The organism is Sphingomonas liriopis (assembly GCF_024211255.1).
GTDB classification, from domain to species: domain Bacteria; phylum Pseudomonadota; class Alphaproteobacteria; order Sphingomonadales; family Sphingomonadaceae; genus Sphingomonas; species Sphingomonas liriopis.
The window spans coordinates 115,344-170,506 of the sequence record NZ_JAMLDY010000007.1 but is presented as its reverse complement, the minus strand read 5'-3'; the positions used below and the strand labels follow the sequence as shown (position 1 = coordinate 170,506).

The window sequence follows — 55,163 nt, the reverse complement described above, 5'->3', positions numbered from 1 at the left end:
AAAAATCACAAACAAGCCCTCACCGCCTGCGCACGGAAACTCCTCATCTACGCCAACACCGTCCTCGCCAGACAAGCCGAATGGATGCCCGCATCATAATGGTTGCTGAGCCTGTCGAAGGGCAGGTGAGTCTCACGGTGCTTCGACAGGCTCAGCACGAACGGTGGAGGCGGAGAGGGGGCGGGCACCCCCCGGCCAACGGAACGCATGCCACGTCTCACCCGTATGGTTACCCGACATCCACATCACGGGACGACACATGGCGCTGACCCCACGCGTTTCCGGGCAGGTCGCGGCGCGGGCGCATCATTCCCCGGCGGCGGGGCTCGTCCAGAAGATCGGGCCGTTCTTCGCGATCGGACAGGTGTCGGGCGGGCCGCTGCTGATCGCGTCGCTGCTGGCGCTGGCGATCGTCAATGCGCCGTTCGGGGCGGATTACGTGCGGCTGTGGGACCGGCCGATCAGCCTCAGCTACGGCGCGTGGACGCTGTCGCGGTCGGCGGCGGAATGGGTCAACGACCTGCTGATGCCGCTGTTCTTCCTCATCATCGGTACCGAGGTGAAGCGCGAATTCGTCAAGGGATCGCTGGCGTCGTGGCGCACCGCGGTGTTTCCGGTGGCGGGCGCGGTCGGCGGGCTGGTCGTGCCGATCGGCATCTACTGGGCGTTCAACCACGGTACGCCGACGCAGCACGGCTGGGGGGTGGTGGCGGCGATGGACACCGCGTTCAGCCTCGCCGTCGTCGCGATGTTCACGACGCGGCTGCCGCCGGCGGTGCGCGCGGTGCTGCTGGCGTTCGCGGCGATCGACGACGTGTTCGGGCTGCTGGTCATCGCCTTCGCCTATACCGCCGCGATCCAGCCGTGGTTCCTGGCGCTGGCGGGCGTCGCCTACCTGGCAATCGTCGCGCTGCTGCGGCTGCGCTGGGTGGCGCCCATCCCCTATGTGCTGCTCGGTCTCGCGGTGTGGATCGGCGTGTTCGGGTCGGGCGTGCACCCGACGATCGCAGGCGTCGCGGTCGGGCTGCTGCTGCCGACGCGGTCGCGATTGTCGGGGCGTGGCTTCGCCGAGCGCGTCCAGCGGCCGGTCGACCAGTTCAAGGAAGCGCAATCCGCCGCCGAACAGACCGACGATGCCGAGGTCGCGGCGGAGCAGCAGGAGCGCGCGCAGACGCGGCTCGGCTATATCCACGAAATGGCGGCGGCGACCGACGAGGCGGCGGAGCGACTGGTGCGCATCCTGACGCCGTGGGTGTCGTATATCGTGCTGCCGCTGTTCGCCTTGTCCAACGTGCGCATCCACCTGTCGGCACCGGCGATCGGCGCGGCGATGCACGCGCCGCTCAGCCTGGGGATCGTCGCCGGGCTGGTGATCGGCAAGCCGGTGGGGTTCCTCGGCGCGACATGGCTCGCGACGCGGCTCGGCTCGGCGACGCTGCCCGAGGGCGTGACGTGGCGGATGGTGCTCGGCATCGGCGGGGTGGCGGGAATCGGCTTCACCATCTCGCTGTTCATCACCGAACTGGCGTTCACCGATCCGACGCAGACCGAGCTGGCGTCGCTGGCGATCCTGTGTGCGTCGCTGGTGTCAGGGGTGTTCGGCTATCTGATGTTCTGGCACGCGGCGCGGGTGGCGGAGGCGTAGCGGCGGGTCAGGCGAGCGCGTACCCCACCGCGCGGTTCGCGAAGACCTCCGCTGCGGTGCATGTCCGTCCATCGGCGAAGGCGATCGTCGCATCGGGCACCTCCGTCCCCCGCACCAGCGCGGCGACCGCGAGCGTGCGGCCGTCGTGGCTGCGGGTGAAGGCGCAGATCCGGTCGCTGCCTTCGACGGAGGCAGCGACGTAGTCGCCCTTGGCGAACAGTGTCGGGTGCGCGCGTCGCAGGGCGAGCAGGTCGGCGATCAGCCGCAGCTTCGCGGGTGCTGCGTCGCTGCCGAGCAACGCCGCCCGCGTCGCGTAATCGACCGCGCGGCGGTTGTCGGGATCGACCAGGCTGAGATCGGCGAGCTCGGTGCCCTGATACAGGTCCGGCACGCCCGGCACGGTATAGCGCAGCAGCGTCTGGACGAGCGTGTTCGCCTCCGCCGCCGGCGCGAGGTCGGCGACGAACGCGGTGACCTCGGCGACGAAACGCGGATCGCCGAGATAGGCGTCGACCAGCGTCGCGGCGGCGGCCTCATAGGCTTCGTCCGGCGCCTCCCACGACGAGCGCAGCCGGGCCTCGCGCAGCGCCTTCTGCTGCCACGCCTTGACCCGCTCGGCGAAGTCGCCGTTCGCGCCGTCGTCCGGCCACGCGCCGACGATCGTCTGCAACAGCATGTAGCGGTCGCCGCCATCGACGTCGTGGCCCCAGCCCCAGGCCATCGCCTCCCACGCCTTGACGCGGGCGCGCCAGACGTCGGGGATGGTGCTCAGCACCGCGAGCCGGGCGCGGACATCCTCGCCGCGCTTGTGGTCGTGCGTCGCGGTGGTCAGCATCGCATGCGGCACGTCGCGCGCGCGGTCGGCCATCAGCTGATGGAACGCCTCGACCGGCACGCCCAGGATCGTCGCGTCGAAGCCGACGTCGTTGCGCGAGAGCAACCGGCCGGAGCGGTAGAAGGCGGTGTCCTCGACCGATTTGGCGGCGATCGGTGCGGAGAGCTGCTGGAAGCGGCGCACCGCGTCGGCAGCGTCGCCCGGTCCTTCGCCGGCGAGCCATGCGAGGATACGGTCGACGACATGCGCCTCGCCGGGCGGGATCAGCCATGCGACACGCTCGCGCACCAGCCCGCGGATCGCGGCATCGGTCGCGGGGGCGGCATCGCCGGTGCCATAGGTGCGATAGACCGGGAACACCCATAGCAACCGCTCGATCGCGCGGCGCAACATTGCGGGGGTGACCGCCTCGTCGTCGTTCAGCGCGACGAAGGCGGCGACGCAGGCATCGAGCTGACCGGCGAATTGCCACGCGAGCAGGTCCTGCCGCGCCTCGAACTCCTCCGCCTCGAACCCCTGATAGCGGCCGCTGATTTCCTGCCACAATTCCTCGAGCGGCAGCGCGCCGAGCGGCTCGTGGATCAGCAATGCCACCTGTTCCATGAAGTCGTAGCCGCTGGTGCCGTCGGCACCCCAGCCGACCGGCTGGCCTTCGCCGGGCCCAAGGATCTTCTCGATGACGATCCATGCATCGGGACCGAGCCGTTCGCGCAAGCTTCGGCAATAACCGATCGGGTCGGTCAGCCCATCGACGTGATCGATGCGGACGCCGTCGATCAGCCCTTCGTCGTACAGGCGAAAATAGAGCGCGTGCGTCGCCTCGAACACGTGCGCGTCTTCGATGCGGATGCCGGCGAGGTCGTTGACGGTGAAGAAGCGGCGCCAGTTGAGTTCGTCGTTGGCGACGCGCCAGCTCGCGAGGCGATAATGCTGGCGGTCGAGCAAGGTGGCGAGGTCGGTGTCCTGCACGTCGGGGCGCAGCGGGAAACGGTGCTCGCCGTACGCCACGATGTGGTCGCCCTCGACGGCGAGGTCGCCATTGGCGATCGTCGCCGCCAGCGTGTCGCCGAGCACCGGCAGCAGCAGCCGCCGCGACCAGTCGATGTCGAAGAAGCGCGCATAATCGCTCGCCTGTCCGTGGGCGAGGACGTCGTTCCACCATGCGTTGCCGCCGCCGGCGACGCCCATATGGTTGGGGACGATGTCGATCACCACGCCCATGCCGCGAGCCTTGAGCGCGGCGACGAGACTGCGGAAGCCCTCTTCGCCGCCGAGGTCGGGCGCGATGCGGGTCGGATCGATGACGTCATAGCCGTGGGTCGAGCCCCTGGCCGCGACGGTGATCGGCGAGGCGTAGAGGTGGCTGATCCCCAGCCGGTCGAGATAGGGCACCAGCGCCTCCGCATCGGCGAAGGTGAAGCCGGCGTGGAACTGCATGCGATAGGTGGCGCGGGGCGTCATGCTTGGCTCTTTGCTGAAAGGATGACAGCGCGACGCGCGACCTCGGGCCGGGCGAGCAGCGCTTCGGTCGTGTCGGGCATGCGGCGGCGCCAATTGGGATGTTCGTCGGTGGTGCCGGGCAGATTGGGCTGTTCGGCGATCCCGACGAGGTCCTCGAGCGGCACGATCGTCAGCGGGCAGGGCGCCCGTGCGGTGAAGGCGATCGCGGCGTCGATCGCGGGCGCCGCATCGTTGGGCAACGGCCCGTCGGCGACGCCCGCCGTCTCACAGGCGGTCCACAGCGCCTTCCTCTCGCCAATGCGACACAGGCGGTCGGACGGTTCGTCGCCGCTGCTGCGCTTCAGCTTGTGGTTCCAGGTGATGTCGCGTCCCGTCCACCAGCCGGCCAGCGTCGCGGTGTCGTGCGTGCCGGTCATCGCCACCGCTGCCGCGTCCCAGTCGGTCGCGGGGATGAAGCCCGTATCGTCGCGCTCGAAGGGCAGGACGCGCATGCCGAGCATGCCCTTCGCCGCCATCGCGTCGCGGAACCCCGGCGGGACGGTGCCGAGATCCTCGCCGATGACGATCGCATTCGCCCGGTGCGATTCGAGCGCGAGGATGCGCAGCAGGTCGGCGAACGGCATCGCCAGATAGGCGCCGTCGCTTGCCCTGCCGCCGTCGGGAATCACCCACAATCGCTGCAGCCCCAGCGCATGGTCGATGCGCACGCCGCCCGCATGGCACAGCGCGGCGCGCACGGTGCGGATGAAGCCGTCGAACCCGGTCCGCCGCAGCGCGAACGGCGACAGCGCGGTGATCCCCCAATTCTGCCCCTGCGGCCCGAGCGGATCGGGCGGCGCCCCGATCGACAGCCCGGTCAGCAGGTCGCCACGCCGGCTCCACGCATGGCTGCCGCCCGCGTCCATGCCCACGGCGAGATCGGCGATCAGCCCGATCCGCATCCCCGCATCGCGCGCCGCGGCCTGCGCCTGCGCGAGGCTGGCGTCGGCGAGCCATTGCAGGAAGGCGTGGAACGCGACCTCGCGCGCATGATCGGCGACGAACCGCGCGACGGCGGCACCGGCGGGGTCGTGATAGTCCGCCGGCCAGTCCTGCCACCCGCATGCGCCGTCCGCCGCGAAGAAATGCGCGTGCAGCGCGTCGAAGCGGGCGTGCTCGTCCCAATCGGGTCGTCCGGCGCGCGCGGCGTCGAAGCGGGCAAGCAGGTCGGTAGGCGCTTGGTCGAAGGCGGCACGCAATTGCGCCAGCCGCTCGGGCCATGCCCGCTGCCAGTCGATCAACGCGCCGCCGTCCTCCGCCGTCCCGGCGACGCCCGCGAGCCCCGGATCGGCGAGCAGCGCATGATGAAACAGCCGGCTCGACGGCGCATAGGGACTGAATCGCGCGGCATCGGCGGGAAACAGCGCATGCGTCGGACTGATCGCCAGCACATCCGCCCCCGCGCGCGCGAAATCGCGTGCCGCTTCGGCGAGCGTGCCGAGATCGCCATACGGCGTCGGCCGGGACCCGCGCAGCGCCGGGACTTGCACCGCAGGCCCCCAGCCATGGCCGGGAGGCGGCGCGACGCAGCGTAGCGGCGCGATGGCGAGATCGATGACGCCGGCGGCGGTGTCGAGCCGGTGATAGCCCGCCTCGGCGATCGGCGGGATCGTACCGTCGGGGCCGATCATGATGGTGCGCGTGGTGCCGTCTTCGAGGATCAGTTGCGCAGGACCCGCTGCGGCGGAGGCGGCGACCGGCCGACCGACGTCGCCGGTGACGAACGGCACCCCGTCGATGCGTGTGTCGAGCGTGTCGAGGACCGCGCGCAGGACTGCGGCGTCGACGCGATGCGGACGTCCCTCGGCATCCTCCCATTCGATCTGCAGCCCCGCGGCAGCGGCTTCTGTGGTGAGGTCGGTCAAGACGCCACTCCGCAGCTAGGGGAGGTCGCTACATTCGCCCCCAACACCTCGTCATGCCGGACTTGTTCCGGCATCCACGGTGCCACAATTCCATCGGCGTGATGGTTTGCGGATCGGTGGACCCCGGAACAAGTCCGGGGTGACGTATGGATTGGAGAGAGGTCGGCGCTCGGCCAGAAAAAGGCTTTGTGCGCAGAGGCGCAGAGAACGCGGAGGCGTGCGCGCCGCTTGGCTGGTGTCGCGGCCCGATGCTTCGTTTCGACGGGATATGATTCACGCGAAGACGCGAAGACGCGAAGAGGAAGAACCACGGTCGACCCATGTGCACCTTCTTTGCGGCTTCGCGTCTTCGCGTGAAAATCTTCTTCAATGAAGAGAAGGCCGCCGCCGGCCCCGGCCGCAACCCCTCTGCGTCCTCCGCGCCTCTGCGCGCACCTCACTTCGCTATCCACGCACGAAACCGTTCGCCTTCAGCATGCAGCAATTCGCCCTCGCACGCCGGCAAAGGCGCCGGATCGTACGCCAGATCGAGCGCGATCGTCAGCACGCTGCCATCCCCCAGCCGCCAGCGCGCCGTCACCGCCGCATCCCCGATCGCCTCCGCGCCGATCGCCGAGGCGCCGGCAAGATACGGCACGATCGCCGCCTGCCGCAGCGCGATCAGGTCGCGGATCAGGTCGCGCCAGCCGTCCGCATCCGGCCCCGGCTCGGGGCGCGAGCGTTCGAACGTCTCGACCGCATTGGGATCGGGGATGCGCGCACGCGCCGCGGGGTCGGCAAAGGCGTCGAACTTGGCGAATTCCCTCCGCCGGCCCTCGCGCACCGCATCCGCCAGCGCGTCGTGGAAGTCGGTGAAGAACAGGAACGGGGTCTCGCTGCCCTCGGTGTCGCCCATGAACAGCAGCGGGATCTGCGGGCACAGCAGCAGCAGCGCGGTTGCCGCGCGTAGCCGCGCGGTGTCGGTCAGCGTCGTCAACCGCTCGCCCAATGCGCGATTGCCGACCTGGTCGTGGTTCTGCAGGAAAGCGACGAAGCGCGTCGGCGCGAGGTGCGCGCTCGGCGTGCCGCGCGGCGTGCCGTCGTGGTTGGCGGAGGGTTCGCCCTGATAGACGAACCCCTCCGCCAGACAGCGCGCCAATCGTTCGGCGGGCCGGTCGGCGAAGTCGACGTAATAGGCGCTGGTCTCGCCGGTCAGCAGCACATGGAGCACGTTGTGGAAATCGTCGTTCCACTGCGCGTCATAGCCGCCGCCGCGCAGCCGTTCGGCATCGTTGCGCTCGTTCTCGAGCATCAGGTGGATGTGGCGATCGGGAAACGCCGCGCGGATCTCCGCCGCCATCGCGTCGAGGAATTCGTCGTTGCCGATCGCATGGACCGCGTCGAAGCGCAGGCCGTCGATGCGGTATTCGCCAAGCCACATCAGCGCATTGTCGACGAAGAAGCGATGCACCGCCGCCTGCTCCACCGCGACCGCACCGCCCCATGGCGTATGGGCATCGGCATCGAAGAAATCGGGGGCATAGGTTGGCAGGTAATTCCCGTCGGGGCCGAAGTGATTGTAGACGACGTCGAGGAACACCGAGAGGCCGAAGGCGTGCGCCGCGTCGACCAGCGCCTTGAGTTCGGCGGGGGAGCCATAGGCTTCGGCGGGCGCATAGGGCAGGACGCCGTCATAGCCCCAGTTGCGCGTGCCGCCGAAGGCATTGACCGGCATCAGCTCGATCGCGGTGATGCCGAGCGCGGCGAGCGTCGGGATCCGGTCCATTACGCCGCGAAAGCCGCCGAGCACGCCGGCGTGCAGTTCGATCAGCACCGTCTCTTCCCACGGCCGCCCGCGCCAGTCGGGCGTCGTCCAGTCGTGCGCGGGGTCGATCACGAGGCTCCAGCCATGGACGCCGCCCGCTTGTGCGCGGCTGGCGGGGTCGGGCACCGCGCGATCGTCAAGGCGAAAGCGGTAGCGCGTCCCCGCCGGCGCCGGCGCGGTCGCGGCGAACCAGCCGTCCGCCTCCGCCGCCATCGCCAGCGGTTCGCCGCCGTCGATCTCGAGCGTCACCGCCTCGCGCGCCGGCGCCCACAGCGCGAAGCGGGTGGCCCCGTCGTCGCGCAGCTCCGCCCCCCAGCGCTGCGTCACGCCGCGTCGTCCGCGAAGCTCGCGGTCCAGGTGACGAGCACCGCACCCTGCGGCGCCACCTCGTAGCTGTCCTCGATCTCCACTTCGCCCTGTTCGGGCCTGGCGCTGTCGATCAGCACGACACGCTGCGCGTGCGGCGGCGGCATGTGGAAGGTCACCGGGTCGGGCGAACCGTTGACCAGCAGCGACACCGCCTCGATCTCGCCCGCCACATTGCAGGTCGCGCGGCGCATCATCAGCGCGCGCCCTTCCGGGTTCTGCCAGTCGTCGTCGCTCAGCCGCTGCCCGCGCTCGTCCCACCATTCGATATCGTCGATGCCATGACCGGGCGACCCCTCGCCGTACAGGAAGGTCGCGGCGCGCAGCACCGGATAGCGACGGCGCAGATCGGCGAGGCGCGCGACATAGGCGATTTGCGTCTCGCCCGTCTCGCTCGCCGCGGCTTCCCAGTCGAGCCAGCTGATCGCATTGTCCTGGCAATAGGCATTATTGTTGCCCTGCTGCGTCCGGCCGAATTCGTCGCCCGCGACCAGCATCGGCGTGCCGAGCGAGGCGAGCAGCGTCGTCAGCATCGACCGCTGCACGCGCCCGCGCGCATCGTTGATGTCGGGATCGTCGCTCGGCCCCTCATGGCCCCAGTTGCGCGAATGGTTGTTGTCGTGGCCGTCGCGATTGTCCTCGCCATTCGCCTCGTTGTGGCGCTCCTCGTACATCACCGTGTCGGCGAGGGTGAAGCCGTCGTGCGCGGAGAGCAGGTTGATGCTCGCCCACGGCCGGCGCGAGCGGCGGTCGAACAGGTCGCCCGAGCCCGACAGCCGCGCGGCGAGATCGGCGCGCTGGCCGGGCTCGCCCTTCCAGAACTGGCGGACGGTGTCGCGATATTGGTCGTTCCATTCGGCGAAACCGGGCGGGAAATTGCCGAGCTGATAGCCGCCGGGGCCGACGTCCCACGGCTCGGCCATCAGCTTGAGCCGCCCCAGCACCGGGTCCTGCCGCACCACGTCGAAGAACGCCGCACCCGGATCGAACCCATCGTCCTCGCGCCCCAGCGTCAGCCCGAGATCGAAGCGGAAGCCGTCGATGCCGAAGCTCGTCGCCCAATAGCGGAGCGAATCGGTCACCATCTGGATGACGCGCGCCCTGGTCAGGTTGAGCGTATTGCCGGTGCCGGTGTCGTTGATCGTGTAGCGCGGCTGATCCTTGACCAGCCGGTAGTAGCTCGCATTGTCGAGGCCCCGCCACGACAGCGTCGGGCCCTTTTCCGACCCTTCGCAGGTATGGTTGTAGACGACGTCGAGGATCACCTCGATCCCCGCTTTGTGCAGGCGGTGGACGGCGCGGCGCAGCTCGTCCTGGCTGTCGGTCGACATATAGGCCTGCTCGGGCGCGAAGAAGCCGAGGGTGTTGTAGCCCCAATAGTTGCGCAGGCCCTTTTCCTGCAGGAACCGGTCCTGCGTGAAAGTCTGGATGGGCAGCAGTTCCAATGCGGTGACGCCGATCCGCTTGAGGTGCGCGATCACCGCGGGGTGGCCCAAGGCGGCGTAGGTCCCGCGTTCGCGCGGCGGCACCAGCTCCATCAGCTTGGTCAGCCCCTTGACGTGCGCCTCGTAAATCACCGTTTCGGACCAGGGCGTGTTGGGCTTCGTGTCGCGCGACCAGTCCCAGTGATCGTCCACCACCACCGCCTTGGGCATCGCCGGCGCGCTGTCGCGCTTGTCGAAGCTCAAATCTTCCTTGGCGTGGCCGACCTTGTAGCCGTGCAGCGCGTCGGTCCATTTGATCTGCCCGGCGAGCTTGCGGGCGTAGGGATCGAGCAGCAGTTTGTGGGGATTGAAGCGGTGGCCGTTCTCCGGCTCATACCGCCCGTGCGCACGATAGCCGTACAGCAGCCCAGGGGCAGCATCGGGCAGATAGCCGTGCCACACCTCGTCGGTGCATTCGGGCAGGCGGATGCGTTGCAGCTCGCGCTTGCCGGAGGGGTCGAACAGGCACAGTTCGATCGCGTCGGCATTGGCGGAGAAGACCGCGAAATTGACGCCGAGCCCGTCGAACGTCGCGCCGAGCGGATAGGGCGAACCGGCGTCGAGCCGGTCGGGCAAGGATTGCAAGCGGAGGCCCCCGTGGATCGTTGAGGGACCTGAACGCAGGTGCAGCATGGAAGCTCCCGAACCGGGAGCGCCGCGTCGCCGCGCCGGAGAATCGCATCTCCGGCGCGGCGAGGCGAACGGTCACTTCTTGGCGAGCGGATCGACGCCCCGGGCGCGCCAATCGCTCAGCTTCTTGCACGTACGGATCGGCAGCATCGAACCCGTGATACGCTGTTCGAAGCAGACGCGCGGGTCATAGGCCGCCGGCGCGGTCGGCTGCGGCGCGGTCGTCGCGGGGACCGGCGTGGTGTTGGACAGGATGGCGGCGGCGATGGCGGTAATGAGCATGGACTTCCTCCCAAGGAACAGCGCGATGCGGCTGCAGGTGTGTCAGTGCATTATGTATGCCAAACACCTTGCAGGAGGGAGGCGGGCGATATTCATGCGCTGCGGGTCGCAAGGCGCGCCACAATGTGGCGATCCGCGCCGATCGATGGGGTCAGCGGGCCGGCTTGCTCAGGAAGCGCGAGCCTGCGTGGCAGAAGCGCCACGGCGTCTCGACCGCGCGGGTGATGCCGATCCGCGCGCCGCTATGGACGAGCAGCGGATCGCCCGCGGGGCGCAGATCGAACGGCGGCGCATCCAGTGCCGCGCCGTCGAGGCCCTTGTCGACGCCCAGCGCCTGACACAATCGTCCCGGCCCGGCGCACAGCAGCCGCGGATCGGACAGCCCGCGCCGCGCGATCATCGCGTCGAGGCCGTGCGTCGGCTCGATCGCGCGGATCAGCACCGCGCTGCCCGGCTGGCAGACCAGGTTGAGGCACCAGTGGATGCCATAGCTGCGATAGACATAGGCGTGGGCTGCCGGCCCGAACATCGCCGCATTGCGCGGCGTCGGTCCGCGCACGCTGTGCGAGGCGGGGTCGTCGGCGTCATACGCCTCGGTCTCGACCACGATCCCGCCGACGCCATCGACGAGCAATGTTGCGCCGATCAGGTCGCGCGCAACGGTAGCGACGTCGCGGTCGAAGAAAGTAGGGGGCAGGGGCATGGACGAGGCCTTACCCGCTTGTGTCTTGCCCGAACATCGTGGCCAGGATTCTGCTCGCGCCTCTCATACGACGTCACCCCGGACTCGTTCGAAACCTCTGCGAAAGCTCGCGCCCTTTCAGTGCTCCCGCGCAGGCGGGAGCCCAGAGCCGAGCAAAACAACGGCTTATGGGACTCGGGACTCCTGGGCTCCCGCCTGCGCGGGAGCACGGATAGGGTTTCGCAGAGGCCTCGATTCGTTCCGGGGCCCACCCGTCCGCACGCCTCTTGGCTTATGCTTTGCTGAACAATGGATGCCGGAACGGGTCCGGCATGACGGTGTGGGCGTCGTAAAGCCGAGTCCCCACTCGTGCATCATCCCCGCCACCCATGATCGCCCGCCCAGTTCGCGAACAGGTCCAGCCACGGCACCGGCGTGCCGTCGCGATGCGCGGCGGGCGGGCCGTGGCCGCCGCGTTCGAAGATCATCAGCTCGCTCGGCACCCTGGCGGCCTGCAGCGCCTCCCACATCAGCACCGCGTTGCGCGGCGGCACGACGGGATCGTCGGCATTGGCCGCGACGAAGCTCGGCGGCATGTCGGCGGGCAGGTCGATCTGCGCCGAATAGCGCCGCTGCCACGCGGGATCGGCGGCGTGCGCGCCCAGTAGCTCGCGCCGCGACTGCGCATGGACGCCGTCGTCGAGCATCGTGACGACCGGAAAGAACAGCCCCGCCACATCCGGCCGCGCCGGCCACCGGTCGGCGGCATCGACGGGATCGTAGACCGGCGAGCCCGCGCGCGTCGCCAGCCGCGCCGCGACATGCCCGCCCGCCGAAAAGCCGGCAACCGCGACGCGCGCCGGATCGATCGCCCAGCGCGTGCCCGCGCCGGCGCGGATCACCCGCATCGCGCGCTGTGCATCCTGCAACGCGACGTCGGCCCCCGCCGCCCAATTATCGTGCGGCAGGCGGTAGAGCAGCTCGAACGCGGTCACCCCGCGGGCGGCGAAGTCGCGCGCGATGCCGCCGCCGGTGCGCCCGACCGCGACCCGCGCATAGCCGCCGCCGGGACAGACCAGCACCGCCGACCCGTTAGGCCTGGCGGGCCGCACGACGGTCAGCATCGGCGTGCCGACATGCGGCCACGCGATGTCGTCCGCCCCGCCGGTCGGCGAGCGCTTGACCCATTGGTCGACGATATTGCACCCCTCGCCACCGGGTGGCGCCTTGGGCCACAACGGGAAGCGCTCGACCGCCGGCTCTGCTGCGGCGACGGCGGGCAGGGGCAGCATGGCGGCAAGCCCGCCGGCGATAACGGTACGTCGCGTCGTCATCTCAATTCCCGTCCGGCCGCGTGGCATCGTGCGCCAGGCTGGGCGCGAGGCGGAAGCTCGCCGGATCGGGCGGCCGCGCCGGATCGAACGGCGGGAGGTCACTGCGCAGGTGGACACCCAGCGGCAACCCCGCGATCCCCTGCGCCACGGCGCGCGCGAGCACCCAGGCGCCGTAATTGTCGTGGTGCGTCGCGTCCTTGCCGCCGTCGTTGAACGCGAGCGGCGCGCGCCCCGGCCCCAGCGCCTCGTAGAAGGCGATGCTGGCGGCGTTGAGGTCGATCACCGGCACCGTCAGTTCGGCACCGACCGTCTTCACCGCCGCGGCGTATTCGGCGAGCGTCGGCTTGATCCGGGTCCCGGTCCACATCCGCCGCTCCGGCGAGGTGACCAGCACCGGCGTCACCCCACGCCGCCGAAATTCGGCGATCCACGCGCGCAGGTAATCGCGGTACGTCGTCTCGGCGGCGGCATAGGTCTGCGGCCATTGCGCCTTCTGGTCGTTGTGCCCGAACTGGATGAGCGCGACATCGCCCGGCTTCGCCGATTCGAGCACCTTGGCGAAGCGCAGCTCGCTCATGAACGATTTCAGCGTCTCGCCCGATTCGGCGTGGTTGGCGATGGCGATATCGGGCTTGAAGAAGACGGGCAGCATCTGCCCCCAGCTCGCCGCCGGTTCCGCCGGCTGATCGGTGACGGTGGAGTCGCCGAGCAGGAAGACCGTCGGGACGGTGACGGGTTCGATGCGAATGGCGGTGACGCCGGGATGGTCGCCGAGGATCTCGAGCGACAGCCGGTCGTCCCAGTTGAGCGACCCCGTCTCGCGCGGCTTGAGCAGCACGCGGTCGCCGCCCGGTGCGTTCGCCGGCGGCGGGGTCAGGGTCGCGTTACGGACGTTGACGACGAAGCTGCGCGTGATGCTGCGTCCGGCGGCGGCGGCGATGGCGTCGAGCATCAGGCGGCGCGATTCGGCCTTGATCGTGGTGACGGTGGCGACCTTCGGCAGCCCGAGCGTCACGGTGACGCGATAGTTGCCGGGGGTGGCGGGGACGGACCAGGTACCGGGTTCGTCGATCGTGACCCGTTCCTCACATACCTCCGTCATGCCGGACTTGTTCCGGCATCCACCGTTCCGCGCATCCTCCGGCTTCGACGCTTGCTGCGCGGTGGACCCCGGAACAACGGGTCCCATCAAAGTATTACTTTGATGGGTGCCCTGTCCGGGGTGACGGAGGGGGGAGGCTAGGGCAGTGCCCGCTACCGTCGCTGCCACTATACCTACCCACATCACCCGCACGACGGCCCACCCGCCGACGTCGCGCGCATCAACGCCGGCACATGCGGCGTCACCCGTTTCGCGATCGGCAGCCGCGTCGCCTTCAGCCCCACCGCGACCAGATCCGCCACCCGCCGCGCGCCCAGTTCACTGAAATGCGTGTCGTCCGCCACCCCCTTGGGATAGCCCGGCGCACCCGCCGCGCCCTCGTAATGCAGGTAATAGGCCTTGGCCGCGTCCGGCCCCGCCGCCTGCACCATCGCCTGCGACGCCTTGCCGAGGTCGATCAGCGGCGTGTGGGTCGCCTTCGCCACGGCGCGCGCCGCATCGGCATAGGCGGGAAAGCTCGGCTGTTCGACGCCGTCCTTGAAGTCGCGACGCGCCACCGGGGTCAGGATCACCGCCTTCGCCCCCGCCGCCCTGGCGACGGCGAGGAAGCGGTCGAGGTTCGCCTTATACTGCTCCACCGTGGTGTAGCGTTCGGGCTTGTCGACGCTCGCGTCGTTGTGCCCGAACTGGATCAGCAGCGTGTCGCCCTTGCGCAGGTCCCTGGCGATCGCATCGAGCCGGCCTTCGCGGATGAAGCTGTTGGTGGAACGCCCGCCGATCGCGCGATTCTCCACCGTCACGCCCGGCACCGCGCAGCGCAGCATCGTGCCCCAGCCCGATTGCGGATAGCGATCCGGCTTATAGTCCTGTGCAGTCGAATCGCTGGCGATGAAGATGCGTGGGGGCGTATCCGCCGCCTGCGCGCCGCCGGCCGCTGCGACGGCCAGGGCCAGGACGATGCCGATCTTCATGTCGCTCTCCACATGATGTTTCTTTGTCCCGCATCATGCGATGCGATCGCGCCCCACGCAACTGCCATTATGTGGGATCGATAATGAATATTCGGGATAGGCTTGGCATGCTGACCCACTCGTCCTAAACAGAGCCAGGCGCCGCGAGAGCGCCTCGCGGAGGACCGATGGGCGGATATGTGAACCTCGTGGCCATGGCGGCGTCGCTCGCCATCCCGTCCGCCTGGACGATCGAGGCCGAATCGCCCGCCGCGCAGGTCACCTTTCGCCACGGCACGATCGACATCGACAGCCCCAAGGGGCTGACCCTGTGGTGGCGCCGCCCGGTCGCCGCACCGGTGACGATCGCGTTCGAGGCGATGGCCGTCGCCAAGGGCGGCGCCAACGACCGGGTCAGCGACCTCAACGCCTTCTGGATGGCGACGCAAGCGGACGGCGGATCGGTCCTCACCCACCCACGCAGCGGCGCCTTCGCCGCCTATGACGACCTCAGGACCTATTATGTCGGCATCGGCGGCAACCGCAACGCGACGACCCGCTTCCGCCGCTACGTCGGCGAGCCCGGCAACCGCCCGCTGCTCCCGGAGCATGACCTGTCCGCCCCCGCCGACCTGCTGCGCCCCAACGTCTGGACGCGCATCCGGCTGATCGCCGACGGCCGCACGGTCGCGGTCGAGCGCGACGGGCGGCGGCTGTTCACGCTCGCCGACGACCAACCCTATCGCCGCGGCCATTGGGGGCTGCGCACCACCTGGAGCCACCTGCGCATTCGCCGCGTGACGGTGACGCAGCGCTGATGGAGAAAATCATGCACCCGACCCGCCGTGATACGATCCGTGCCGGCCTGCTCGGCGGCGCGACCGTGCTGCTGCCTGCGGCCGTCCATGCCGCGCCCGCGCCCGCCTTCGCGCCGGCGCCGATCCGCTGGATCGACGGCGCCGCGCCGGCGATGCACGCCGGGCAGACGTTCGGCGTCGCCTGGCCGCGTGGGGTGGTGAAGCGCGGCACCCGCCTCGCGGTGCAGACCGCCGCGGGCGAGGGCGTACCGGCGCAGAGCTGGACCACCGCGACCTGGCCCGACGGTTCGCTCAAATGGACCGCGCACGCCATCCCCGCCGACGTCGCCCCCGCCGGCCTGATCGTCACCCGCGGCCGCGAGACCGCGCCGCGCCAGCCGGTTCGCGTCACCGAAAGCGCCGACGCGGTGACGATACGAAGCGGCGAACTCAGCTGGGTCATCGCGCGCAGCGGCGACGCGCTGGTCCGCTCGGCGAGCTACGGCGGGCGGCCGGTGCTCGGCCCGGTCACGTTGATCGGCGCGGTGCGCAGCGATCCGCTGCACGGCGAGCCCACCCCCTTCGCCGGCACGATCGAGCGCGTCACCGTCGAACAGCGCGGGCCCGTGCGCGCGGTGGTGAAGATCGAGGGACGCCACGTTGCAGGTGACCGCCGCTGGATGCCTTTCACCGCCCGCCTTTACGCCTATGCGGGCTCGGCGGCGCTGCGCATCGTCCACAGCGTCGTCGTCGACGGCGATCCGGCGAAGGACTTCCTGTCCGCGCTCGGCCTCCGTGCCGCGGTGCCGATGACCGGCGCGCTGCACGATCGCCACCTGCGCATCGCCACCGACGGCCAGACCTTCGCGGAAGGGGTACGCCCGCTCACCGGCCTGCGCCGCGACCCCGGCAAGCCGTTCCGCGAGGCGCAGATCGCCGGACAGGCCACCCCGCCGCTCGCGCAGATGGCGCCCGCGGTCCGCGACGTGCTCGAGCGTATCCCGGCGTGGGGCGACGTCCGCCTCGAACAGCCCAATGCCAACGGCTTCACCATCCAGAAGCGCACCGGCCCCGGTCATGGCTGGATCGACAGCGCCGAGGGGCATCGCGCCCCCGGCCTCGCCTATGTCGGCGGGCCGACCGGCGGTGTCGCGCTCGCCCAGCGCTATTTCTGGCAGCGGCACCCGACCGCGCTCCACATCGACGGCGCCGCCGGCGATACCGCGCAGCTCACCGCCTGGCTCTGGTCGCCCGAGGCGCCGGCGATGGACCTGCGGCCCTATCACGGCGTCATGGGCATGGAGGGATACGACGCGCAGAACCAGGGCCTGTCGGTCACCTACGAGGATTACGAGCCGGGCTGGGACGACGCCGGCGGCATCGCGCGCACGTCGGAGCTGATGCTCTGGGCGCTCCCCGCCACCCCGCCGACCGAGACGCTGGCGGCGATGGCGCGGATGCAGGCGCAGCCGCCGCAGCTGATGGCCGCGCCTGCGCACCTCCACGCCGCGCAGGTGTTCGGCGACTGGAACCTGCCCGATCGCTCGACGCCAAACCGCACCGCGATCGAGAACCAGCTGACCGATCTGGTCGATTTCTACGCGGGCGAGGTCGATCGCCGGTCGTGGTACGGCTTCTGGAACCACGGCGACGTCATGCACAGCTACGACGCCGACCGGCATCAGTGGCGCTACGACATCGGCGGCTTCGCCTGGGCGAACAGCGAGCTATCGCCCGACCTGTGGCTGTGGACGCAGGCGCTGCGCACCGGCGACGCGCAGACCTTCCGCCTCGCCGAGGCGATGACGCGCCACACGGGGGAGGTCGACGTCTATCACACAGGCCGCTTCCGCGGCCTCGGCACCCGCCACGGCGTCCAGCATTGGAGCGACAGTTCGAAACAGCCGCGCGTCAGCAACGCCAATTACCGCCGCATCTTCTATTACCTGACCGCCGACGAGCGCGTCGGCGATCTGCTGCGCGACCTCGTCACGTCCGACCAGGCGCTGACCCGCGTCGAGATCGGCCGCAAGGTGCCCGGCGCGAAACGCCCGGTGCTGCCCGCGGGTACGATCGAGATGACCTTCGGCACCACTTGGTGCCCGCTCGCCGCGGCGTGGCTGACCGAATGGGAGCGGACCGGCGATACCCGCTGGCGCGATCGCATCGTCGCCGGGCTCGACGGCATCGGCCGGCTGCCGCACGGCTGGATGACGGGTAGCGCGCCGTTCGACATGGCGTCGGGTCGCTTCATCGACCAGAATCGCAAGATCGGCCTGTCGCACCTCAACGCCGTGTTCGGCGCGGTCGAGATCAGCGCCGAGCTGATCCGCCTGCTCGACGTGCCGCGCTACCGCGCCGCGTGGCTGGAATATTGCCGCTGGTACAATGCGCCGCAGGCGGACTATCTGGCCAAGTTCGGTGCCCCCTTCGGCCCGCGCAACCTGCGCGAGGGCCATTCCCGCCTGACCGCCTACGCCGCGTTTCAGGAGAAGGACGCGACCCTCGCCGCGCGGGCGGCGGAGGAGTTCCTGTCGGGCGACGCCGGACTGGGGACATGGCCTGCCGATCCGCGGCATGTCGTGGGCAGCGTGCTCGAATGGCCGGGCGTCTCGACCAACGCCGCCTCGCAATGGGGGCTCGCAGCGATCCAGACGCTGGCGCTGGTGCCGGAAGCGCTCGACCGCGTCGCGATCGTCGCGCCCGATGCGCCGGGACGCAAGCGGGCGAAGGACAACGGACGGGATTAGCGACCGCCTGCAAGGCAAAGGCTCTCGCCCTCACCCTTCGCCGCCTTCGGCGTCTTCTCCCTCTCCCGATGGGAGAGGGAGGGAGCGCCGAAGGCGCGGAAGGGTGAGGGTGACCGCAATGACTCAGCGATCGCGCCGTCCGCTACGCCGCCGTCGCCAGATAGCGTTCCAGATCGTCGCTTCCGCCGATCTTCTCGTCGCCGATGAACACCAGCGGCGTCGTATCGACCCCCTGTTCGGCCTTGAAAGCCTCGACCTCCTCGCGCGACCGCAGGATCCGGTCGTCGACCTCGAATCCTTCCGATTGCAGGATCTGCTTGGCGCGCACGCCGAACGGGCAGATATGCTCGGGCAGGACCATACGGTACAGGATGGCTTTGCGGGTGGTCATGACGGTTCCTTTTGGCGAGGGCGAGACTATAGCGCGGCAGGCGCCCGCCCGTTCCGCGCGGATGACGCTGCATTTCGACGGCGGCGCGCGGCCCAACCCGGGGCGGATGGAGATCGCCGTCGTCACCGGTGGCCGCGCCCACATCCGCGACGACGTCGGCGAGGGCGACAATTGCACCGCGGAGTGGATGGCGCTGCGCTACGCGGTGGAGATCGCGCTTGCGGCGGGCGCGCGGGATGTGTTGCTGGTCGGAGACGCGCGCACCATCGTCGAACAGGCGTTGGGGAATTGGCGGTGCCGCAGCCCACAGCTGCAACCACACCTCGCCGCCTATCGCGCCGCGATCGCCGGCATCGCGCGCGTCCACGTCCGCCATGTGCCGCGATCGAAAAACCTCGCCGGCATCGCGCTCGCCGCTCGCCACCCGCGCGGATAGGCGAAGGGCGCCCGCCGCGTGGCGAGCGCCCCTACTGGATCGGCCAACTTAGGCCTTGAGCGCCTTGGCCATGTTGAGATGCGCCGCCACCGTCGGTACCAGCCCGGTCGCGAACGTCTTGAGCGCGGGCACGTCGCCGGTCGCGCCATAGGCCTTCAGCGCGTCGAGCGTCTGCTGATGCCCGGACTGCTGCGCGGCGATATAGGCGGCGTCGAAATCGGCGCCGGTCTTGGTCTTGAGCGTATCGAGCGTCGCCTGCTGCTCCGCGGTCAGCGCCGGATCGGGGGTGATCGCCGGGGTCAGCGCGGCGGCCGTCGCCTTCAGCTTGTCGGTCGAGGCGGTGTGCGCCGCGATCATCTGGTTGGCGTATTTCTTCACTGCGGCCGATCCGCTCTTCTCCAGCGCCAGCTTCGACGTCTCGATCTCGAACGCGTCGCTCGCCGCGGCGGTGTTGGCGAACGTCTGGCCGGCGGCGGCGGGCGCGGTCGTGTTGGTCGCCGCCACGCCGGCATTGCCCGCGTCGAACGCGGCGCCGTCATTGGTCACGATCGTGGTGTCGCTGGTGTTCGTCGTCTCGGTCTTCGGGCCGCAGGCCGCCAGCGCCAGCGTCGATGCCGACAGGATCACCATGGTTTTCTTCAGCATTTTTCCGTCTCCCTTATAGCGCGCGATGAACGTGCCGTCCCGGCAACCCGTTCCTTCGCCAGACGTTGCCGCCTCGATCCATTCACGGGAGACGGAACGATGAGCATCTTCGGCAACATCATGGGCAAGATCTTCCACCACAAGGCCGCCGCGCCGCAGCCGGCACCGCAGACGACCCAGGCCGAACCGACGCCGGCGCCAGCGCCAGCGCCGACCCCCGCCGCCGCGCCGGCACCGACCCCCGCCGCGCCCGCAGAGCCGGTCGACGTCGGTGCGGTGCTGTCCGCCATGGCCGACATGAAGGACGGCGGCGGCGATTACCAATCGTCGATCGTCGACCTCCTGAAGCTGCTCGACCTCGATTCCAGCCTCGCCGCGCGCCGCGAACTGGGTCAGGAACTCGGCGTCCATGCCGGTGAGGACGGCAGCGCCGAACAGAATATCGCGCTCCACAAGGCGGTGATGGCCAAGCTCGCCGAGAATGGCGGGATCGTGCCCGATTCGCTGCGCAACTGACGGACCGTTCCGGCCCCGACAAATAAAGCCGTCGGCGTCGATTGACCAACCCTCCGGGCCGCGCGATGATCGGTGTATCAGGCGAGCAAGTCGCTCGTTTCGGCACATCATCATGGTGCGCGACGGCGACGACGCCGTGCGTGCCGGCTCGGGGGGACTGACGCCTTGCACAGACGGGATTTCCTGGCCGCGACCGGCCTCGCGATGGGCGGCGGCGTGCTGCCGTCGTTCCTCGGCCGCGCGATCGCGGCGGAGGAGCTGCAATCGACGCTCGACGTCGCGGTCAAGAAACGGCTTGCCGACGCCGCGCTCAACGCCGCCAAGTCGGCGGGCGCGACCTATTGCGACGTCCGCGTCGGCCGCTACATGCGCCAGTTCGTCATCACCCGCGAAGCCAACGTCCAGAACGTCGTCAATACGGAGTCGCTCGGCACCGGCATCCGCGTGATCGCCGACGGTGCCTGGGGCTTCGCCGCGACCAACGAGATGACGGTCGAGGCGGTCGCCAAGGCCGCAAGCCTCGCCACCGCGATCGCCAAGGCGAATGCGAAGACGCAGACCGCACCCGTCCGCCTCGCCCCCACGCCCGGCGTTGGCGAGGTCGCGTGGAAGACGCCGATCGTCAAGAACGCGATGGCGGTGCCGCTGAAAGACAAGGTCGACCTGCTCCTGGGCGTCAACGCCGCGGCGCAGGCGGCGGGCGCGAATTACGTCAATTCGATGCTGTTCCTGGTCAACGAGCAGAAGTATTTCGCCAGCACCGACGGATCGTACATCGATCAGGACGTCCACCGCATCTGGGCGCCGATGACCGTCACCGCGATCGACAAGGCGAGCGGCAAGTTCCGCACCCGCGAAGGGCTGTCGGCGCCGATGGGAATGGGCTTCGAATATCTCGACGGCAACACCAAGGACAAGTTCGTCTCGCCCAACGGCGTCGTCAATTACGGCCTGTCCTACGACATGAAGGAGGATGCGATCGCCGCCGCCAAGCAGGCGCAGGCGAAGCTCAAGGCGCCGTCGGTCAAGCCGGGCAAGTACGACCTCGTCCTCGACCCCTCGCACACCTGGCTCACCATCCACGAAAGCGTCGGCCACCCGCTCGAACTCGACCGCGTGCTGGGGTACGAGGCGAATTACGCCGGCACCAGCTTCGTGACGCTCGACAAGGTCAAGCAGCGCTTCCAGTACGGCAGCCCCGCCGTCTCGATCGTCGCGGACAAGCTGCAACCGGGCAGCCTCGGCGCGGTCGGCTATGACGACGAGGGCGTGAAGACGAAGAAGTGGGATCTCATCCGCGACGGCAAGCTCGTCGATCTGGAGGCGATCCGCGACCAGGCGCAGATCCTCGGCAAGAGCGCGTCGGACGGCTGCTGCTACGCCGACAGCTGGTCGAGCGTCCAGTTCCAGCGCATGCCCAACGTCAGCCTCGAACCCGGCAAGACGAAACAGAGCGTCGCCGACATGATCGGCGGGGTCGAGAACGGCATCTATATCGTCGGCGACGGCAGCTTCTCGATCGACCAGCAGCGCTACAATGCGCAGTTCGGCGGGCAGTTGTTCTACGAGATCAAGAACGGCAAGCTCGGCCAGCAGATCGAGGACGTCGCCTACCAGATCCGCACGCCCGAATTCTGGAACGCCTGCGTCGGCGTGTGCGATGCCAGCGACTATCGGATGGGCGGCAGCTTCTTCGACGGCAAGGGCCAGCCGGCGCAGGTCTCCACCGTCAGCCACGGATCGTCGACCGCGCGCTTCAACGGCATCAACGTCATCAACACCGCCCGTTCGCTCGGCTGAGGAGGATCGATCATGGCAATCTTCACCGAAGCCGAGGCGCGGGCGCTGCTGACCAGGGTCGTCGCGCTGTCGAAGGCGGACGAATGCACCGCTGAGCTGACCGGATCGATCGACGGCAACGTCCGCTTTGCGCTCAACGCGATCTCGACCAGCGGCATCGTCGCCAACACCGACCTTGCCGTGCAGGTGGCGTTCGGCAAGCGGGTCGGCACCGCGACGATCAATTCGTTCGACGATGCCTCGCTGGAACGCGTCGTCCGCCGCGCCGAGGACCTCGCCCGCCTCGCGCCCGAGAACCCCGAGTTCGTGCCCGCGGTCGCCAAGCAGGCCTATACGCCGACCAACACGTTCAGCCAGTCGACCGCCGACATCACTCCCGATTACCGCGCCAGGGTGGCGAGCGATTCGATCGCGGCGTGCAAGGCGCAGAAGCTGGTCGCCGCCGGCTTCCTGCAGGACGGGCAGAGCTTCGTCGCCTTCGCCAATTCGAAGGGCAATTTCGGTTACCAGCGTTCGAGCGGCCTCGATTACACCTGCACCGTGCGCAGCGAGGACGGCCGCGGGTCGGGCTGGGTCGGCCGCAACGTGCAGGATGCGAACGCCTTCGTCCCCGCCACCGACATCCGCACCGCGGCGCGCAAGGCGGCGGGATCGGTCGACGCGCGCGCGCTCGAGCCGGGCAAGTACACCGTCATCCTCGAACCCGCGGCGGCGGCGGGGCTGATCGGCTTCATGTTCAACTTCTTCGGCGCGCGCGAGGCCGACGAGGGGCGCAGCTTCCTGTCGAAGAAGGGCGGCGGCAACAAGGTGGGCGAGCAGGTCTTCGATCCCCGCGTCAACATCTACGCCGACCCTGCGCACCCCGAGGCACCAGCGCTCCCCTGGGACGGCGACGGGCTGCCGCGCAGCCGGTTGCAGATCGTCCGCGACGGCAAGATCGCCAGCCTCGATTACTCGCGCTACTGGGCGCAGAAACAGGGCAAGCCCGCGACCGCCTCGCCCGGCAACATCATCATGGCGGGCGGCACCAAATCGACCGCCGACCTCGTCCGTGGCACGCAGAAGGGGATCCTGGTCACCCGCACCTGGTACATCCGCATGGTCGATCCGCAGACCGTGCTGCTGACCGGCCTGACCCGCGACGGCACCTTCTACATCGAGAATGGCGAGATCAAATATCCGCTCAAGAACTTCCGGTTCAACGAGAGCCCGGTCATCATGCTCAACAACATCGACGAGCTCGGCAAGCCGGTGCGCGTCAAGGGCGACGAGAGCGACACGATCATGATGCTGCCGCCGATGCGGCTGCGCGACTTCACGTTCACCTCGCTGTCCGACGCGGTGTGATCGGGGTCGGCGGGGGATCGTGATGGACCGACGTCACCTCACATCCTCCGTCACCCCGGACTCGTTCCGGGGTCCACGGTGCCGCATGCCCACCGGCCGATGAGCGTGCGGAACGGTGGACCCCGGAACAAGTCCGGGGTGACAATGGGAGTGGGACAGGGAAGGGGACTCACCCGCCACGATTTCCTCCGCGCCGCGGTGGCGACCGCCGCCACCGCACTCCTCCCCCGCGCCGCCACCGCCGCCGGGGCGTACGACTTCTGGTTCACCCGGCTGCGCTACCAGTCGGGCGACTGGGACGTCGACCAGCGCATGCCGTCCAACCTTCTCACCTCGCTGGTCGACTATACCAACCTGCGCGTCGACCCGAAGGAACGCGTCGTCGCGCTCGCCGACCCCAGGATGCTCACCGCCCCCTTCTGCTACATGGCGGGACACAGACTGGTCGAATTCTCCGCCGCCGAACGCCGCAACTTCGAACGCTACGTGCGCAGCGGCGGGTTCGTGCTGGTCGACGACTGCAACCACGACATCGACGGCCTGTTCGCGCAGAGCTTCGAACGGCAGATGCGCGCCATCTTCGGGCCGAAGGCATTGGCCAAACTGCCGCGCAAGCACCCGCTCTACACCAGCTTCTTCAAGTTCGACGGGCCGCCCAACACCGGCTTCGAGCTGAACGGCTGGGGCGACGACCTCGTCCACGATTACCTCAGGGGCATCACCATCGATGGCCGGCTGGGGCTGCTCTACAGCAACAAGGATTACGGGTGCGAATGGGACTACGACTGGCGCAACAAGCGCTTCTTGGCGCAGGACAACACCAAATTCGCGGTCAACATCGTCATGTACGCGCTGAACGCATGAGGGCAGCATGACCGAAGCCGAAATCGAAGCCCGCCTGTCGACCCTCACGGCCCTACGCGCGGCGATCGCGCAGGCGATCGTCGGACAGGCGGCGGTGGTCGAGCAATTGCTGATCGGCCTGATCGCCGGCGGCCATTGCCTGCTGGAGGGTGTGCCGGGGCTCGGCAAGACGCTGCTGGTGCGGTCACTGGGCGAGGCGCTGCACCTCGATTTCCGCCGCGTCCAGTTCACCCCCGACCTGATGCCGAGCGACATCCTCGGCACCGAATTGCTGGAAGAGGACCACGGCACCGGCAAGCGCCACTTCCGCTTCCAACAGGGCCCGGTGTTCACCAATCTGCTGCTCGCCGACGAACTCAACCGCACGCCGCCCAAGACGCAGGCGGCGCTGTTGGAGGCGATGCAGGAACGCACCGTCAGCTACGGCGGCACGACCTACCAGCTGCCGCGGCCGTTCTTCGTACTGGCGACGCAGAATCCGATCGAACAGGCGGGCACCTATCCGCTGCCCGAGGCGCAGCTCGACCGGTTCCTGCTCCACGTCCGCCTCGATTACCCGAGCGAGAGCGAGGAACGCGCCATCCTCGCCGCGACCACCGGCAGCGGCCTCGCCACCGTGCCACGCGTGATGGCGGGCGAGGACGTCCTCGCCCTGCAGGCGCTGGTGCGCGAGGTGCATCTCGGCGGCGACCTGCTCGACTGGATCACGCGGCTGGTCCGCGCGACGCGGCCGGGCGAGGCGATGCCCGACGCCCTGCGCAGCTACGTCCGCTGGGGCGCCGGCCCGCGTGCCGGCCAGTCGCTGGTCCTCGCCGCCAAGGCGCGCGCGTTGCTCCACGGGCGGCTGGCGGCGACGCGCGAGGACGTCGCCGCGCTCGCCGCGCCGGTGCTGCGCCACCGCCTGATCCTCGCCTTCGCCGCGGAGGCGGAGGGCGTGTCGCCCGACGCGGTCGTCGAACGGCTGCTCGGCGCGGTGCGGGGACCCGGTGCCTGATCTGATCGCGCCGTTGATACCGGGTGACGTCCGCCACCGGCTGAAGGCGCTCACCCTCGTCGCGCGCCGCGCGATCGGCGACCGCGGGCTGGGGCTGCACACCAGTCGCGCGCGTGGGTCGGGACTCGAATTCGCCGCCTATCGCCCCTACGAGCCCGGCGACGAACCGCGACAGATCGACTGGAAGCTCTACGGCCGCTCCGACCGCTTCTTCGTCCGCGAGGCGGAGCGGGAGAGCCCGGTCGCGCTGTGGATCCTGCTCGATGCCAGTGCCTCGATGGCGCAGGCGGATGCGCGTGCGCCCGGCTATGCGCGGCTCGATGCCGCCAAGGGGCTGACCGCAGCGCTCGCCGAACTGGCGCTGGCGCAGGGCGACCGCTTCGCGCTGGCGACCTTGTCCGCGGATGCGTTCGACCTGATCCCCGCCGCCGGCGGCACGCGCCAGCGCGACCGGCTCCACCATGCGTTGCAGGCGCTGGGCGCGGCGGGCGGCTTTCCGGCGGAGGCGACGCTGGCGCCGCTGTGGGACCGGATCGGCGCGCGTGACCTCGTGGGAATCGTCTCCGACTGGTTCGACCCCGCCTGCCTCGATCTCGCGACGCGGCTGGCGGCGGCGGGGCGCGAGGTGCTGGCGCTGCAGGTGCTGACCGTCACCGAACGCGACTTCGACCTCGACGGCGGATACCGCTTCCGCGATCCCGAGACGGGCGAGGAACTGCTCGGCGACGCCGCCGCATTGCGCGCCGAATTCCTTGCGCGGTTCGCCGCCGCGCAGGCGACGCTCGCCGCGGCGTGGCACGCGGCCGGCATCCGCCACGCGCGGCTCGTCCTCGACGAACCGCTCGACACGCCGTTGCAGGCGCTGTTCGGGCGCGTCGCGCGATGAACCTGCTGTTCCCGCTCGGCCTCGCCGCGCTGGCGGCGCTCGCGCTGCCGCTGCTGCTCCATCTCGCCCGGCGCACCGAACAGCGGCCGACCGACTTCGCCGCCTTGCGTTGGCTGCGCCAGAAACCGCGTCCTCGCCACCGGCCACGCTTCGACGAGCGGCTGTTGCTCGCGGCGCGGCTGGCGCTGCTCGCGGTCATCGCGCTGGTGCTCGCCCTGCCGGTATTGACCGGCACCGATACCGCCCGCGCGGTGGTGGCGGTGGCGCCCGGCGCGGCGGTGCCGCCGGCGGATGGCGCGCGACAGGTCTGGCTCGCCCCCGGCTTCCCGTCGGTCACCGCGCCGCGGCCGGCGGGTCCGGTGCCGGTCGCCAGCCTGATCCGCCAGCTCGACGCGGAGCTGCCGCCCGGCGCCGCGCTGACCGTCGTCGTGCCGCGCATCCTCGACGGCGCCGATGCCGAGCGCCCCCGCGTCGCCCGCCGCATCGCCTGGCGCATCGTCGGCGAAGGCCTCTCACCGCCGCGCGTCCCGCCGCCCGCGCTACCGGTCCTGCGCTACGACCCCACCGTCGCGGGCGCGCGCTACGTCGGCGCGGCGCTGCGCGCGCTGGGCCAGCGCGATATCGCGCCGCGCTCCGCCCCGATCCCGCGATCCCGTCCGCTCGTCTGGCTCGCCCCCGGGGCGCTGCCCGCCGCGGCGATCGCGCAGGCCGAGGCAGGCAACATCGTCCTCGTCGCGCGCGAGACGACGATTCCCGCAAGCCCCACGGTCGCGGTCTGGCGCGACGCCGACGGCGCGGCACTGGTCGAGGCGCAGCCTCTCGGCCGCGGCCGCCTGCTGCGCTTCACCCGGCGGCTGGCACCGGCGGCCATGCCGCAACTGCTCGACCCCGATTTCCCGCACCGCCTCGCCGCGCTGTTCGCCGCTGCGGAGCCCGATCCGGCCCGCGTGCTCGCCGATGCCTATGCGCCGCAGCCTGGCGCACCCGCGCCGCTGCCACCGGCACGCCCGCTGTGGCCGATGCTGGCGGTGGCCGCCGCCTTGCTGTTCCTCGTCGAGCGCTGGCTCGCCACCCGCGCCGTGCGGGGCCCCGCGCCATGAGCGCCGATCCCCGCGTCGCAAGCTGGACGCGCCCCACCCGCGTGGCGGCATGGCGCGACGATCTGGCGCTGGGCGTGCCGGCGGCGCTGGTCCTCGCCGCGCTCGGCTGGCGCTTCGCGGGGGCGGGGCTTGCCGCCGCGCTGCTGGCGATCGGCCTCGCCGCGACCGCGGGAATCGCAGGGGCGCGGGCGCGGCGTTTCGACCGGCGCTGGCTGATCGCCGCGCTCGACGCGTCGCGCCGCGATCTGGAGGACAGCAGCGACCTGCTGTTCGCCGATCCCGCCGCGCTGACCCCGTTGCAGCGGCTCCAGCGCGACCGGATCTCGCGGCGGGTCGCGGGCGAAGCGATCCCCTCTCTCGCCGCGCCTCGCCCGCGCGGCATGCTGGCGGGGATCGCGCTCGCCGCGCTCGTCTGCATCGCCGCGATCCTTCTCTGGCCACGCCCGGCCACCGTCGCGCTCGCCCCAGTGGCGGAAGGGTTGCGCGCGATCCCTGGCGTGCCGCGTCTCGTCGGGCAGGCGCTGGAGGTCGTGCCGCCCGCCTACACCGGCCTGCCGCCGCGCACGCTGGCGACGCTCGATGCGCGCGTGCCGGCGGGCGCGCAATTGCGCTGGACGCTGCGCTTCGCCCCCGACCCCGCCGCCGCCCGCCTCGCCGGCGTCGGGCAGCCGGCGATCCCGCTCGCGCGAGACGGAGCATGGCACGCGGCTTATCGCGCCGACCGGTCCTTGCTGTACCGCGTCGTCCCCACCGGTGCGGCGCGCGCGGGCGTGCCGCCGCTCCACCGCATCGACGTGATCGCCGACCGGCCGCCGCAGGTCCGCGTCGAGACGCCGCGCGAGGGCGTGACGATCCTCGTGCCAAGCCAGCGCGGCGCCACGCTCGCCTTCGTCGCCACCGACGATTACGGCGTCCGCGCCAGCGCCCGGCTGCGAATCGTCGTCGCGCAGGGGGAAGGCGAGAACGTCCGCTTCGCCGAACGCACGCTGTCGCTCGCCGGCAGCGGCTCTCCCCGCGCCCGCCGTTTCGCCGCGCGGCTCGATTTCGCCGCGCTGGGCTTCGTCGAGCCCGGCGACGTCGTCGCGCAGCTGATCGTCGCCGACACCCGAACGCCGGATGCGCAGGAGGTGCGCGGCCCCAGCGTCATCCTGCGCCGCCCCCCGGCGAATGCGGCGGAGGGCAGCGGGCTGGAGGCGATGGGCCGCCGCGTCATGCCCGCCTATTTCCGCAGCCAGCGCCAGATCATCATCGATACCGAGGCGCTGCTCGCCGAACGCCCCCGTCCGCCTGCCGACCGCTTCCTCGCCCGCGCCGATGCGATCGGCGCCGACCAGCGGCTGCTGCGGATGCGCTACGGCCAGTTCATGGGCGAGGAGACGAGCGGCGCGAGCGTCGCGATGCCCACCAACGACGAGGAGGAGCCCGCGCCCTCCGCCTCGCCCGCGGCGGCGGACCACGACCACGACGCCCCGGCTGCGTTCGGCGCGGCGGAGGACGTCGTCGCCGAATACGGCCATACGCATGACGAGGCGGAGGCGGCGACGTTGCTCGATCCCGGCACGCGCGCGACATTGCGCCGCGCGCTCGATGCGATGTGGCGGTCGGAGACCGCCCTGCGTCAGGGCGAACCGCGCAAGGCGCTGCCCCACGCCTACACCGCGCTGCGCTTCATCAAGCAGGTGCAGCAGGCGACGCGCATCTTCCTCGCGCGCACCGGCACCGATCTGCCCGCGATCGACATGACGCGGCGGATGACCGGCGTGCGGGGTGAGATGGGGCCGCGCAGCCTGCCCTCCGCCGCCGCCGATCCGGTCGATCCCATCCCGGCGGCGATCTGGCGCGCGCTCGATACGCCGCGCCGAGGGCAGGCGCTCGACGCGCTGTCGCGTTGGCTGCGCACGGGCGCGGCGCGGGTGCCCGATCCGCTCGCACTGGCCGGCGCGATCGATACGCTGCGCCGTCGTCCTGATTGCGTGTCCTGCCGCGCGGCGCTGCGCGCTGCCTTGTGGCCGGCGCTGCCGCGACCGACGCCGGGGCTCGCGCGCCGCGACGGCGGCGATGCGGTCGGCCGCCGCTATCTGGACGCGCTGCCGTGAGCGCCGAGCGGATCGTCGCGGCATTGCTGGCGCTGGCGGTCGCGATCGCCTGGGTCCGGCTGGGGCTGTGGCAGGCCCGCGCGCCGATCCGCGCCGCGCGGTGGCGGCTGGCGGCGCTCGTCGTGCTGCAGCCGATCGTCGCGGGATCGCTCTACCTGACGCTGTTCGCGCCATCGCCCGCGAGCAGCAGCGGCACATTGGTCGTCGCCACCGAAGGTGCGTCGCGGCTGGTGGCGATCGGCCCCGGCGAGACGCTCGTCGCCCTGCCCGAAGCGCGCGGCATCGCGGGGGCGGAGCGCGCGCCCGACCTCGCCGCCGCGCTGCGCCGCCACGCCGGGGCCACCGCGCTCCGCATCGTCGGCAGCGGCCTCGCCGCGCGCGACCGACCGGCGGCGTCTAGCGTCACGCTGCGCTACGCCGCGCCGCCCGCGCCCACCGGCCTCGTCGCGCTTACGCCCTCCGCGCCGGTCGCCCCGGGCGAGCCGTTCCGCATCGCCGCGCGCGTCACCGGCGGCGGCACGGCGAGCCTGCTCGATCCCGCCGGCCGGGTCGTCGATACCGCCAGGCCGGCGGCGGACGGCAGCGTGATCCTGCACGGCACGGCCCGCGTCCCCGGCGAGGCGCTGTTCACGCTGCGCACCGCCGGGGAACAGGCGCCAGTGCCGCTCGTCACGCGCGCCGCCACGCCCGCCCGCGCGCTGATCCTCGCCGCGGCACCCGGGCCGGAGGTCAAGTTCCTGCGCCGCTGGGCCGCCGACGCCGGCCTGACCGCGGAGACGCAGGCTGCGGTCGGCGGCGGCGTTGCCTTGGGCGATCCCGGCGTCGCGCTCACCCCGTCGGCGCTGGCGCGCTACGACCTGCTGATCCTTGACGATCGCAGCTGGGCAGGGCTCGGCGGCAGCGCGCGGGGCGGCGTTGCACAGGCGGTGCGCGGCGGGTTGGGGCTCGTCGTGCGCCTGACCGGCCCGGTGCCGCGCGGCTGGCAGCTGCTCGGCCTGCCGACCGGTGGCGGCGCGGCGGCGACACCGCTCCGCCTGCCACCCGCCGCGCCGGGCGATGCGGCGCTCGTCGCCCGCCGCGGCCCCGGCACGCGCGACGCCCCCGCCACGATTGCCGCGCCGCTGGGGGAGGTACCCGAGCTGAAGCGGATGGCGGTGCCGCTCGGCGGCATACCCCTGCTCCGCGACGCGCGCGGCACGCCCTTTGCGGCATGGCAGGGAGTCGGGCGCGGCCGCGTCGCGGTGACGACCCTGCTCGACAGCTTCGCGCTGGTCACCAGCGGCAACGGCGACGCGCATGCCGCGATCTGGAGCGCGCTCGCCGCGACGGTCGGGCGGGGAACGCCCGATCCCGGCATCCGCATCGGCGCCTTGCCCCGCGTCGGCGAGCGCACGCCGGTGTGCGCCACGGGCTCGCCCCCCGCCGTCATCGCGCCCGACGGCACGAATACGCCGTTGGTGCCCGACCCGCACGCGCGCGCCTGCGCCGGCTATTGGCCCCGCGTCCCCGGCTGGCATCGCCTCGGCGAGCAGCCCTTCTACGTCTATCCCGCCGACGCCCTGCCGCAGCTGCGCGCCACCGTCCGCCGCGAGGCGACGCTGGCGCTGGTCGGCGAGCGGCGCGTATCCACCCAGCCACAGCCGCGCGACCCGCAACCGTCGTGGCGCTGGCTGCTCGCCTTCCTCGCCGCCACGGCCACGTTATGGTGGATCGAACGCCGCCGCCGCGCCTACAGCGCGCGCGCCGTGCGATAGGCGTGGGCGAGCGCGGCGGGCACCTCGTCGCTCGGCACGCTGCGCCCGAACAGATAGCCCTGCGCCATGTCGCATCCTTGCCCCAGCAGGTAGCGCGCCTGCGCCTCGGTCTCGACCCCCTCGGCGACCACCGTCATCCCCAGCCGATGGCCCAGCGCCACCACCGCATCGATGATCGCCGCATCGCCGGCATCGTCGTCGAGATGCCCGACGAAGCTGCGGTCGATCTTGATCGTGTTGACCGGAAACGCCTTGAGATGGGTCAGCGAGGCATAGCCGGTGCCGAAATCGTCGAGCGCGATATGCACGCCCGCGCGCGAGAACGCGTCGAGCGCCGTCGCCACGCATTCCGCGCCGCGCCCGACGAACACCGTCTCGGTCACCTCCAGCTCGAACCGCTCGGCGGGAACGCGCGCGCGGGCGAGGTGGCCGAGGATGCGATCGACCAGGTCGTCGCGGCGGAATTCGGCGGGCGACAGGTTGAACGCGATCCGCCCGAACGCGACGCCGTCGTCGATCCAGCGGCGCATGTCGCCGACGATGCCGGCGAGCATCCGCTCGCTCAGCGCGATCGCGAGGTCGAGGTCCTCGAACGCCGCATCGATCGTCGCCGGCGGCTGCGTGCCGAGCGTCGGGTGCCGCCAGCGCAGCAGCGCCTCGAACCCGCACACCCGCCCGGTCGCCAAGGCGACCTTGGGCTGGTAGAAGGGCATGATCCGCTCGTCGCGCACCACGTCGCGCGCGATGCACAGCATCGACGACCGCCGCTGCAGGTCGGCGCGCATCTGCGGCGCGAAGGTCATGATGTTGCCGCGCATGCTCGCCTTGGCGGCATACAGCGCGATATCGGCGGATTTCAGCAGGTCGGCGGCGGTCGCGCCATGCGCCGGGAACAGGGATCCGCCCGCGGTCGCCTGACAATCGAGGATGCGCCCCTCGTGCGCCAGCGGTTCGCGCACCACGCGCAGCGCCGCGCGCACCCGCGCGACGATGTCGTCGGTGCCGTCCGTCCCCTCGATCACCGCGGCGAATTCGTCGCCGCCCAGCCGCGCCAGCGTGCAGCGATCGCCCAGCGCCGCGCGCAGCCGCACGCCGAACGTGCGCAGCACCATGTCGCCGGCATCGTGGCCGACGGTGTCGTTGGTCTCCTTCAGATGATCGACGTCGAACAACACCAGCGCCAACCCGGTGCCGAGCCGCGTCGCCTCGCCGATCGCGGTCTCCAGCCGCTCGCCGAACGCCGCGCGGTTGGGCAGGCCGGTCAGCGTGTCGTGATGCGCGGCGAAGCGGATGCGGTCCTCTGCGGTGCGCTCCTCGGTGACGTCGCGGGTGGTGACGAGCACGCGCGCGAGCCGCCCCGACGGCGCCTCGATCCGCCAGCCGCCGGTCTTGATCCAGCGCTCCTCGCCGGTGTCGGCGCGGTGGATGCGCAGCACCGTCTCGAATCGGTGGTTGCCGTCGCCCGCCTCGACCGCGGCGACCAGCGCCTGCAGGCGGTGGCGATCCGCGGGGATCACCAGCGCCAGCGCCTGCGCGATGACCGCGGGCGCGTCGACCGGCAGGCCCAGCATCGCCTTCAGCTCGTCGGACCATTCGCGCCGGTCGCCGATCGCGTCATAGTCCCAGATGCCGAGTCCCGCGGCATGCGTGGCGAGGCGGAACCGTTCCTCGCTCTCGCGCAATTCGGCTTCGGCGAGGTGGCGCGCGGTGACGTCCTGCGCGACGGTGATCGTCGATGCCGCGACCCCCGCCGCGTCGCAGACGAACGACGCCTGAACGTCGCACCAGATGACGCTGCCATCGGGACGGACGAAGCGCATTTCGATCCCGAACGGCGTCGCGGCCGCCATATGCCCGGCGTGGACCGCCTTCGCCCGGACCAGATCGTCGGGATGCAGGAACGCGTCGATCGGCAGTCCCGACAAATCGGCGGGTGTCCGGCCGAGCAGCTCGCAGAAACGATCGTTGACCATCAGCACGCGCCCGTCGCGCGTCCGGTGGAGCAGGCCGATCCGCGCCCGGCTCAGCACGGTGCCGAGCGCCGGCGTCGAATCGGGCGCGACCAGCACTGTCGTGATCGCCTGCGCGATATCGGCGTCGATCCACCCGGTCGCCGTATCGGACATGTCCGGATCGATCATCGCATCGCGATCGAAATCGCGCTCTCCCCAGCGATCCACCTATCGCATCCCCGTGCCGTCTTTCATGGCGCCGGTTTCGCCGGCGGCGCTTAACGATCTGTAACGAAACCGTTTTGACGGCGATTGCAGGCGGGCATGCGCCGCTGCATCGCGCAGATGCCCCCGATTGACGGCATTTTTGTTGGAAGTTGCCGGCACATACGGCTGTAGCCGGAACGCGCACCACGCTATCGTGACCCGATGACGCTCGCCGCCACGATCATGCCTTCGCCGGTCGGCGCGCTGACGCTGGTGGCGAGCGATGCCGGCCTCGTTGCGGTGCTGTGGGAGAATGACGACCCGTTGCGCGTACGGCTGGGGCCGCTGGTGGAGGATGCCGCGCATCCGGTGCTGCGCGCGGCGGCCGACCAGCTGCGCGGCTATTTCGCCGGCGAACGGACGAGCTTCGACCTGCCGCTCGACTGGCGCGGTACCGATTTTCAGAAGGCGGTCTGGGCCGCGCTGCTGACGATCCCCTATGGCGAGACGCGCAGCTATGGCGCACTCGCCCGCGCGATCGGCCGTCCGTCCGCATCGCGCGCGGTCGGTGCCGCCAACGGCCGCAATCCCCTGTCGATCGTCGCGCCCTGCCACCGCGTCGTCGGATCGGGCGGACACCTGACCGGCTTCGCCGGCGGGCTTGAAGCTAAGTCGCTGCTGCTCGCGCTCGAACGGCGCCGCGACGAACTGCCGCTGTGACCGGTCACGGGAAAGTGTGCAACTTTCTGCACACTTTTCGCGATCGGCGCTCGGCGATCCCGGCACGGGCCACGCCGAGAAACATCAAGGCGCTGAAAAACAAAGATAATTAAATCGCCGATGCCCGATTGTCGGGACCATCCCGCGCGCGCCATGATCCGACAACGCCCACGGCCATCAAGAGCCGGCCCGCGTGATCCAGAGGATGAAAGGCAGCCCATGACCATCAGCATCGCCGCGACACCGCCCGTCCCGCCGGCCGCCAGGCCCTGGTACGCTCAGCTCTATCTCCAGGTCCTGATCGCGATCCTCGCGGGCGTGCTGCTCGGCCATTTCGCGCCCGCCACGGGCGAGGCGCTGAAGCCGATCGGCGATGGCTTCATCAAATTGGTCAAGATGGTCATCGCGCCGGTCATCTTCCTGACCATCGTCACCGGCATCGCCGGCATGCGCGATCTCGCCGCGGTCGGTCGCGTCGCGGGCAAGGCGTTCGTCTACTTCCTGTTCTTCTCGACCTTGGCGCTGATCGTCGGCCTGATCGTCGCCAACGTCGTGCGCCCCGGCGCCGGGCTCAACATCGATCCCGCCAGCCTCGACACCAGCAAGGTCGCCGAATTCGCCGCCAAGGCGCACGACAGCACGATCACCGGCTTCCTGACCGGCATCATCCCCGACACCTTCCTGTCGTCGCTGACGGAAGGCAACATCCTGCAGGTGCTGTTCGTGTCGATCCTGTTCGGCATCGCGCTCGCGCTGATCGGCGACCGCGGCGACAAGGTGCTCAGCGTGCTCGAGGACGTCTCGCTCGCCTTCTTCAAGGTGGTCAGCATCGTCATGAAGGCCGCACCCATCGGTGCGTTCGGCGCGATGGCGTTCACCATCGGCAAATACGGCGTCGGCACGCTTGCCAACCTCGCGATGCTGGTCGGTACCTTCTATTTCACCTCGCTGCTGTTCGTTCTCGTCGTGCTCGGCACGGTCAGTTGGCTGTGCGGTTTCTCGATCCTGCGCCTGATCGCCTATCTCAAGGCCGAGCTGCTGCTGGTTCTCGGCACCTCCTCGTCGGAAAGCGCGCTGCCTGCGCTGATCGAGAAGATGGAGCGTGCCGGCTGCCCCAAGTCGATCGTCGGCCTCGTCGTGCCCACCGGCTATTCGTTCAACCTCGACGGCACCAACATCTACATGACGCTCGCCGCGCTGTTCATCGCGCAGGCGTGCAACGTCGACCTGTCGCTGGGCCAGCAATTGCTGCTGCTGTCGGTCGCGATGCTGTCGTCGAAGGGCGCGGCGGGGGTCACCGGTGCGGGCTTCATCACGCTGGCCGCGACGCTGTCGATCGTGCCGAGCGTGCCGGTCGCGGGCATGGCGCTGATCCTCGGCGTCGATCGCTTCATGAGCGAATGCCGCAGCCTCACCAACTTCATCGGCAACGCGGTCGCGACCGTGGTCGTCTCGCGCTGGGAAGGCGCGCTCGACACCGACCGGCTGAACGCGGCGATGCGCGGTGACGTGCCCCGCGTCGACCAGCTGCCCGCCGACGCGGTTCCCGCGGAGTAACGCGCCTCACCCTCACCCTTCCGCGCCTGACGGCGCTCCCTCCCTCTCCCATCGGGAGAGGGAAGAGGGCGCGAAGCGCCCGATAGGGTGAGGGTGAGTGCGGTGACCTAGAAGGATCGCTTCATGCATCGACCCATCCGTCTGCTCGGCGCCACCGCGCTGCTCACCCTCGCCGCCGGGGCACACGCGCAGACCAGCGTTGCTCCCACCGAAGCCGGTACCACCCGCAACCCCGCCACCCCGACCGTCGCCTCCTACCCCGCCGCGGCGATCGGCGATGGCGCCACCACCAACGGCTTCAACCTGTCGCGCTGGACGGAGGACTGGAGCAGCTACCGCGACCCGAAGAAGCGCGACGACTTCCTCGATCGCCTCAAGTTCCTGCCCCTCGACCGCGACGGCGACGTCTACCTCACGCTGTCCGGCGAATTGCGCCTGCGCGTCAACCACACCACCAACCCCAACCTCCGCGATTCTCGCGCGCAGCGGCAGGACATCAACCGCATCTTCGCCGGCGCCGACCTGCACGTCGGCCCGCATTTTCGCGCCTTCGCCGAGGTCGCGCACGGCGGTATCTCGGGCGTCGAACTCGGCGCACCCGCAGCGACGCTGCGCAACGACCTCGTCCTCCAGCAGGCGTTCGTCGAGGGCAACGCCGAAGTCGCCGGCGTCGCGATCGGCGCGCGCTACGGCCGGCAGGAATTCACCGACGGCCCCAATTTGCTCGTCTCGCAGCGCGACAACAACACGATCCGCTATACGCTGAACGGCATCCGCGCCTGGGCGCGCGGTGCGACCGTCCGCGCCGACCTGTTCGACCTCAAGCCGACGCAATATGGCGACCTCGGCACCGACGACGACATCGTCGATCCCGCGCGCCGCTTCTCGGGCGTGACATTGGGCTTCGCGGTGCCGACGCGCGCGTTCGGCGGATCGAAGCTGTACGTCGACCCCTTCTTCTGGCGCCGCCGCAATACGGTGGGCGCGTGGGGTGGGCGGATCGGGCCGGCGACGCGTTACTATGTCGGCACGCACATCTGGGGCGATGCCGGGCCGCTGACGATCGACTGGACCGTCAACCATCAATACGGCCACTACATCGACCAGGACATCGACGCTTGGCACGTCTTCCTCGCGCAGACCTGGCGCGTCGGCAAGGCGAAGACCGCACCGCGCGTCGGCTTCCACGTCGACTACGCCAGCGGCGGCGGCGGGTATGGCGACGGCAAGCTGCGCGACGCCTACGCCCCCTTCGGCAACAACATCTACTACAGCTACGGGCTGTTTTTGACCCCGTCGAACCTGATCGCGGTCGCGCCCAACGTCACCTTCCAGCCCATCAAAAACGTTCGCGTCACCGCCGAATACCAGCTCGCGTGGCGCGACAGCGTCACCGACGCGGTCTACCGCGCCAACGGCCAGCCGTTCGCGGGCACGCAAGGCGTCGCCGACGCCAAGATCGGCGACGTCACGCGGTTGCAGGCGATCTGGTCGATCACCCCGCGGCTGTCCTTCACCGGCCGCTACGAACATCTCGCCGCCGGCCCGTCGCTGTCGAAGGCGGGGTTCAAGAGCTCCGACTTCATGGCCGGCTGGCTCAGCTTCCGCTTCTGAAGAGGCCGCCCATGTCCCCCGCCTTCCACGCCGCGCGCCGCGCCCTGCTGTCCGACCCGCTGACCAACAAGGGCACCGCCTTCATCGAGGCCGAGCGCGACCGCTTCGGCCTGCACGGCCTGCTCCCCCCGCACGTCGGCACGCTCGAGAGCCAGATCGTCCGCCGCCGCCGCGTGCTCGACGGCATGGCGGACGATTTCCACCGCTACGCGTTCCTGCGCGAGCTGCAGGATTCGAACGAGATCCTGTTCCACGCGCTGGTGCAGGCCGACCTGCCGCGCATGCTCCCGCTGGTCTATACCCCCACCGTCGGCGCCGGCTGCGAACGGTTCAGCGAAATCTGGCGCAAGCCGCGCGGCCTGTTCCTGAGCTACCCCAATCGCGGCCGCATCGCCGACATCCTCGCCGACCCCGCGCTCGACCGGGTCAAGGTGATCGTCGTCAGCGACGGCGAGCGCATCCTCGGTTTGGGCGATCAGGGCGCCGGCGGCATGGGCATCCCGATCGGCAAGCTCGCGCTCTACACCGCCTGCGCCGGCCTCCACCCCGCCGAGGTGCTGCCGATCCTGCTCGACGTCGGCACCGACAATGCCGCCTTGCGCGACGATCCGCTCTACGTCGGCTGGCGCAACCCGCGCATCCGTGGGCAGGATTATGCCGCCTTCGTCGACACCTTCGTCGAAGCGGTCGCGGCGCGCTGGCCGAACGTCCTGCTGCAATGGGAGGATTTCGCCGGGCACAACGCCTACGACCTGCTCGCGCGCTATCGCGACCGGTTGCTCAGCTTCAACGACGATATCCAGGGCACCGCCGCGACCGCGGTCGGCACGTTGCTGTCGGCGATCCGCCGCACCGGCGCGTCGCTCACCGGCCAGCGCATCGTGCTGTTCGGCGCCGGCGCGGCGGGCAGCGGCGTCGCCGAACTGCTCGTCCAGGCGTTGCGCGCCGAGGGCCTCGACGAGGCGGCAGCACGCGCGCGAATCTGGGCGGTCGACCGCGACGGCCTGATCTTGTCGGACATGCCGAAGCTCACCGCCCCGCAGGCGCTGCTGGCGCGCGATCCCGCCGAGGTCGCCGACTGGACGCGCGACGCGGACGGTGGGCTCGGCCTGCTCGACACGGTGCAGGCGGTGCGCCCGACCGTGCTGATCGGCGCCTCGGGGCAGGCGGGCGCCTTCACCGAAGCCGTCGTCCGCGCGATGGCGGCGGGTTGTGCGACACCGGTGATCTTCCCGCTTTCCAACCCGGTGTCGCGCGCCGAGGCGCATCCTGCCGACGTGCTCGCCTGGACCGACGGCCGCGCGGTGGTCGGCACCGGCAGCCCGTTCGGCGTCGCCGGCGTGACGCAGGTCAACAACGTCTACATCTTTCCCGGCGTCGGGCTGGGCGCGATCGCAGCCGGTGCGACGCGCGTCACCGACGGCATGTTCATGGCCGCGGCGCGCGCGCTCGGCGCGATGGGCGGCGCGGGCGATACGCTGCTCCCGCCGATCGATGCGCTGCGCGAGGTCGCGCTGCACATCGCCGTGGTCGTCGCGCAGGCGGCGGTCGCCGACGGCGTCGCGACGGCACCGGCCGACGCGCTGACCGCCGAGCGGATCGCCGCCCTGATGTGGGACGCGCGCTACGACTGATCCGCGCGCCCGCCACGGTTGGCTATGGACGCGGGCTTCGTCGCGGGTCAAAGGCCGCGGGCATGAGCGATGACCTGCTGATCCAGACAGACGGCGCCGTCGGGCGATTGCGCCTCAACCGTCCCAAGGCGCTGCACGCGCTCAACCTCGGCATGTGCGAAGCGATGCTCGCCGCGCTGGAAACATGGCGCACCGATGCGACGATCGCCGCGGTGCTGCTCGATCATGCGCCCGCGCCGGATGGCGATCCAAAGTTGTCACGGGGCTTCTGCGCCGGCGGCGACATCCGCCTGCTCAGCGAAAGCGGCGCGGGCGACGGCGCCGCCGCGCGCGCCTTCTTCCACACCGAATACCGGTTGAACCACCGCCTGTTCACCTACGCCAAGCCGATCGTCGCTTTCATGGACGGCGTGACGATGGGCGGCGGCGTCGGCATCGCGCTCCCCTGCCGCTACCGCGTCGCGACCGAGAACACGCGCTTCGCCATGCCGGAGACGGGGATCGGCCTGTTCCCCGACGTCGGCGGCGGCTGGTATCTGTCGCGGCTGCCGGGGCGGATCGGCCAGTTCCTCGCGCTGACCGGCCACCGGCTCGACGGCGCCGAGGCGTACGCGCTGGGCCTCGCGACGCATTACCTGCCGGCCGCGGCGCTGGCCGAGGTCAAGGCGGCGATCGTCGCCGCTCCGCAAGGCATCGAGGCCGCACTGGCCGCGGCGAGCGTCACGCCACCCGCCGCCGGACTGCTCGACCATCGCGCCGACATCGACCGCCTGTTCGCCGCCGACACGCTTGAGGAGGTGTTCGCCGCGCTCGAAGCCGATGGCGGCGATTTTGCCACCGAGCAGCTCGCCGTGCTGCGCACCAAGTCGCCCCAGACGATGAAGGTTTCGCTCCGCCTGCTCTACGACGGCGGCCTGATGCAGAGCTTCGCCGACGAGATGGTGCAGGAATATGCCGTCGCCTGCCGCGTCGTGCAGCGCCACGACTTCCTCGAAGGCGTCCGCGCGGTGATCGTCGACAAGGACAACGCCCCGCGCTGGAACCCCGCCACGCCCGAGGACGTCACCGACCACGTCATCGACCAGATCTTCGCCCCGCTCCCAGAGGGCGAGGCGTGGACGCCGAATTGACCGTCACCCCAGCGAAATTGAACGTCACCCTAACGATCTTGAACGTCACCCCAGCGAAAGCTGGGGTCTCCCGCGGCTAAAGACCCCAGCCTTCGCTGGGGTGACGAAATTGGAGCCAACGATGTCCGACTACCAGACCATCCTCGTCGAACGGCGCGACCGCGTCACGCTCATCACGCTCAACCGCCCGGAGGCCCTCAACGCCCTCAACGCGCAGGTCCTCGCCGACCTCCTCGCCGCGCTCGCCGCGTTCGACGCCGACGACACCCAGGGCTGCGCGGTCCTGACCGGCAGCGCCAAGGCGTTCGCGGCGGGCGCCGACATCAAGGAAATGCAGGCGATGGACTTCGCCGCGATGTACGGCCGCAACCATTTCGCCGGCTACGAGACGCTGACGGCCACGCGCAAGCCGATCATCGCCGCGGTCGCCGGCTATGCGCTGGGCGGCGGCTGCGAACTCGCAATGATGTGCGACTTCATCCTCGCCGCCGACACCGCCAAGTTCGGCCAGCCCGAGGTCAAGCTCGCGGTCAGCCCCGGCATGGGCGGCTCGCAGCGCCTCGCCCGCGCGGTCGGCAAGGCCAAGGCGATGGAGATGTGCCTCACCGGCCGCATGATGGACGCCGAAGAGGCGGAACGCGCGGGCCTCGTCAGCCGCATCGTCCCCGCCGCCGACCTGGTCGAGGAAGCGGTCAAGACCGCCGCGACGATCGCCGCGATGGCCCCGCTCGCCGTGCTGGCCAACAAGGAAATGGTCAACGCCGCGTTCGAGACGACACTGGCGCAAGGCGTCCAGTTCGAACGCCGCCTCTTCCACGGCCTGTTCGGTACCGCCGACCAGAAGGAAGGCATGACCGCCTTCGTCGAGAAGCGCCCCGGCAACTGGACGGGGCGCTGACGCTGGACGGGGCGCTGACGCGCCCGGCGGCGAGGTCGTATCCCGACGTTGCCAAGGGCCTCGCGGTGCTACCTGATCCGCCGCGTCCAGCCGGACAATCCGGCATCTACGTCAAACGGATAGCTTGACAGATATCGCCTTCAACGTTCCTGATGCGAAACGATGTTCGTCGTGAACGTCGGGATGCAACCACCACGCCACCGGAGGATGTATGGAACGCCGATCGATCCTGGGACTTCCCCTCGCTGCCCTGGCGGGCGGTGCGGCATGGCGTGCGGCGCCCGGCTGGGCGTCCTCGCCAGCGCCGGCGCATCCGATCGGCGGGGCACCCGGCATCGATCTGGCGGCGCCGCCGATCGCCGCGGTCGCAGCCGGTCACGATCGGCAGGGGCACAATCACCAGATCGGGGTCAGCGCGACGACCTATAAAGTCGTGACGAGCGAGACGAAGGGCGACCTGTTCGTCATCGAACAGGCGAACCAGCGCCGCGGCGGTCCGCCCCTGCACGTGCATCACGGCGAGGACGAACTTTTCTACGTCCTCGAGGGCGAATATCTCGTCCAGGTCGGCGACAGGAAATTCCCCCTCAAGACCGGCGATTGCGTCCTTGGCCCGCGCGGCGTTCCCCATGCCTGGGCATTCGTCGGCAGTACGAGCGGGCGGCTGCTCCTGAGCTACGCACCCGCCGGGAAGATGGAGGCGTTCTTCAACGCGTGGGAACAGCTGGGCTTCAGCCCGGGCGGCTATTCGAAGGAAAAGGACGCAGCATTGCTGCGATCCTATGGCATGGAACGCATGGGTCCGCCGATCCAGCTTTGATCCCGTCGCAGGGCCCGGCGCCTGTTGCTGCCGGCCGATATGGTGCATGTCCGCCGCCGATCGTGTTGACAATTGCCCTTGGGCGACCGGTGAACACCGGATCGGCCTGTTCGTGATGCTTCAGATCTTCAGCGCAGCCTCGACAGCGGCCAGCGCCGCCGCCCGCACCGCCTCGGGCGTCCCACTGGCGTCGATCACCGCATGCCGCTCCGGTGCCGCCACGGCCTGCGCAAGGAACGACGCGCGGATGCGCTGGTGGAAGGGGAGGGCGAGGCTCTCGAACCGCCCCTCGTCGATTCCCCCGTCGGCCAGCCGCTTGCGGCTGCGCGCCAGCCCCACCGCCGGATCGATATCGAGCACCAGCGTCAGGTCGGGCCACACGTCGTCCACCATCGCCGCGTGCAGGTCGCGGATCAGGCCAGCGTCCATCCCGCGCCCCGCGCCCTGGTAGGCCAGCGTCGACCCGGCATAGCGATCCGACACCACGATCCGCCCTGCCGCCACGGCCGGCAGCACGACGCGCGCGATATGCTGCACCCGCGCCGCGGTCATCAGCAGCAGCTCCGCGCGGGGCTCCCACGCCTCGTCCGCGCCCGCCAGCAGCAGCCCGCGCAGCGCTTCGCCCTGCGGCGTGCCGCCCGGTTCGCGCGTGCCGAGCACGTCGAGGCCCCGCGCCTGCAATCCGGCGACCAGCGCGCGGACGACGCCGCTCTTGCCCGATCCGTCGACGCCCTCGACCGCGATGAACGCGCCGGCCATCAGTCGCGCCGCCAGATCTGCGATTTGCAGATGAACCCGCCGATCAGGCAGCCGCGCACGTTCAGCGTATCGGCATCGACCATCGTCACGGTCGATCCGAACGCGCGGCCCATGTCGGGAACGTAGATCTGCCCCGACCAGCGCGCCTTGCCGTTCGCTTTGTAGCCGCGCAGCAGCGCGGTGCCGATCAGCGGCGGATAGCCCTTGCTGGCGACGTCGTTCTTCGCCTTGTCGCTGGCGCGGATCACCCAGCCGCACAAACTCTGCCCGCAATGGCCGGTGCGCACCGCGACGCTGTTCTTGGGGTTGTGCCACGTCCCCAGGATCGCCGCCTGCGGATCGACGGCGGGGGCGGGCGCAGCAGCGGCCGCCAGCAGGAGAAGGGCAGGGGTCACGACGGTCAGCCGCGCAGCCGTTCGTGGTGGCGGATCACCTCGTCGATGATGAAGCGCAGGAACTTCTCGGTGAATTCCGGGTCGAGCTCGGCCTGTTCGGCGAGGTCGCGCAGGCGGCGGATCTGGCGCTCCTCGCGCCCCGGATCGGCGGCGGGCAGGCCGCTCGTCGCCTTGTGGCGCCCCACCGCCTGCGTCACCTTGAACCGCTCGGCGAGCAGGTGGACCAGCGCCGCGTCGATATTGTCGATGCTCTTGCGATACCCCTGCAGCACGTCGTCGCTCATCTGTCGCCCTTCGTCGTCCCGTTTCCCTCCCCATGGGGTGTGCGGCGTCTGCGGGCAAGACTTGCCTTCGCGCGTCCCAGCGGCCACAGCGCGGGGCGAGATGACCGCCACCATCCACCGCCTCGATCGTCCCGAACCCTCGCTGGAGCCGCTGCTCCAACTGGTCGCGGGCGACATGAACGCCGTCAACACGGTGATCCTCGACCGGATGCAGTCGCAGATCCCGCTGATCCCGGAACTGGCCGGCCATCTGATCGCGGGCGGCGGCAAGCGGATGCGACCGATGCTGACGCTTGCGAGCGCGCGGCTGATCGGCTATACCGGCACCCGCCACCATCGCCTGGCGGCCTCGGTCGAGTTCATCCACACCGCGACGTTGCTCCACGACGACGTCGTCGACGGCAGCGACCTGCGCCGCGGGCGTCGCACCGCCAACATCATCTGGGGCAATCCGGCGAGCGTGCTGGTCGGCGACTTCCTGTTCAGCCGCAGCTTCGAACTGATGGTCGAGGACGGCAGCCTCAAGGTGCTGAAGATCCTGTCGAACGCATCCGCGGTGATCGCGGAGGGCGAGGTCAACCAGCTCACCGCCGCGCGCCGCATCGACCTTGGCGAGGATCGCTACCTCGACATCATCAACGCCAAGACGGCGGCGCTCTTCGCCGCCGCCTGCCGCATCTCCGCGGTCGTCGCGGAGCGCAGCGAGGGCGAGGAGGCGGCGCTCGACGCCTATGGCCGCAACCTCGGCATCGCGTTCCAGCTGGTCGACGACGCGATCGACTATGTCTCCGACGCGGGCACGATGGGCAAGGACGCCGGCGACGACTTCCGCGAAGGCAAGATGACGCTGCCCGTCATCCTCGCCTATGCCCGCGGCGACGCCGACGACCGCAAATTCTGGAAGGACGCGGTCGAGGGCCGCAGGTCGTCGGACGAGGATTTCGCCCGCGCGATCGATCTGGTCCGCCGGACGCGCGCGGTCGACGACACGCTCGCCCGCGCCCGCCACTACGGCCAGCGCGCGATCGACGCGATCGCCGGCTTCGCCAACGGCCAGGCCAAGGACGCGATGATCGAGGCGGTCGAGTTCGCGGTGGCCCGCGCCTATTGAGCGGCAGGCGCGCTGCCGCCGCGGAACATGGACAACATGGACACCTTGCGCGAAACGATCCATGGGTGACCGTTTCGGAAATGGTCGCAATTCACGATGGGCAAAGAGCGTGGCGATATTGTCCGCCCGGTAACACAGGCGCCGGCGTGTAGGACAGCCCGTCGATATTACGCCATGTCCGCAAGGGCTTGCGCCCGGGGGCGACCAACGGCCGGGCAGGCGTCAGCAGCTTGCGCAGCCTCCGCCCGTCTCGACCTGTAATGTCGCATGGCCGATCCCGAACCGATCGTGCAGCATCTCGCGCGCGGTGGCGAGGAAGCCGTCGCCGGGATAGCCGGCGGGAATCACCAGATGCGCGGTCAGCACGGGCTCGGTGGTCGACATCGGCCAGATGTGGAGGTCGTGCACATGGCTGACCCCCGGCAACGCGACCAGCGCCGCGGTAACCGCGTCATAGTCGATCGCGCGCGGCACCGCGGCGAGGCTCATCTCCACCGTCTCGCGCAACAGGCCCCAGGTCTGCCAGAAGATCAGCGCGGCGATGACGAGGCTGACCAGCGGGTCGATCCAGCCGATCCCGGTCGCCCAGATCGCGATCCCCGCCAGCACCACGCCCGCCGACACCGCGGCGTCGCCGAGCATGTGCAGATAGGCGCCGCGGATGTTGACGTCGCCCTTGCGCCCGCGCGCGAACAGCCAGGCGGTGAATGCGTTGACCGCGATGCCGATCGCGGCGACGACCGACACGGTCAGCCCGGCGAGCACCGGCGGATCGTCGAACCGCTGCGCCGCCTCCAGCACGATCGCGCCCAGCGCGACGAGCAGCAGCAGCGCGTTGGCCAGCGCCGCGAGGATCGTCGATCCCTTCAGCCCATAGGTGAAGCGCTTGGTCGGCGCGCTGCGCGCCAGCGCCGCCCCGCCCCACGCCACCGCCAGGCCGAGCACGTCGGACAGATTGTGCCCCGCATCGGCGAGCAGCGCGACCGATCCGGTCCACAGCCCCGCGCCACCCTCCGCCAGCACATAGGCGATGTTGAGCGCGATGCCGATCGCGAACGCCCGGTCGAACGAGGCGGGGGCGTGGCTATGGCCGTGCCCGTGCGCATGACCATGGCCGTGATCGTGCCCGTGGTGATGATGTCCGCCCAATGACCCCGTCCCGCTACGCTGCCGCTGTCGCCTAGCATCGCCGGGGCGGGTGATACTAGGACGCGGGCGATGACCTTTTCGTCATGTCGGCGTCACGACTTGCCGAACAGCCCGCCCAGATTGCCGAGCACGCTGCCGAGGCCACCCTCACCCTGCGCCGATCCGAGCAGCGCGCCGAGATTGCCGAGCGCGCCCTCGCCGCCGAGGTGCCCGAGGATCTGCTGGAGCACGTCGGGCGACAGGCCGGTCGAGTCGGCGGCGCCCGCGACGGTGTCGCCGGGCTGGCCGTGCGCCGCGCCCAGCGCCGCGATCGCCGCGGTAACCTGTTCGGGAGAAAGGCCGATCTTCTCCGCCAGATTGGCGATCACCGGACTGCCGGCCGCCTGGCCGAGGATTCCGTCCAACAGACCCATCACATATCTCCTGCGCGAATGTCCGCGCCGTCATAGCAGCGCGCCGCAGTCGCGTCGCGCGCCGATCCGTGGCACAGGCACCGCGCCGTGACCGACCTGCCGATCCTCGCCGTCCTGCCCGACCTGCTCGCCGCGTTGCGCGCGGGGAGCAACGCCGTGCTGGTCGCGCCGCCGGGGGCGGGCAAGACCACCGCGGTCGCCCCCGCGCTGCTCGCCGAGCCGTGGTGCACCGGCGAGATCCTGCTGCTGTCGCCGCGCCGGCTCGCCGCACGCGCCGCGGCGGAGCGGATGGCGGCGCTGGCGGGCGAAAGCGTCGGCGGCACCTTCGGCTATGCGACGCGGATGGACAGTCGGCGCTCGGCGGCGACGCGCGTGGCGGTGGTGACCGAGGGCATCTTCGTCGCGCGCATCCAGGCCGATCCCGAACTCGCCGGCATCTCGGCGGTGCTGTTCGACGAGGTCCACGAACGCAGCCTCGACGGCGATTTCGGCTTGGCGCTGGCGCTCGATGCGCAGGCTGCGCTGCGCCCCGACCTGAGGCTGGTGGCGATGTCGGCGACGCTCGACGGCGCGCGCTTCGCGGCGCTGCTAGGGGACGCGCCGGTGATCGAGAGCGAGGGGCGCAGCTATCCGCTGGAACTCCGCCACCTCGGCCGCGCCGGCGAGGCCCGCATCGAGGATGCGATGACGAGCGCGATCCGTCAGGCGCTGCGCGAGGAGGAGGGCGGCGTGCTCGCCTTCCTGCCCGGCGTCGCCGAGATCGAACGCACCGCGGAGCGGCTGGAGAGCCTGTCCGACGCGATCGTCGTCCACCACCTCCACGGCAGCATGGACCCCGCCGCGCAACGCGCAGCGATCCGGCCCGAACCCGATGGCCGGCGCAAGCTGGTGCTCGCCACCTCGATCGCCGAAACCAGCCTGACGCTCGACGGCATCCGCATCGTCGTCGATTCGGGCCTTGCACGCCGCCCGCGCTACGATCGCGCTGCGGGGATGACGCGGCTGGTCACCGAGCGCGCCAGCCAGGCCGCGGTGGCGCAGCGCGCCGGCCGCGCCGCGCGCCTCGGGCCCGGCGTCGCCTACCGCCTGTGGGAGGAGGCGGCGACCGGCGGCCTGCCGCGCTTCGACCCGCCCGAAATTCTCGAGGCGGACCTCTCCGGCCTCGTCCTCGCCGCGGCACTATGGGGCGTCCACGATCCGCGCGACCTCGCCTTCCTCGACCCGCCGCCCGCCGCCGCGGTGGCGGAGGCGCGCGAGCGGCTGGCGACGATCGACGCGATCGACGCCGACGGCCGCCCGACCGCCCACGGCCGCCGCATCGCCGCGATGCCGATGCCGCCGCGGCTCGCGCACATGCTGCTGCGCGCCGGCGCGATGGGGCAGGGCAGGGTCGCCGCCGAGGTCGCGGTGCTGCTGTCCGAGCGTGGGCTTGGCGGCACCGATCCCGACCTCGACACGCGTCTGCGCCGCTGGCGCACCGAGCGCGGCACCAAGGCGGTGGCGGCGCGCAAGCTCGCCGAGCGCTGGGCCCGGCTCGCCGGAGACGGCGGCGATGCCGAGGGGGTGGAGGTCGCCATCGCGCTCGCCTTCCCCGACCGGATCGCCCGCGCGCGCGATGCCAGCGGCGAACATTGGGCCTCGGTCGGTGGTCGCGGCTTTCGCCTCGATCCCACCACCGCGCTCGCCCGCAACGCATGGCTGGCGGTGGCGGAGACGCAGGGTGCGGCATCGGGCGCGCGCATCCTCGCCGCCGCGTCGATCACGCTCGCGACGATCGAACGCCTGTTCGCCGACCGGATCGAGACGCGGCGGACGGTCGATTTCGACCCCGACACCGGCGGTGTGACGACGCTGCGCGAGCGGCGGCTCGGCGCGCTGCGGCTGTCGTCGGGGCCCGATTCGAATGCCGATCCGGCGGCGATCGCCGATGCGTTGCTCGAAGGCGTCCGGGCCCACGGCGTCGCGCTGCTGCCGTGGAGCGTTGGCGCCACCGCGCTGCGCCAGCGCGCCAGCTATGCCGGCGTGCCGCTGGAGGCGATGATGGCCGATCGGCTCGACGAATGGCTGCCACCGCTGCTCGCGGGCCGCCGCCGGCTCGACGCGATTCCCGCCGGAGCGCTGACCGAGGCGATCCGCGGCCTGATCGGCTGGGATGACCTGCGCCGGCTCGACCGGCTCGCGCCCGCCGATTTCACCAGCCCCGCCGGCAGCACGCACGCGATCGATTACGCCGCGGAAGGCGGCCCGCGCGTCGAGTTGCGCGTCCAGGCGCTGTTCGGCCTCGCCGAGCATCCCCGCGTCGGGTCGGAGGCGACGCCGCTCGTGCTCAGCCTAACCTCGCCCGCCGGCCGCCCGATCCAGACGACGCGCGACCTGCCCGGCTTCTGGGCGGGGAGCTGGAGCGCGGTCGCCAAGGAAATGCGCGGCCGCTATCCCAAACACCCCTGGCCCGACGACCCCGCCGCCGCATCGGCGACGCTGCGCACCAAAAAGGCGGATGCACGCGGCCCCGCGACGCGCTAAGGGCGTACCCATGCCTACCGCCCGTATCTTCCAGCGCCCCAAGAACGCGATGCAGTCCGGCAAAGCCCGGACCCAGACCTGGGCCCTCGAATTCGAACCCGCCGAAGCCAAGCAGCCCGACCCGCTCACCGGCTGGGCCGGCAGCGGCGACACGCGCGAACAGGTGAAGCTGAGCTTCCCGAGCCAGGACGCGGCGATCGCCTATTGCGAGGCGCAGGGCTTCGACTACGAGCTGATCGCGGCGCCGGAACGCAAGCTGAAGCTGCAGGCCTACGCCGACAATTTCCGCTAAGGGGCGCGGGCGACCACCCCGTATCTGGTTGGGCTGAACCCCGCCAAATCTCCTACGTCACCCCGGACTTGTTCCGGGGTCCACCCTGCGGCGAGGCGCACGGCTAGAGTCTCCAGTCTTGCGCTCGCGGCCCGGTGGACCCCGGAACGAGTCCGGGGTGACGGTGACCTCGTGGCACCCTCAGTAGCCACGAGGGCTACCGCCCCGCCACCTCGGCCAGCAACCCGCCCCCCAGCACCAACAGCATCTTGGCATCGATCGCCACCCCCGCCCGGCGCTTGGCCGCGACGAAGCCCTCCACCGCGTCCACTGGCACGCGATGCACGGTGATATTCTCCTGCGCATCGCCACCGCCATCACCCGTCCGTGTCAGCCCGGTGGCGACGACCAGCGTGAACCGCTCCGACGTCATCCCCGGCGACGAGAAGAACTCGCCGCGTTCCTCGACCGTCGCGGCGTGATAGCCGGTCTCCTCCTCCAGCTCGCGCCGCGCCGCCTCGGCGACGCTCTCGCCCGCGCTGTCGTCGCCGACCAGCCCCGCGGGCAGCTCCAGACAGGCGCGGCCCAGCGGCACGCGATATTGCTCGACCAGCAGCAACTGGCCCTCGCCATCGATCGCGACGATCACCGCCGCGGTGATGTCGCCCGAGCGCTCGGCATATTCCCAGGTGCCCGCCTTGCGGACGGAGAGGTATCTGCCCTCCCACACGGTCTCGGTGGTCATAGTTCGATCAATCGATCCGGCAGTTCGTTGGTATCGTCGGCCCGCGGCGGAAAATGCTCGGCGAGGACGCCGCCGATCTGGCGCACCGCCTCCGCCATGCCGTCGCCGGGACGGCCGTCGCGCGTCGCGGCGATCAACGCCGCCATCGCCGCGCCCCAGACCTCGGGCGCGACGCGCGTATGGATCGCGCGGTCGGCGATGATCTCGGCGCGATGCTCGTCGAGCGACAGATAGAGCAGCACGCCCGTCGCATCGCGCGTCCGCGCCTCCGCACTGGCACGGAACAGCGCCAGCGCCTGTGCATGCACCCGCCGCGCCGCGGTCGTGCCCGGCGTCAGCGCCAGCCGCAGCGGCATGTACGCCAGCCCGACGCGCACGATCAGGAAGGTCGCGGCGAGCAGCACCAGCGCGACGGTGAACAGCCCGCCCGGCGCCGGCGCGCCTTCCCACGGATCGGCGACCAGCCCGTGCAGCCGCACCGCCGCATCGGGCCACAGCGCGAGCAGCGCCAGCACCAGCAGCATCGCCAGCACCGCCCAATGCAACGCGACGTCGTGATACTTGTCAGATCGCCGCGCGACGATCGTGACGATCTCGCCAGCGGTATGGCGCTCCGCTTCGGCCACCGCGGCAGCGACGCTGGCGCGATCGGTGTCGGTCAGCCGCATGTCACCAGCTCCCCGAGGCGCCACCGCCTCCGAAATCGCCGCCACCGCCGCCGGTGAAGCCGCCGCCACCCCAGCTGCCGTCGCTACCGCCGCCGGAACCACCACCGCCGCCCCAGCCACCACCGCCACCCGACGATCGGCCGATCTCGTTGGCGATGCTCCACAATACGATCGGCAGCGCGCTGCCGCCATCGTCGCTGCGATAGCGCCGGCCCCACGGCCCGGCGCGCTTGCGACCGCGGAGCAGCGGGACCAGCACGAACAGCAGGATGATCGCCCAGACGATCAGCCCGAACGGCACGCCGCCGCCGCTGCGCGCGGACGAGCGCCGATGCGTCTGGTCGAACTGCCTGGTCGCCGCGTCGAGCCGCGCCTGCGCCTCTTCGGGGGCGGCACGGAATTGCTGCCCGATCGCGTCGACCCCTGCGGACATCGCACCCGGTATGTCGCCGGCCTTCAGCCGCGGGATCATGTCCTGGTTGATGATGACGCTCGACAGCGCATCGGTCAGGATCGGCTCAAGCCCGCGGCCCACCTCGATCCGCGCGCCGCGCCGGCCCGCGGGTTCGTTGGGGGCGAGGAACAGGATCGCGCCGTTGTTGACGTCCTTCATGCCCACGCCCCAGGCGCGGCCGAGCTTGTAGCCGTATTCCTCCAGCGGATAGCCCTGCAGGTCGGGGATCGTCGCGACGACCAGCTGCCGCTTGGTGTCCTTCTGCAACGCCTCCAGCTTGGCGGTCAGCACCGCCTCGGTTTCCGGCGGCAGGACGTTGGCGGCGTCGACCACCAGCCCGGTGAACTTGGGAAACGTCTGCGCGGCGGCGGGCGAGGCGATCAGCCCCGCCAGCAGCATCAACAGCGCCGCCCGCCAGCCGGCGAGCGCCCGTGCGGCGAGGCGCATCGCCGTCAGCTCGCATTCCCGAAGTTGACGGTCGGCGCCGCTTCCGCCCCCGGCGTCGTCGCCGCGAACGGCGTCAGCGGCTTGGCACCGTAGAAGATCCGCGCGCCGACCGCGTCGGGGAAGGTGCGGATGCGCGTGTTATACGCCTGCACCGCAGTGTTGTAGTCGGTGCGCGCGATCGTGATGCGGTTCTCGGTGCCCTCCAGCTGGCTCATCAGCGTGGTGTAATTGCCCTGGCTCTTCAGCTCGGGATACGCCTCCTGCAGCCGCTGCAGCGACAGCGTGACCGCGCCCTGCGCGCGCTCGAACGCCTGCATCTTGGCAGGATCGGTCAGCTGGTCGCCGCTCAGCTTCACCTGATTGGCCCCGGCGCGCGCCTGCGTCACCTGCACCAGGATGTCCTTCTCCTGTGCGCCCGCGGCCTTCACCGTCGAAACAAGGTTGGGGATCAAATCCGCGCGCCGCTGATACTGGTTCTGGACGTCGGCCCAACGCGCCTTGGCGTTCTCTTCGGCCGTCGGCACGGAATTGATGCCGCAGCCGGCCAGCGACACCGACATGGTGGCGGCGAGGGCGAAAGCGGCAACGGGACGAAGCGACGACATGGACAGTCTCCTGAACGATCTGTCCTATCCATATAGGACAGTGAATGGGCTTGGCGAAGGGGGAATCGCCGCCTAGTCTCGCATCACCGAACGGGTAACGAGGGAAGGGCGGCCATGTTCAACGAATTCAAGACATTCATCGCGCGCGGCAACGTGCTGGACCTCGCGGTCGCGGTCATCATCGGCGCGGCGTTCGGCAAGATCGTCACCTCGCTGACCGAGGACGTCATCATGCCGGTGATCGGCAAGCTGTTCGGCGGGCTCGATTTCTCGGGCTATTTCCTGCGCATGGGGCCGGTACCGGCGAACTATGCGGGGTCGGTGACCGATTATGCCGCGCTCAAGAAGGCGGGCGTGCCGCTGCTCGGCTATGGCGAATTCATCACGCAGGCAGCGAATTTCATCATCGTCGCCTTCATCATCTTCCTGATCGTGCGCGCGGTGAACCGGCTGATGCCGAAGGCCGAAGCGCCGGTCGCCGCGGCGCCGGTCGAGCCCGCCGACGTCACGCTGCTCCGCGAAATCCGCGACGAGCTGAAGGCGCGGCCGCGGATTTGAGGCAAAACGCCTCCCTCGCTTGCGCGGGGGAGGACTTGGCGCGTGTCAGGCCGCGACCAGATGCTCCGCGGTGGCATCCGCCAGGCTGGTGCCGTCGAGGATGCGCGCGGTCTCGTCGCGGACGCGCATCATCGCGTGGCGGATCGCGCAATCCGCCTCGCTCTGGCAGTCGGTGCACGGGCGGTAGGCGGTGCGGCTGACGCAGGGCACGAGCGCCAGCGGCCCCTCGATAATGCGGATGATCTCGCCCAGCGACATCAGGTGCGCGGGCCGCGAGAGGACGTAGCCGCCCATCTTGCCGCGCGTGCTGCGCAGCAGTCCGGCATCGCGCAGGTCGGCGAGGATCAGCTCGAGGAACTTGCGCGGCACGTTGGCCGCGGTCGCGATGCGGCCCATCGGGATCGGCGGGCTGGCTGCGGGTGCCTGGGCAAGGAACAGCATCGCGCGCAGCGCGTAACGGGAACGCTGGGTCAACATGATGGCCCGCCTATGGCGCCATATTGTGGCGAGCGAAAGGCGTGGATTGCAGAGACTTGTGCCAGCGCCTATATGGGTCGTGCCGGCTTCCAGCCGGCTATGGCGATAAACGGTGGCGTCGCATAGACGCAGCGGACCCGGGGGCAGTACCCGGCGGCTCCACCATCTGCGCCGCTTGGCCAGCACGCGTGAAGCGTGCCGGCCAAGCGGCTCAGCTGACGGGGCCGAACTAGGATCGACGTGTGTTGAAAAGCGCTGTCTTTCGCTCGGAATGGGACCACCGCAACGGCCCATTACACAAGTGCCAACGATAACGAAGCACTCGCGATTGCGGCGTAACTGAGGGCCTCACGGCCTGAAGTTATTCCAAGATTACGCGGTTGGACCCACCGGGCAACAGAAGGGATTCCAGCGGTACGGGGAGCACCGGGCAACAGAAGCTCCCCACCTGACATCATCATCGCGGTCCGTCCCATCCGTCATCCCGGCGAAAGCCGGGACCCATGGAAGCGATCGGCTGATGGTGCGCGCCAACGTGAGGGTGCGGGTCCATGGGTCCCGGCTTTCGCCGGGATGACGACATCAAGGGCGCCCCGGCTCCGCCACCGGATTGTTCCCCCACAACCGGTCGTACGACCAGCCCGACAGGTCCTCGACCACCCGTGCATGGCTCTCGTCCGCCGGCTGCCGCTCGCCGCCACGGAAGCGTTCGATCTCGTCGAGCAGGATCGCATGCGTGCGCGGTGTCAGGCGGAAGCGGGTCGATACCAGCACCCCGAACACCAGCATCGCGATCGTCCCCAGCCCCAGCACGCCGACGATCGCCGCGATCGCGGTCGGACTCTGCGTGGTCGCTTTCGAGACGAAGCCCGAGGCCTGCATCACCTGCCCGACGAGGATCACCGCGAGCGCCTGGCTCATCTTGCGCACGAAGGTCATCACCCCGGCGAACGCGCCTTCGCGGCGCCGGCCGGTGACGATCTCGTCGACATCGGCCATGTAGTTGTAGGTCGCCCACGGAATGTAGTTGAGCGCGCCGCGGCCGAGGCCGGCGAAGACCACCGGCAGCCAGAACAGTGCCGAGGTGGCGGTGTATCCGGCCGCGTACATCGCGAGGAAGATCACCACGCCGATTCCGAAGCTCAGCGCCGCAAACCGGTACGCGGCAGCGGGCGACAGGCGCAGCGCGAAGTTGATCGCGAGCACCACCGCGACCAGCTGGACGATATAGGTGACGCCGACCAGCTGCCCGACGATCGCGGTCGATCCGGCGAGCGCGAAGATGACGAAATAGGTGAAGGCGGCGTTGTAGATGTCCTGGCTGATATAGCCGCCCAGATACATGCCGAGGTGCAGCCGGAATGCGCGGATGCGCAGCGTCGAGAACAAATTGCGGTACAGCGCCGCGAACGCCGCGCCCAATGTCGGCTTGTCGCGCGCCTCCGCCTCGGCGAGTTCGGGCGGGCGCTGGCGTTCCCAGCTGAACGCGTAGAGCAGCCCCGCCGCGCCCATGAACAGACCTGAGAAGATCACGCCCATGTACAGATAGGTGTCGGGTGAATCGGGCCCCAGATACGCGATCAACCAAGCCGGCAGGAAAGCAGCGGCGATCGCCGAACACTGGCCGCACAGGATGCGCGCGCCGGCGAACTTCGCCTTGGTCTTGTAGTCGGTCGCCATTTCGGAGGCGAGCGTCTCGTAGGGGATGATCTCGAGCGCATAGACCATCTCGAACAGGACGTAGGTGACGAGATAATACCAGAAGCTCTGCCCCGCGACCCACATGATCGCGAACGAGGGCAGCAGCGGGATCGCGGCCAAGATGAAGATCCGTCGCCGCCCGAACTTCCGCCCCAGCCAGCTGCGCCCGATATTGTCGGAGACATGGCCGATCAGCGGGCTGGTGAACGCGTCGAGCACGCGTGCGACACCGAAGATGATCGTCGCCTGTGCAGCGGAAAGCCCGCAGAAGCTGGTGTAGAAGATGAGGATCCAGGTCGAGATGACCGCCATCGAGCCCGCGCCGAGCACGTCGTTCGAGCCGTAAGCGAGGAGGTTGTACCAGCGCACCGGGCGTGAGGGCGCGGTGGGCATGATCGGTCGGGCTGCGATGGGATCGGTGGCCATGGGCGTCTACTCGGCTGGTGCGTCACCCTCACCCATCGCCGCCTGCGGCGTCTCTCCCTCTCCCGATGGGAGAGGGAAGGGGCCCGCCCGGCGCAGCCGGGTGGGAAGGGTGAGGGTGATGGAGGGCGTCAGATATACGTGCGCAGGAATTCCCCCAGCGCGACCATCGCGAGGCTCTGGCCATAGGGCATCGAGGTCAGCGCGATGTCCTTGTAGAATTGCTGCGTGTCGCCCATCGCGGTGCCGAAGCTGACCTGCTTCAGCTCGCCGGCGTCGTCGATGTTCGCGAGCACGCCGCGGATCGCCTTGATCCCCACGCCCTCGTAATGGCGCGGCAGATAGCCCTTTCGCACGCCCTTCAGGATGCCATAGGCGAAGCCGGCGGTCGCCGACGCCTCGAGGTAGCTCGTCGGATCGACGATCAGCGTGTGCCACAGGCCGGTCTCGGCATCCTGCGTTTCGGCGAGCGTCTTCACCTGTGCCGCGAGCGTGTCGATCAGGAAGGTGCGGAACGCATCGCCCTGCGGCAGGTCGAGGATCTCGATGATCTCCGGAATCGCGATCGTCACCCAGCAATTGCCGCGCGCCCAGAGCGCTTCGGCAAAATTGTGCCGGCCGTTGAAGTCCCAGCCGTGGAACCAGAGGCCGGTCTTCTTGTCGAACAGATATTTGATATGGACGAGGAACTGGCGCTTCGCCTCTTCCACGTATTGCGGGCGGTTCAGCAGCAGGCCGATCTTGGCGAGTGGCAGCACGCTCATCATCAGCGTGTCGTCCCACATCTCGCCCG

The 55,163-nt window shown here is 70.2% G+C and carries 48 protein-coding genes and 1 other RNA gene (1 of these 49 only partly in view); 25 read left to right on the top strand and 24 right to left on the bottom strand.

The features are described 5' to 3' along the window. Window positions 1-259: 259 nt before the first annotated feature. Window positions 260-1,645, top strand: coding sequence for a Na+/H+ antiporter NhaA (gene nhaA / locus M9979_RS07750; RefSeq protein WP_254288774.1), 1,386 nt, complete (start codon window positions 260-262; stop codon window positions 1,643-1,645). 7 nt (window positions 1,646-1,652) lie between these two features. Here nhaA and treY read toward each other — a convergent pair whose 3' ends face one another. From treY to M9979_RS07705, 9 genes are all read right to left on the bottom strand, one after another. Then, window positions 1,653-3,941 carry a malto-oligosyltrehalose synthase gene (treY, locus tag M9979_RS07745; protein ID WP_254288773.1) on the bottom strand — a complete coding sequence of 763 codons (2,289 nt, stop codon included), beginning with the start codon at window positions 3,939-3,941 and terminating at the stop codon, window positions 1,653-1,655. Continuing rightward, window positions 3,938-5,845 (bottom strand): 4-alpha-glucanotransferase, encoded by a 1,908-nt coding sequence (malQ, locus tag M9979_RS07740; protein WP_254288772.1) that lies wholly within the window; start codon window positions 5,843-5,845, stop codon window positions 3,938-3,940. The genes treY and malQ overlap by 4 nt, the downstream gene beginning before the upstream one ends. A gap of 436 nt (window positions 5,846-6,281) precedes the next feature. Then, window positions 6,282-7,976, bottom strand: coding sequence for a malto-oligosyltrehalose trehalohydrolase (gene treZ / locus M9979_RS07735; RefSeq protein WP_254288771.1), 1,695 nt, complete (start codon window positions 7,974-7,976; stop codon window positions 6,282-6,284). Continuing rightward, window positions 7,973-10,084, bottom strand: a complete 2,112-nt coding sequence (glgX, locus tag M9979_RS07730; protein WP_254288770.1) for a glycogen debranching protein GlgX — start codon at window positions 10,082-10,084, stop codon at window positions 7,973-7,975. Before glgX ends, treZ begins: the two co-directional genes overlap by 4 nt. 120 nt (window positions 10,085-10,204) lie before the next feature. Next, on the bottom strand, window positions 10,205-10,411 hold the full coding sequence (locus M9979_RS07725; protein WP_254288769.1) for a hypothetical protein: 207 nt from the start codon (window positions 10,409-10,411) through the stop codon (window positions 10,205-10,207). Window positions 10,412-10,562: 151 nt separating this feature from the next. Then, window positions 10,563-11,114: a DNA-3-methyladenine glycosylase gene (locus M9979_RS07720; protein ID WP_254288768.1), complete on the bottom strand. Its 552-nt coding sequence runs from the start codon at window positions 11,112-11,114 to the stop codon at window positions 10,563-10,565. Window positions 11,115-11,467: 353 nt separating this feature from the next. After that, the gene (locus M9979_RS07715; RefSeq protein WP_254288767.1) at window positions 11,468-12,427 is read right to left on the bottom strand and encodes an alpha/beta hydrolase; all 960 of its coding nucleotides are present in this window, start codon (window positions 12,425-12,427) and stop codon (window positions 11,468-11,470) included. A gap of 1 nt (window position 12,428) precedes the next feature. Beyond that, window positions 12,429-13,529 (bottom strand): rhamnogalacturonan acetylesterase, encoded by a 1,101-nt coding sequence (locus M9979_RS07710; RefSeq protein ID WP_254288766.1) that lies wholly within the window; start codon window positions 13,527-13,529, stop codon window positions 12,429-12,431. A gap of 182 nt (window positions 13,530-13,711) precedes the next feature. Further along, on the bottom strand, window positions 13,712-14,500 hold the full coding sequence (locus M9979_RS07705) for a rhamnogalacturonan acetylesterase (RefSeq protein WP_254288765.1): 789 nt from the start codon (window positions 14,498-14,500) through the stop codon (window positions 13,712-13,714). 179 nt (window positions 14,501-14,679) lie between these two features. On the opposite strand from M9979_RS07705, the gene M9979_RS07700 reads away from it, so the two are divergent. Together M9979_RS07700 and M9979_RS07695 are read left to right on the top strand one after the other, a co-directional pair. Beyond that, window positions 14,680-15,297: a DUF6250 domain-containing protein gene (locus M9979_RS07700; RefSeq protein ID WP_254288764.1), complete on the top strand. Its 618-nt coding sequence runs from the start codon at window positions 14,680-14,682 to the stop codon at window positions 15,295-15,297. A gap of 11 nt (window positions 15,298-15,308) precedes the next feature. After that, the gene (locus tag M9979_RS07695) at window positions 15,309-18,026 is read left to right on the top strand and encodes an exo-rhamnogalacturonan lyase family protein (RefSeq protein ID WP_254288763.1); all 2,718 of its coding nucleotides are present in this window, start codon (window positions 15,309-15,311) and stop codon (window positions 18,024-18,026) included. A gap of 142 nt (window positions 18,027-18,168) precedes the next feature. Here M9979_RS07695 and M9979_RS07690 read toward each other — a convergent pair whose 3' ends face one another. After that, the gene (locus M9979_RS07690; protein WP_254288761.1) at window positions 18,169-18,417 is read right to left on the bottom strand and encodes a glutaredoxin domain-containing protein; all 249 of its coding nucleotides are present in this window, start codon (window positions 18,415-18,417) and stop codon (window positions 18,169-18,171) included. On the opposite strand from M9979_RS07690, the gene M9979_RS07685 reads away from it, so the two are divergent. Next, window positions 18,416-18,853, top strand: coding sequence for a reverse transcriptase-like protein (locus M9979_RS07685; protein WP_254288759.1), 438 nt, complete (start codon window positions 18,416-18,418; stop codon window positions 18,851-18,853). The two genes, M9979_RS07690 and M9979_RS07685, sit on opposite strands and share 2 nt — an antisense overlap. A gap of 48 nt (window positions 18,854-18,901) precedes the next feature. On the opposite strand, the gene M9979_RS07680 is transcribed toward M9979_RS07685, so the two are convergent. Next, the gene (locus tag M9979_RS07680; RefSeq protein WP_254288758.1) at window positions 18,902-19,498 is read right to left on the bottom strand and encodes a DUF4142 domain-containing protein; all 597 of its coding nucleotides are present in this window, start codon (window positions 19,496-19,498) and stop codon (window positions 18,902-18,904) included. Between the two features lie 99 nt (window positions 19,499-19,597). Between M9979_RS07680 and M9979_RS07675 the strand changes: the two genes are divergently transcribed. The 9 genes from M9979_RS07675 to M9979_RS07635 all read left to right on the top strand — a co-directional run bounded on the left by M9979_RS07675 (window position 19,598) and on the right by M9979_RS07635 (window position 30,855). Continuing rightward, window positions 19,598-20,014, top strand: a complete 417-nt coding sequence (locus M9979_RS07675) for a DUF3597 domain-containing protein (RefSeq protein WP_254288756.1) — start codon at window positions 19,598-19,600, stop codon at window positions 20,012-20,014. Window positions 20,015-20,179: 165 nt separating this feature from the next. Beyond that, complete coding sequence (locus M9979_RS07670; RefSeq protein ID WP_254288754.1) at window positions 20,180-21,814, top strand: TldD/PmbA family protein; 1,635 nt, start codon at window positions 20,180-20,182, stop codon at window positions 21,812-21,814. A gap of 12 nt (window positions 21,815-21,826) precedes the next feature. Beyond that, a complete protein-coding gene (locus M9979_RS07665; protein ID WP_254288753.1) occupies window positions 21,827-23,161 on the top strand; it encodes a TldD/PmbA family protein in 1,335 nt (444 codons plus the stop codon). A 144-nt stretch (window positions 23,162-23,305) separates the two neighbouring features. Further along, window positions 23,306-24,025, top strand: coding sequence for a DUF4159 domain-containing protein (locus M9979_RS07660; protein ID WP_254288751.1), 720 nt, complete (start codon window positions 23,306-23,308; stop codon window positions 24,023-24,025). Between the two features lie 7 nt (window positions 24,026-24,032). Further along, window positions 24,033-25,019 carry an AAA family ATPase gene (locus M9979_RS07655; RefSeq protein WP_254288749.1) on the top strand — a complete coding sequence of 329 codons (987 nt, stop codon included), beginning with the start codon at window positions 24,033-24,035 and terminating at the stop codon, window positions 25,017-25,019. Beyond that, on the top strand, window positions 25,012-25,905 hold the full coding sequence (locus M9979_RS07650; RefSeq protein ID WP_254288748.1) for a DUF58 domain-containing protein: 894 nt from the start codon (window positions 25,012-25,014) through the stop codon (window positions 25,903-25,905). Before M9979_RS07655 ends, M9979_RS07650 begins: the two co-directional genes overlap by 8 nt. Continuing rightward, window positions 25,902-27,005, top strand: a complete 1,104-nt coding sequence (locus tag M9979_RS07645) for a BatA domain-containing protein (RefSeq protein ID WP_254288746.1) — start codon at window positions 25,902-25,904, stop codon at window positions 27,003-27,005. Before M9979_RS07650 ends, M9979_RS07645 begins: the two co-directional genes overlap by 4 nt. Next, the gene (locus M9979_RS07640; RefSeq protein ID WP_254288745.1) at window positions 27,002-29,101 is read left to right on the top strand and encodes a DUF4175 domain-containing protein; all 2,100 of its coding nucleotides are present in this window, start codon (window positions 27,002-27,004) and stop codon (window positions 29,099-29,101) included. The genes M9979_RS07645 and M9979_RS07640 overlap by 4 nt, the downstream gene beginning before the upstream one ends. After that, window positions 29,098-30,855, top strand: a complete 1,758-nt coding sequence (locus M9979_RS07635; protein ID WP_254288743.1) for a serine/threonine-protein kinase — start codon at window positions 29,098-29,100, stop codon at window positions 30,853-30,855. The genes M9979_RS07640 and M9979_RS07635 overlap by 4 nt, the downstream gene beginning before the upstream one ends. Here M9979_RS07635 and M9979_RS07630 read toward each other — a convergent pair. Further along, window positions 30,831-33,035 carry a putative bifunctional diguanylate cyclase/phosphodiesterase gene (locus tag M9979_RS07630; RefSeq protein WP_254288742.1) on the bottom strand — a complete coding sequence of 735 codons (2,205 nt, stop codon included), beginning with the start codon at window positions 33,033-33,035 and terminating at the stop codon, window positions 30,831-30,833. The two genes, M9979_RS07635 and M9979_RS07630, sit on opposite strands and share 25 nt — an antisense overlap. 201 nt (window positions 33,036-33,236) lie before the next feature. On the opposite strand from M9979_RS07630, the gene M9979_RS07625 reads away from it, so the two are divergent. From M9979_RS07625 to M9979_RS07595, 7 genes are all read left to right on the top strand, one after another. Beyond that, entirely contained in the window at window positions 33,237-33,734 is a 498-nt protein-coding gene (locus tag M9979_RS07625) for a methylated-DNA--[protein]-cysteine S-methyltransferase (protein WP_254288741.1), read from the top strand. Between the two features lie 219 nt (window positions 33,735-33,953). After that, window positions 33,954-35,291: a dicarboxylate/amino acid:cation symporter gene (locus M9979_RS07620; RefSeq protein ID WP_254288739.1), complete on the top strand. Its 1,338-nt coding sequence runs from the start codon at window positions 33,954-33,956 to the stop codon at window positions 35,289-35,291. 123 nt (window positions 35,292-35,414) lie between these two features. Continuing rightward, window positions 35,415-36,905: an alginate export family protein gene (locus M9979_RS07615; protein ID WP_254288738.1), complete on the top strand. Its 1,491-nt coding sequence runs from the start codon at window positions 35,415-35,417 to the stop codon at window positions 36,903-36,905. Between the two features lie 11 nt (window positions 36,906-36,916). Then, window positions 36,917-38,539, top strand: a complete 1,623-nt coding sequence (locus tag M9979_RS07610) for an NAD-dependent malic enzyme (RefSeq protein ID WP_254288737.1) — start codon at window positions 36,917-36,919, stop codon at window positions 38,537-38,539. A 62-nt stretch (window positions 38,540-38,601) separates the two neighbouring features. Then, window positions 38,602-39,669: an enoyl-CoA hydratase/isomerase family protein gene (locus tag M9979_RS07605; protein ID WP_254288736.1), complete on the top strand. Its 1,068-nt coding sequence runs from the start codon at window positions 38,602-38,604 to the stop codon at window positions 39,667-39,669. Between the two features lie 121 nt (window positions 39,670-39,790). Next, window positions 39,791-40,567 carry an enoyl-CoA hydratase gene (locus tag M9979_RS07600; protein ID WP_254288735.1) on the top strand — a complete coding sequence of 259 codons (777 nt, stop codon included), beginning with the start codon at window positions 39,791-39,793 and terminating at the stop codon, window positions 40,565-40,567. A gap of 211 nt (window positions 40,568-40,778) precedes the next feature. Further along, the gene (locus M9979_RS07595; protein WP_254288733.1) at window positions 40,779-41,387 is read left to right on the top strand and encodes a cupin domain-containing protein; all 609 of its coding nucleotides are present in this window, start codon (window positions 40,779-40,781) and stop codon (window positions 41,385-41,387) included. Window positions 41,388-41,507: 120 nt separating this feature from the next. Here the strand turns inward: M9979_RS07595 and tmk are convergent, their stop codons facing one another. From tmk to M9979_RS07580, 3 genes are read right to left on the bottom strand one after another with little or no spacing between them, the layout of a single operon-like run. Beyond that, window positions 41,508-42,146, bottom strand: a complete 639-nt coding sequence (gene tmk, locus M9979_RS07590) for a dTMP kinase (RefSeq protein WP_254288732.1) — start codon at window positions 42,144-42,146, stop codon at window positions 41,508-41,510. Next, a complete protein-coding gene (locus M9979_RS07585; protein WP_254288730.1) occupies window positions 42,146-42,541 on the bottom strand; it encodes a DUF2147 domain-containing protein in 396 nt (131 codons plus the stop codon). Before M9979_RS07585 ends, tmk begins: the two co-directional genes overlap by 1 nt. 5 nt (window positions 42,542-42,546) lie before the next feature. Continuing rightward, window positions 42,547-42,825 carry a chorismate mutase gene (locus M9979_RS07580; RefSeq protein WP_254288728.1) on the bottom strand — a complete coding sequence of 93 codons (279 nt, stop codon included), beginning with the start codon at window positions 42,823-42,825 and terminating at the stop codon, window positions 42,547-42,549. A 100-nt stretch (window positions 42,826-42,925) separates the two neighbouring features. On the opposite strand from M9979_RS07580, the gene M9979_RS07575 reads away from it, so the two are divergent. Then, window positions 42,926-43,936 carry a polyprenyl synthetase family protein gene (locus tag M9979_RS07575; RefSeq protein ID WP_254288727.1) on the top strand — a complete coding sequence of 337 codons (1,011 nt, stop codon included), beginning with the start codon at window positions 42,926-42,928 and terminating at the stop codon, window positions 43,934-43,936. 222 nt (window positions 43,937-44,158) lie between these two features. On the opposite strand, the gene M9979_RS07570 is transcribed toward M9979_RS07575, so the two are convergent. Both M9979_RS07570 and M9979_RS07565 read right to left on the bottom strand, forming a co-directional pair. After that, on the bottom strand, window positions 44,159-45,085 hold the full coding sequence (locus tag M9979_RS07570; protein WP_254288726.1) for a cation diffusion facilitator family transporter: 927 nt from the start codon (window positions 45,083-45,085) through the stop codon (window positions 44,159-44,161). A gap of 92 nt (window positions 45,086-45,177) precedes the next feature. After that, complete coding sequence (locus tag M9979_RS07565) at window positions 45,178-45,498, bottom strand: hypothetical protein (RefSeq protein ID WP_254288725.1); 321 nt, start codon at window positions 45,496-45,498, stop codon at window positions 45,178-45,180. A gap of 87 nt (window positions 45,499-45,585) precedes the next feature. On the opposite strand from M9979_RS07565, the gene hrpB reads away from it, so the two are divergent. Together hrpB and M9979_RS07555 are read left to right on the top strand one after the other, a co-directional pair. Then, complete coding sequence (gene hrpB, locus M9979_RS07560) at window positions 45,586-48,021, top strand: ATP-dependent helicase HrpB (protein ID WP_254288724.1); 2,436 nt, start codon at window positions 45,586-45,588, stop codon at window positions 48,019-48,021. Window positions 48,022-48,031: 10 nt separating this feature from the next. Continuing rightward, window positions 48,032-48,313 (top strand): ETC complex I subunit, encoded by a 282-nt coding sequence (locus M9979_RS07555; RefSeq protein WP_254288722.1) that lies wholly within the window; start codon window positions 48,032-48,034, stop codon window positions 48,311-48,313. A gap of 196 nt (window positions 48,314-48,509) precedes the next feature. On the opposite strand, the gene M9979_RS07550 is transcribed toward M9979_RS07555, so the two are convergent. Genes M9979_RS07550 through M9979_RS07535 form a run of 4 tightly spaced genes read right to left on the bottom strand, consistent with a single transcriptional unit; the run spans window position 48,510 to window position 51,211 of the window. Further along, the gene (locus M9979_RS07550; protein WP_254288721.1) at window positions 48,510-49,037 is read right to left on the bottom strand and encodes an NUDIX hydrolase; all 528 of its coding nucleotides are present in this window, start codon (window positions 49,035-49,037) and stop codon (window positions 48,510-48,512) included. Next, window positions 49,034-49,705, bottom strand: coding sequence for a TPM domain-containing protein (locus tag M9979_RS07545; RefSeq protein WP_254288720.1), 672 nt, complete (start codon window positions 49,703-49,705; stop codon window positions 49,034-49,036). Before M9979_RS07545 ends, M9979_RS07550 begins: the two co-directional genes overlap by 4 nt. Before the next feature lies 1 nt (window position 49,706). After that, window positions 49,707-50,606, bottom strand: a complete 900-nt coding sequence (locus M9979_RS07540) for a TPM domain-containing protein (RefSeq protein ID WP_254288718.1) — start codon at window positions 50,604-50,606, stop codon at window positions 49,707-49,709. Window positions 50,607-50,611: 5 nt separating this feature from the next. Continuing rightward, window positions 50,612-51,211, bottom strand: coding sequence for a LemA family protein (locus tag M9979_RS07535; RefSeq protein WP_254288717.1), 600 nt, complete (start codon window positions 51,209-51,211; stop codon window positions 50,612-50,614). A 114-nt stretch (window positions 51,212-51,325) separates the two neighbouring features. On the opposite strand from M9979_RS07535, the gene mscL reads away from it, so the two are divergent. After that, window positions 51,326-51,769: a large conductance mechanosensitive channel protein MscL gene (mscL, locus tag M9979_RS07530; RefSeq protein ID WP_254288715.1), complete on the top strand. Its 444-nt coding sequence runs from the start codon at window positions 51,326-51,328 to the stop codon at window positions 51,767-51,769. 45 nt (window positions 51,770-51,814) lie between these two features. Here mscL and M9979_RS07525 read toward each other — a convergent pair whose 3' ends face one another. Continuing rightward, window positions 51,815-52,246, bottom strand: a complete 432-nt coding sequence (locus M9979_RS07525; protein ID WP_254288714.1) for an RrF2 family transcriptional regulator — start codon at window positions 52,244-52,246, stop codon at window positions 51,815-51,817. 42 nt (window positions 52,247-52,288) lie between these two features. Between M9979_RS07525 and ssrA the strand changes: the two genes are divergently transcribed. Next, window positions 52,289-52,657, top strand: a transfer-messenger RNA (tmRNA) gene (gene ssrA, locus M9979_RS07520). Window positions 52,658-52,828: 171 nt separating this feature from the next. Here the strand turns inward: ssrA and M9979_RS07515 are convergent. After that, a complete protein-coding gene (locus M9979_RS07515; protein WP_422921726.1) occupies window positions 52,829-54,373 on the bottom strand; it encodes an MFS transporter in 1,545 nt (514 codons plus the stop codon). Between the two features lie 128 nt (window positions 54,374-54,501). Next, on the bottom strand, window positions 54,502-55,163 hold the 3' portion of the coding sequence (gene bglB, locus M9979_RS07510) for a beta-galactosidase BglB (RefSeq protein ID WP_254288713.1). 454 nt of this gene lie beyond the right edge of the window; 662 of the gene's 1,116 nt are visible here — the last part of the coding sequence; the start codon falls outside the window, past its right edge; the stop codon is at window positions 54,502-54,504.

What these genes read in the sequence shown, in the direction of transcription:
- nhaA (WP_254288774.1), top strand. Translation starts at nt 260, where the DNA reads ATGGCGCTGACCCCACGCGTTTCCGGGCAGGTCGCGGCGCGGGCGCAT.
- treY (WP_254288773.1), bottom strand. Translation starts at nt 3,941, where the DNA reads ATGACGCCCCGCGCCACCTATCGCATGCAGTTCCACGCCGGCTTCACC.
- M9979_RS07725 (WP_254288769.1), bottom strand. Translation starts at nt 10,411, where the DNA reads ATGCTCATTACCGCCATCGCCGCCGCCATCCTGTCCAACACCACGCCG.
- M9979_RS07720 (WP_254288768.1), bottom strand. Translation starts at nt 11,114, where the DNA reads ATGCCCCTGCCCCCTACTTTCTTCGACCGCGACGTCGCTACCGTTGCG.
- M9979_RS07715 (WP_254288767.1), bottom strand. Translation starts at nt 12,427, where the DNA reads ATGACGACGCGACGTACCGTTATCGCCGGCGGGCTTGCCGCCATGCTG.
- M9979_RS07710 (WP_254288766.1), bottom strand. Translation starts at nt 13,529, where the DNA reads ATGACGGAGGTATGTGAGGAACGGGTCACGATCGACGAACCCGGTACC.
- M9979_RS07705 (WP_254288765.1), bottom strand. Translation starts at nt 14,500, where the DNA reads ATGAAGATCGGCATCGTCCTGGCCCTGGCCGTCGCAGCGGCCGGCGGC.
- M9979_RS07695 (WP_254288763.1), top strand. Translation starts at nt 15,309, where the DNA reads ATGCACCCGACCCGCCGTGATACGATCCGTGCCGGCCTGCTCGGCGGC.
- M9979_RS07685 (WP_254288759.1), top strand. Translation starts at nt 18,416, where the DNA reads ATGACGGTTCCTTTTGGCGAGGGCGAGACTATAGCGCGGCAGGCGCCC.
- M9979_RS07690 (WP_254288761.1), bottom strand. Translation starts at nt 18,417, where the DNA reads ATGACCACCCGCAAAGCCATCCTGTACCGTATGGTCCTGCCCGAGCAT.
- M9979_RS07680 (WP_254288758.1), bottom strand. Translation starts at nt 19,498, where the DNA reads ATGCTGAAGAAAACCATGGTGATCCTGTCGGCATCGACGCTGGCGCTG.
- M9979_RS07675 (WP_254288756.1), top strand. Translation starts at nt 19,598, where the DNA reads ATGAGCATCTTCGGCAACATCATGGGCAAGATCTTCCACCACAAGGCC.
- M9979_RS07665 (WP_254288753.1), top strand. Translation starts at nt 21,827, where the DNA reads ATGGCAATCTTCACCGAAGCCGAGGCGCGGGCGCTGCTGACCAGGGTC.
- M9979_RS07660 (WP_254288751.1), top strand. Translation starts at nt 23,306, where the DNA reads ATGGGAGTGGGACAGGGAAGGGGACTCACCCGCCACGATTTCCTCCGC.
- M9979_RS07655 (WP_254288749.1), top strand. Translation starts at nt 24,033, where the DNA reads ATGACCGAAGCCGAAATCGAAGCCCGCCTGTCGACCCTCACGGCCCTA.
- M9979_RS07645 (WP_254288746.1), top strand. Translation starts at nt 25,902, where the DNA reads ATGAACCTGCTGTTCCCGCTCGGCCTCGCCGCGCTGGCGGCGCTCGCG.
- M9979_RS07640 (WP_254288745.1), top strand. Translation starts at nt 27,002, where the DNA reads ATGAGCGCCGATCCCCGCGTCGCAAGCTGGACGCGCCCCACCCGCGTG.
- M9979_RS07625 (WP_254288741.1), top strand. Translation starts at nt 33,237, where the DNA reads ATGACGCTCGCCGCCACGATCATGCCTTCGCCGGTCGGCGCGCTGACG.
- M9979_RS07620 (WP_254288739.1), top strand. Translation starts at nt 33,954, where the DNA reads ATGACCATCAGCATCGCCGCGACACCGCCCGTCCCGCCGGCCGCCAGG.
- M9979_RS07615 (WP_254288738.1), top strand. Translation starts at nt 35,415, where the DNA reads ATGCATCGACCCATCCGTCTGCTCGGCGCCACCGCGCTGCTCACCCTC.
- M9979_RS07610 (WP_254288737.1), top strand. Translation starts at nt 36,917, where the DNA reads ATGTCCCCCGCCTTCCACGCCGCGCGCCGCGCCCTGCTGTCCGACCCG.
- M9979_RS07605 (WP_254288736.1), top strand. Translation starts at nt 38,602, where the DNA reads ATGAGCGATGACCTGCTGATCCAGACAGACGGCGCCGTCGGGCGATTG.
- M9979_RS07600 (WP_254288735.1), top strand. Translation starts at nt 39,791, where the DNA reads ATGTCCGACTACCAGACCATCCTCGTCGAACGGCGCGACCGCGTCACG.
- M9979_RS07595 (WP_254288733.1), top strand. Translation starts at nt 40,779, where the DNA reads ATGGAACGCCGATCGATCCTGGGACTTCCCCTCGCTGCCCTGGCGGGC.
- tmk (WP_254288732.1), bottom strand. Translation starts at nt 42,146, where the DNA reads ATGGCCGGCGCGTTCATCGCGGTCGAGGGCGTCGACGGATCGGGCAAG.
- M9979_RS07580 (WP_254288728.1), bottom strand. Translation starts at nt 42,825, where the DNA reads ATGAGCGACGACGTGCTGCAGGGGTATCGCAAGAGCATCGACAATATC.
- M9979_RS07575 (WP_254288727.1), top strand. Translation starts at nt 42,926, where the DNA reads ATGACCGCCACCATCCACCGCCTCGATCGTCCCGAACCCTCGCTGGAG.
- M9979_RS07565 (WP_254288725.1), bottom strand. Translation starts at nt 45,498, where the DNA reads ATGGGTCTGTTGGACGGAATCCTCGGCCAGGCGGCCGGCAGTCCGGTG.
- M9979_RS07555 (WP_254288722.1), top strand. Translation starts at nt 48,032, where the DNA reads ATGCCTACCGCCCGTATCTTCCAGCGCCCCAAGAACGCGATGCAGTCC.
- M9979_RS07550 (WP_254288721.1), bottom strand. Translation starts at nt 49,037, where the DNA reads ATGACCACCGAGACCGTGTGGGAGGGCAGATACCTCTCCGTCCGCAAG.
- M9979_RS07545 (WP_254288720.1), bottom strand. Translation starts at nt 49,705, where the DNA reads ATGCGGCTGACCGACACCGATCGCGCCAGCGTCGCTGCCGCGGTGGCC.
- M9979_RS07540 (WP_254288718.1), bottom strand. Translation starts at nt 50,606, where the DNA reads ATGCGCCTCGCCGCACGGGCGCTCGCCGGCTGGCGGGCGGCGCTGTTG.
- M9979_RS07535 (WP_254288717.1), bottom strand. Translation starts at nt 51,211, where the DNA reads ATGTCGTCGCTTCGTCCCGTTGCCGCTTTCGCCCTCGCCGCCACCATG.
- mscL (WP_254288715.1), top strand. Translation starts at nt 51,326, where the DNA reads ATGTTCAACGAATTCAAGACATTCATCGCGCGCGGCAACGTGCTGGAC.
- M9979_RS07525 (WP_254288714.1), bottom strand. Translation starts at nt 52,246, where the DNA reads ATGTTGACCCAGCGTTCCCGTTACGCGCTGCGCGCGATGCTGTTCCTT.
- M9979_RS07515 (WP_422921726.1), bottom strand. Translation starts at nt 54,373, where the DNA reads ATGGCCACCGATCCCATCGCAGCCCGACCGATCATGCCCACCGCGCCC.